Raw genomic sequence first — 55437 nt, 5'->3', positions numbered from 1 at the left:
GGAGAGCCTCTCCACCAGCCGAAGCGCCAGGGTTTCGATGTCCATGATCTCGTCCTTGATGGCGCCGGTGAAGGCCAAATTTAGCGAGGTCTCCTCCTCAAACTTCGGCCAGAGAATCCCGGGGGTGTCCAGGAGCTCCAGGTCATCCTTGGTCTTGATCCACTGTTTGTTTTTCGTGACGCCGGGACGGTCTCCCACCTTGGCGATGCTGTTCTTGGCCATTTTATTAATGAAGGAGCTTTTCCCCACATTGGGGATCCCCACCACCATGGCGCGGATCTGGGAATGGACAATTCCCCGGTCCCGATTGCGCTGCAGCTTTTCTTTCAGCAGCTCCTGGAGGGCCGGTTTCAGCGTGTTCAAGCCTTTTCCCGTCATGGAGTTCACCTCCAGCACCAGGGTCTGTTCATTTTCCAGCACTTTCTTCCAGGCCCGGGTCACCCGATCCTCAGCCAGATCCGCTTTATTCAGCAGGATGATCCGGGGCTTATTCCCCAGAAGCTTTTCAATCTCCGGATTTTTTGAGGAACGCACAATACGGGCGTCCCGGATTTCGATGACGGCATCCACGAGCTTCAGATTCGCCTGAATCTCCCGGCGGGTTTTCACCATATGCCCCGGAAACCAGTTGATTTTCATATCCATTTTTCTTGTCCTCCTCCGGGCCTTGACCCCGACTGCCTTCCCGAACTTTTTCCGGGATAGACCCAATAACGGCGAACGATTTCCTCGCCGTCTTCCACTTCATTCTCCAATATCCCGCCGCCATGGCGGATCACTGCTTCCGAAGCGGGATTGCTCTTGTTGCAGGTGATGAGGGCTTTAGCGATGCCCCTTTGGGCCAGCATCTCCAGGAGAAGGTCCAGCATGGCTTTGCCATAGCCCTGGCCCCGCTTACCGGGAACGACCCCATAACCGATCTGGCCGCCCACCCCCAGGAGGTAGGCATTGAGCCCATGGCGATAGGCGATGGCCCCAACGATTTCCCCTTCATCGAGGAGAAACCAGAGCTCTGCGGTAACCCAGCCCGAAGGGGCCTGGGTTTCCAGCTCCCGGGTTTTTAGCAGCCATTCCTCGAAGTTTAAATCGAAAAATCTAGCCCCATAGGGCACGGTTTTTTCTCCAGACTTTCTCCAGTCCTCCTGATAACGAAGGAGAGCTTCTTTCAGCTCTTCCGTAGCTTTCCTCAGTTCCATCCCGCTCTCCCCTTCCAAAATTACCAAAATCTTCGGTTTCTGATCCGATTATACAGGAATTTTCCGGGGAAGCCTATGATTCCGCTTCAGCCCTGGCGAAAAAATCTTCCCAATAAAAAAGAGACCGAAGTCCCTTTCTTATGTCTTACTTAGCGTCTTTAACTTTTGCAGCCTTACCCACTCTGTCTCTGAGGTAGAACAGCTTCGCTCTGCGGACACGACCATTGCGGACAACTTCAACCTTGTCCACGGATGGAGAATTCACAGGGAATGTTCTTTCCACGCCTACGCCATAAGCCAGTCGTCTTACGGTGAAGGTCTGTCTAACGCCGCCGTTCTGGATCTTGATGACGGTGCCCTCAAATACCTGGATTCTTTCCTTGTCGCCTTCCTTGATCTTAACGTGAACCTTGATGGTATCTCCCACGTTAAAGGTTGGTAGGGCAACTTCTCTCAGCTGTTCAGCTTCGATTGCTCTGATTAATTCGTTCATGTGCATTCCCTCCTATAGATAAATTGACGTTCATACAGAAGTAGACTTCTCAGTGGACCGCCCGTACTAGCACAAAGTATATTGTATCACAGCCGCGGATTATCTGACAAGATAAATCGAAAAGTTTTGGCCCTCATTCGATTCCCGCATTCTCATCATACCTGAATTCGGCAGTTCTGCCTAGAAATATTCCATGAATTTTCCCGGTTACTCGGAGGTTTCTTCCTTCTCCCATTCCGGGTCATACTTGATGAGAAGCTTCCGGTCTTCTTTCGTCAAGATATGCCGGGCAAAGAGATCCGGCCGTTTTTCCCGGGTCACCCGCAGCATCATGTAGCGGCGCCACTTCCGGATATTCTCATGGTGCCCGGACAGCAGAATCTCCGGGACAGGACGCCCCTCGTAGTTCTCCGGCCGGGTATACTGGGGATACTCCAGAAGATTCTCCGAAAAGCTTTCCTCCACGGAACTGTCATCGGTACCCAGGACCCCCTCCCGGAGCCTGAGGATGCTGTCGAGGATGGGAATGGCCGCCATTTCCCCGCCGGTGAGCACAAAGTCTCCCAGGGAAATCTCCTCATCGATGACGTCATATAGCCGTTCATCAATGCCTTCATAGTGCCCGCAAAGAAAGATCAGCTCCTCCTTCTTCGCCAGTTCCCGGGCCATTTCCTGGGTGAAGGTCTTTCCCCGGGGACCGAGAAAAATCACCGGACCGGAGTTCACCTTCTTCACCTCCCGGAGGGCATCCTCGATGGGCTGCACCGCCATGACGAGACCTGCGCCTCCGCCATAGGGGTAATCATCCACCTTTTTATGTTTGTCCTTGGAGAAGTCCCGAATATTCACCGGATTTAAGGTGAACAGCCCCTTCTCCTTGGCCCTCCCCATGATGCTCGTATCAAAGATCTGGAACATTTCCGGGAACAGGGTGAGTACTTCAATCCTCATCGGACCACTCCCTCACGGGACGGATGGTGATGAGGCCCGCTTCCACATCCACACTCTCCACGATGGTCTTCAGCGCCGGAATCAGAAGCTCCTTGGGCTGCTGAATCCAGTAGACGTCGTTGGATCCGGTGTAGATCACATCATAGACTTTTCCCAGGGCCTTCCCCTCGGTGTCCACCACCTGACACTCTTTGAGATCCTCAATGAAATAGGCGTCCTTTTCCAGTTTCACCGCTTCTTCCCGGGGCACTTCCAAACGCTTTCCCCGGAGCTTCTCCGCGTCATCGACGCTTTCTGCGCCTTCCAGCTTCATGATGGCCCGGTCTGCGCCCACGGTGACATAGAGGACCTTCACTTCTTTTCCGTCGATGAAGACCCGCTTCAGCTTCAGGAACCGATTGATGTCATCCGTCTGGGGGAAGACCTTCACTTCGCCTTTGACGCCGTGAGGCTTGGTGATTTCTCCTATGGTCAGATATTTCTTCATAACTCCCTCTTTGCCGATAATGGAGCAATAGCCCACTTATTCCTAAGCAGGCTACTTCTCGCAATCAGCTATACAATTTCTACGTGGACTTTCTTGTTTTCCTTCATCGAAGCCGCTTTGACCACGGTTCGGATCGCCTTGGCAATCTTTCCCTGCTTTCCGATGACCTTCCCCATATCTTCAGCATGTACGCGAAGCTCCAGGGTAATCAGGGAATCGCCGGCCACTTCGGTGACAGAAACTTCTTCGGGATGATCAACCAATTCCTTAGCGATAAACTCAACTAATTCTTTCATCTTGTCCCCTCCCGGAAGTTTTACTTCTTAATTCCAGCCTTGTCGAACAGTCTAGCCACAACGTCTGTGGGCTGAGCGCCCTTGTTGAGCCACTCGGTAGCCTTTTCAGCGTCGATCTTTACTTCCTTGGGTACGCTTACGGGATTGTAGTAACCGATCTCCTCGATAAACTTTCCGCCTCTGGGGCTTCTGGAGTCTGCAACCACCAATCTGTAGAAAGGTGCCTTGTTGGAACCCATTCTTCTCAATCTGATTTTTACTGCCATTTAAATTCACCTCCTGATTATTTTACGTTAAAAGGGCAACTTGCCGAGGAATCCTTTTTTGGATCCTTTCTGCATACTTCCCATTTGCTTCATCATTTTCTTCATATTCTCAAATCCCTTGAGGAGCTTGTTCACATCCTGGATAGTCACGCCTGCGCCTTTGGCGATGCGCTTCTTCCGGGACGGATTCTCCACCAGTTTGGGGTTTCGCCTCTCCTTCAGCGTCATCGAGTAGATGATGCTTTTGGTTTTCAGCATTTCCCGTTCACTGTCGTCCATATCGATTCCCTTGAGCTCCTTGGAGTTCATGCCGGGAATCATCTCCATGATTTTGTTCAGAGGTCCCAGTTTCTGCATCTGTTCAAAGGCTTTGAGGTAGTCTTCAAAATTGAATTCCTTGCTCATCATCTTTGAGCCCAGTTCCCGGGCTTCCTTCTCATCAATGGCGGTTTGGGCTTTTTCAATGAGACTGAGAACATCGCCCATGCCGAGAATTCGGCTGGCCATGCGTTCGGGATGGAAGACTTCCAGGTCGTTCATCTTTTCGCCAATACCGGAGAACTTGATGGGTTTCCCCGTCACTTCCCGGATGGACAGTGCGGCACCGCCTCGGGTGTCACCATCCAGCTTCGTGAGAATCACGCCGGTGATGTCCAATGTGTTGTTGAAGCTTTCCGCCACATTGACCGCATCCTGACCCGTCATGGAATCCACCACCAGAAGCGTTTCCATAGGTCTCACCGAAGACTTGATATTCTTCAGTTCCTCCATGAGGGCTTCATCAATATGGAGTCTTCCTGCGGTGTCAATGATGACGACATCGCATCCTTCTTTTCGGGCATATTCCATCGACGCTTTGGCGATATCCACCGGGCTTACATTGTCCCCCATGGCGAATACCGGAATGTCGATCTGTTTGCCCACGATCTGCAGCTGTTTAATGGCTGCAGGTCGGTAAATGTCTGCTGCGACAAGAAGCGGCTTCCGGTTTCTTTTCCGGAGATACAGCGCCAGCTTGCCAGCCATGGTGGTTTTACCTGCTCCCTGAAGACCGACCAGCATAAATGCCGTGATGGACGAGTCGAAGTTAAGCTTTGCTTCGCTGCCCCCCATGAGCGCCGTCAGTTCTTCATTGACAATTTTTACCACTTGCTGACCGGGGGTGAGACTTTCTAAAACCTCACTGCCCATGGCCTTTTCGCTGACATTCTTCACGAAGGTTTTCACCACCTTGAAGTTGACGTCAGCTTCCAGAAGGGCTAGCCGTACTTCCCGCATGGCTTCTTTAATGTCAGATTCATTCAGCTTCCCTTTTCCGCGAAGCTTTTTGAACGCTTCTTGGAGTCTTTCCGCTAAACTGTCGAAGGCCATGTCATCCCTCCTATAACTCCTCCAGGAGTCTTTCGATTTCACTGCTGTTCCAATTCTTTTCCTTGAGAATTCCCAAGATCTCTACTTTGACCTGCTGTGCCTTTTGAGCACGTTCCAGAAGATTAAGCTTATCTTCATAGTCAAGCAGCGTCTTGTGACATCTCTTGATCAGGTCATGAATCGCCTGTCTGCTGGTTTCCTGGTTTTCTGCAATTTCCGAAAGCGAGTAGTCCATATTATAGTACTGATCCATAATATACTGCTGCTTCTCCGTTAAAAGCTTGCCATAAAAATCCATCAACAAGGATATTTCAAATCTGCTCTCCATAACCTCACCTACCACATGGATAAGTTTACCGAAAAAGGAAAGGGGTGTCAAGTATTTTTACTTCACACCCCAAAACTTTTTTCGAACCTTCTTTTCATCTTATTTTGAGCGGATCTTTCCCGTTGACGGGCATCGGATATCCCCTTCGCCCCCTTCACCTTGGGATGCTCAATTTGGAGGAGATTTCCGCCTAGATGAGGGCCTCGGCAAAGGCCTTGGCATCAAAGTCCTCCAGATCATCGATGCCTTCGCCGACGCCGATGTAGACCACCGGAATCTTCAGCATTTCTTTGATGGAGAGGACGACGCCGCCCTTGGCGGTGCCATCGAGCTTGGTCAGGATGATCCCATCCAGCTGAGCCACCTTCTGGAACTCCTGGGCCTGAATCACCGCATTTTGACCGCTGGTGCCATCCAGAACCAGAAGAGAGTAAATGGTGGCTTCCGGATACTCCCGGTCAATGATCCGGCGGATCTTTTCCAGTTCGTTCATCAGGTTCTTCTTGTTGTGGAGCCGTCCGGCCGTGTCGCAAAGGAGCACATCAGCTTTTCGTCCCCGCAGGGCCTCCAGGGCGTCAAACACCACGGCGGCGGGGTCCGAACCCTCCTGATGGCGAACGATGTCCACGTCTGCCCGCTTGGCCCAGATCTCCAGCTGATCGATGGCCGCTGCCCGGAAGGTATCCGCTGCCGCCAAAATCACTTTCTTTCCTTCGGCCTTGTATTTGTAGGCCAGTTTCCCGATGGAGGTGGTCTTTCCCACCCCATTGACGCCCATGACCAAAATCACTGTGGGTCTTTCCACCCGAAAATCATGCCCGCCTTCGGCCATGAATTCGGCGATGACCTCCTTCAGAGCCCCTTTCACCAGGCTCACCTCGGAGATCTTCTCCAGACGGATCTTCATCCGGAGCTTCTCGATGATCTTCATGGAGGTCTCGTAGCCGATGTCGGAGCTGATGAGCACTTCCTCCAGCTCTTCAAAAAGATCCTCGTCAATGGTCAGCGCCAGCCCCAGGACTTCATTCATCTTTCCGGTGATGTTGTCCCGGGTCTTGGCCAGACTGGTTTTTAGCTTTTCAAAAAAATTAGCCATTTGTCCTCCTTGCTTCGGAAAGGTCCATGGAGATGATCTTGGAGATCCCCTTTTCCTCCATGGTAACGCCATAGAGGGCATCGGCCGCTTCCATGGTTCCCTTTCGGTGAGTGATCAGTATAAACTGCGTATCCCGGGCAAACTCCGTCAGGAACTCTGCAAAGCGGTAGACGTTGGCATCATCCAGCGCCGCTTCAATCTCGTCCAGAATACAGAAGGGAGTGGGTTTCATCCGAAGGATGGCGAAGGTCAGGGCAATGGCCGACAGCACCTTCTCCCCACCGCTCATGAGGTTGATGTTCTGCAGCTTCTTGCCCGGAGGCTGAACGCTGATCTCAATGGGCGCCTCCAGAATATCCCCTTCTCCGAGGAGAAGATTCGCCTGTCCTCCCTGGAAGAGGCGCCGGAAGGTGTCGTTGAAGTTCTCATTGAGCACCTTGAAGTTCTCCGTGAACATGGCCCGCATGCGCAGCGTCATGTCCAGGATGAGCTCCTTCAGCTCCAGCTTGGCTTTCTCCAGGTCATTCTTCTGCCCCGTGAGAAACTCCCGGTGTTCGCTGACCTGGCGGAACTCTTCGATGGCCGCCACATTGACATTGCCCAGGGCTGTGATCAGCCGGCGCAGCTCATTGAGCCGCTTGCGGAACTGGTCCTTATCCTCCATGGGAATCCGCTCCTCCCGGGCTTCCGCCAGGGTGAGGTTCATTTCCTCATTGATTTTCGCCAGAAGTGCAGTGCGCTCCTTCTCCAGCTTTTCCAGGGCCTGGCCCACCTTAAAGAGCTCCTTGTCCAGGGTATAAAACTCTTCTTCCAGGGTCCGGGCGATATTGGAGAGCTCTTTGAGCTTTACCTTGTCCTTGACTTCGGTCATGGCCATGTCTTCCAGAATCTTTTCCTTCCGGGCCACTTCCTGCTTTAAAAGCTGCAGTTTCTCGCCATGGGACTTCACCTGTTCTTCCGCTTCCCGGATTTCGGTCACCAGAACCTCCTGTTCCCGTTCCAGATCCTCCAGGGAGGTGGCGAGCTGAACCAGGCTTTCCTGGATATTCCGCTGGTTTTCTTCCATGGCCCGGTGGGCTTCATTCAGGCGAGCCTCCTTAATGGACTGTCCCATGATGAGCTCCGTCAGGGCATCATTCTCCTGGTATTCCCGGGTTCGCTGATCTTTCAGCCCCTTGAGGTAATCCCGATTTTTCTCCTTCATCTGGAGCTTTTCCCCGATCCTGTCTTCCAGGGTCTTCAGGGTTTCTTCCAGGGTCTCCAGTTCTGCCGCCTGCTGCTCCCGGTCGCGCCTTGCCCCGGCAATGACGTCCTTCTGACGGAGGATATCCTTGCGGAACCCTTCCTGGCGTTCCTTCAGCGTCGCGATGGCCATGGTCAGTTCCTGGAGAAGATAGGAGGCCTCTTTTTCTTCACGGCTTCGCTCCTCCAGGGCTTCCAGAATACTCTGGCGGCTACGGATCTCTTCGCTTCGCTCTTCTTTCAGCGTCACCAGGCTGGCGGTCAGATCCTCCAGATCTTTTTTCCGGGAGAAGATTCCCGAGGACTTGGCATTATGGCTTCCGCCGGTCATGGAACCCCCCGCATTGATGATGTCCCCCTCCAGGGTGACAATCCTTAGGGTATACCCCATTTCCTTGGCGGCGACCAAAGCCTCCTCCAGATTCCGGGCCACAAAAATTCGACCCAGAAGATTAGCGGCGATGCCCTCATGCCGGGGATCAAACTCCACCAGATCGTAGAGATTTCCGAGCAGTGCTCCCCGTTTTAGCTGGGGATCCTTGGCCTTGAACCCCTTGATGATGTTCAGGGGGAAAAAGGTGGCCCGGCCGAAGGACTTTCGGCGCAGCAGCTCAATGAGCCCCTTGGCATCCTTGTCCGTGGGGGTGATGACGTGGTTCACCTGGGACCCCAGGGCCACTTCCAGCGCCACTTCATAGCCTGCTTTCGGCTTGATGACTTCCCCCACCAGTGCGACCTTTCCGGCCATGGGGGAGCCCGAGGTCTTCAGCTCATTCATGAGGGACTTCACCGAACGGGAGTATCCCTCATAGTGGGCTTCCAGATTCTTGAGCACGCTGAGCTGGGACTCCTGTCCCCGGATCTCGTAATCAAGATTCTTCAGCCTGGCGTCTTTCTCGGCCAGCTTTGTCCGCACGGCAAGGGAGGCCTGTCGGCGTTTCTCCTGGGCTTCTTCCTCGGCCTTCTTCGTGTCCTCCGCCTGTCGGATCTGGGCAGCAATGTCTTCCACAGCCTGTTCATTCCAGCCTAAAGAGGCCTGGAACCCCTGAATCATGGAGTCGCCGTTTTCCATTTTTCCCTTCAGGGTATCGCGCATACGGGCCGTTTCCAGCTGGGTTTTCTGCAGTTTTTCCACCTGGAGATCCGTATCCTCTTCTTCGTCCCGAAGGCCCCGCTGGGCTTCTTCACTGAGCTTCAGACTTTCCTGGAGACTCTTCTGACGGCTTCTCCGGATCCCCAGATCTTCCGCCAAGGTCTTTAGCGCCTTTTGGCTCTCCTCCAGCTGTTCTTCCAGAACGTCCAGACTGGCTTTCGTCTCCTCCTGGCGCAGCGCATTAAGTTCCCGGGACCGGGCATTGCGTTCCAGATTCCTTTTCCGGTCCTCAATCCCCTGGGCCAGAAGCTTCAGTTCTCCCGTAAGGGTTTCCGCCTCTTCCCGCTCTGCATAGAAGGTTTCCTTCAGGAGGGTTTCTTCCGCTTTCTTGTCCTCCATGGCCAGTTCCAAAGCTTCCTTGTCCGCCTGGGCTTTCTCCCGGGCCGTCTTCGCTTCTTCATAGCGCCGGGAGGTCTCCTGGAACCGAAGATCCTGGACGGCCTTTTCCTCTTCAAACTCTTCCAGATCGGAGAGAATGAGGGAAATGGAGATTCCCCGCTGCTCCTGACTAAGCACGATGAACTTTTCCGCCTTTTCTTTCTCCTTCTCCAGGGGGCCGATGCGCTCCTCGTAGGTCTCCAGAATATCATTCACTCGGAGAAGATTCTGCTCCGTGTTGTCCAGTTTTTTCTCCGCTTCCTCTTTCCGGGCTTTATACTTGACGATGCCCGCGGCTTCCTCCAGAAGCGCACGGCGGTCTTCCATTTTCCCGCTGAGAATGGCTTCAATCTTTCCCTGCCCAATGAGGGAGTAGCCTTCCTTTCCGATTCCCGTATCCATGAACAGCTCATGGATATCCTTCAGACGGCAGCCCGTATTGTTGATAAGATACTCCGACTCTCCCGAGCGGAACAGCTTACGGGTGACGCTGACTTCGGAAAAAGGCACCGAAAGGCTCCGCTCGCTGTTATCCAGCAGCAGGGTCACTTCGGCAAACCCCAGGGCTTTACGGAAATCTGTGCCGGAAAAGATGACATCTTCCATTTTTCCGCCCCGGAGGGATTTCACCTTCTGTTCCCCCAGTACCCAGCGGACGGCGTCGGAAATGTTGGATTTCCCCGAACCATTGGGGCCCACCACCGCGGTGATTCCATCCTTGAAATTCAGGAGGGTTCTGTCTGCAAAGGATTTGAATCCCCGGATTTCTATGGATTTTAAATACATCTACAAAACACTCCTATCTTCTCGTCGTTCCAGGTGAATGATCTGGGGCAGCGAGGCGTCCACCACCTTCACCTCGATGGTCAATTTTTCCGCCAATGGCGCAAAATATCGTTTCTTTCCCGCATAGAGCTTGGAGAGATCCCGCTTCCCCACGGTGAGGGTCACGGCCCGTTCCCCAAAGGTCTCCACCCGCCGGCACAGCCGGTAGGATTCCACCAGCTCCCGGAAGGCGGGATGAAAGGGTCCCGCCAGCACTTGGGCATTTTCGTTGATTTCTTCCGTGGGCTGAAGCCCCATGCGGATGACGGGAATTCCCGCTTCCTCATAGGCGTCCAGCATCTGGGCACAGATCTTCACGGCTTCCTCCAGATCATAAGGGGCATACTCCCCCTTCTGGTAGAGCTCTTCCATGGCGGTGCCCCGAAGAATGAGGGCGGGATAAATCCGGATCAGCTTCGGATGAAGCGCGATGCTCTCTCGTACAGACTGCAGATCTTTTTCCGCCGTATCGCCGGGAAGCCCCACCATGAGCTGGTGCCCCAAGGTAAAGCCAAAGCGGGTGATGAGCGCTGAGGCCCTTCTCACCGTCTCCGGAGGATAGCCCCGCTGGGATCGCTGAAGGACTTCCTCGTCAAAGGACTGGACCCCCAGTTCTACAATATCCACCCCGTACCGCTTCAGGCGGTCCAGGATCGGGATACTGATATAGTCCGGCCTCGTGGAGAGCCGGATACAGTCCACCAGGCCCGCATGCTTGGCCTTCTGCGCGGCTTCCAGAAGCTCGGTCTGTTTTCTTCCGTCGATCCCGGTGAAGGTCCCGCCGAAAAAGGAAACCTCGACGGTGGCCTGGGCCCGGTCGATGGTTTCCAGATACTGCGCTATGGTGGCCAAGACGTCTTCTCCGGAGATCATACCCCCGGTTTCTCGTCCCTGGCCGGTGATTTTCGCCTGATCGCAAAATATGCAGTCATGGGGACACCCCACATGGGGAATGAAAAGCGGGATGATCACATGCCTAGACATGTTCATTCTCCGGCTTTACATATTTCTCCAGGGCATCCTTGGCCGCCAGCTGTTCCGATTCCTTCTTCGAGTAGCCTTCGCCCTTGCCCATGGTAATATCATCGATGACCACCTTGGAGTAGAATTTTCGCCGATGGGGCGGACCTTCAAACTTCACCAGTTCGTACTTGATTTCAATTTCTCCGTTTTCCTGGAGGATTTCCTGGAGACTGGTCTTGTAGTCCAGGACGATCTCATTGCGTTGGGCCATGGCGATGAGGTTCTCGAAGTTCTTTTCCACAAATGCCTTGGCGGCATCCATTCCCTGGTCCAGGTAGACGGCGGCAATGACGGCCTCAACACCGTCTGCCAGAAGGGCAGCCCGGTCCCGGCCTCCGGTGAGTTCTTCGCCCTTGCTCATGCGGATATACTGGCCCAGGTTCCAGCTCTTGGCCACATGGTGAAGAGAAGCCTCACAGACGATGATCGCTCGGAGCTTTGTCAGTTCACCCTCGGACTTCTCCGTGAAGTGCCGATAGATATACTCCGTGATGCAGAGCTGCAGGACAGCATCGCCCAGAAACTCCAGCTTTTCATTATAGGGCATGTTCTTATGCTGATTGGCATAGGATGAGTGGGTCAGGGCCGTTTCCAGGACGGACTTGTCCCGGAACGTGATGCCGATGACATGTTCAAATTCCATACGTTAACTCCTTTGCGGGTGCTTCAGAAGTTCATTCGTCAAGCTACGCATAGCCTCAAGAATAAACCTGTAATCCCTTCCATTATAGCGAAAAATCAAAGTCCCGTATAGTGGCCAGGCCGCTATACGGGACATTCCATTACTCTTCTCCGAGAACGTTGCTCAGATAGCTGCAGACATCGCCAACGGTCTTGGCCTGTTCTGCTTCATCATCGGAAATCTCGATGTCGAACTCTTCTTCCAGAGCCATGACGATTTCCACGATATCCAGGGAGTCAGCACCCAGATCCTCAAAGCTGGATTCCAGGGTCACTTCGTCGCTATCCACGCTGAGTTTATCCACGATAATGGCTTTTACCTTATCAAAAATCATTTCGCATTCACCTCCATCAACTGTATGATAGTAGAAATCATGCCGTTATGCAACAGGAAAATTGCCGGCTTCCATCTTTTCCTTGAACTTTTCCAGGTACCCGCTTTCGTGGAAACGCTTCCCCTGCCGGATGGCATTCATGAACGCCCGGGCATCAGAAGTGCCGTGGGCTTTCACCACGATGCCGTCCACGCCCAGAAGGCAGGCCCCGCCTTCTTCTTTATAGTCATGGTTCTTCATGAAGGCCTTGAGGCTGGGTTTCACCAGGAGTCCGCCCAGTTTTCCCCGGGTGGTGCTCATCATGGCCTCCTTGATCATGGCCATGAGATTTTTCACGACCCCTTCATACATCTTCAGGATCACATTGCCGGTGAAGCCGTCGCAGACCAGGATTTCCACATCCCCGTCGGACACTTCCCGGGGCTCCACGTTGCCGATGAAGCGGATGCCGCTTTCTTCCTTCAGCAGCTGATAGGCCGCCTTGGTGAGTTCATTGCCCTTTTCTTCTTCCGCGCCGATATTGACGAGACCCACCTGGGGACTTTCCACCCCTTGGATGGCCTGGAAATATACCGTGCCCATCTTGGCAAACTCCACCAGGTTCTGGGGCTTCACTTCCGCATTGGCTCCCAGATCGATGATCATGAAGTGGCCGTTCTTCCCCGGCATGAGGGCGGCCAAAGCTGCCCGGTCCACCCCCTTCACCCGTCCGATGACCAGGAGACCGCCCGCCAGGAGGGCGCCGGTGGAGCCCGCAGAGACCACTGCCTGGGCTTTTCCTTCCTTCACCAGGTCCATGGCGCGGCGCAGAGACGAGTCCTTCTTCCGGCGAATGGCCATGACCGGGGATTCATTGAGGGAGATCACTTCCCGGGCATCCAGAATGTCAATCTTGCTCTTGTCATAGGTATACTTTTCCAGTTCTGCCCGGATAATCTCCTCCGGACCGGTGATGGTTACCTCCACGCCATAGGCCTTCACGGCCTCCACAGCGCCTTTAACGGTTTCCACCGGGGCGAAATCTCCCCCCATGCCATCTAATGCGATTCTCATATCAAACCCTCCTGTCAGGGATCCAGAAGCCCTGGTCCCCTCCTTTGCTTTCTGTCCTTTTTTCTGCCGGCTTCAAAGACCGGCAAAGGAATCTTGGAATCATTATCCCACAAAAGCCCCGGCACCGCCACGAATCCATGAAAAAATGGCAAAAAAAAGGAAAGTCCTAAGACTTTCCTACTCCACCTCTGTGGCTACGACTTCCTTACCGTTGTAGAATCCGCAATGCTTGCAGACTCTGTGTGCAAGCTTCATTTCGTGGCACTGTGGACACTCCGTGATTCCAGGTGCACCGACCTTGAATGTGGATGCTCTTCTTCTGTCTCTTCTGCCTTTAGAAAATTTTCTGGCTGGATTTCCCATTATTACACCTCCTTAAAACATGTCTTTGAGGGCTGAGAATCTGGGGTCCAACTCCTCATGGGCACATTCGCACGTTCCATGATTGAGATTGAAGCCACAGTCCTGACAAAGACCTTTGCATTCCTCTTTGCAGAGGACCTTTAAAGGTAATGCTGAATAGATGTTATTCAGGACAACATCTCGTAAATCGAGAACATCCCCTTCCTCCAGGGTAATGATATTCTCGTCTTCTTGTTCATCTTTTGAAACCTTCTCGTCGATCTCCAGTTCAAAATCTTCCTCGAAAATATCGAGGCATCTTGAACAGGTATACCGCATCCGGGTTTTCACGGACAGCTTAACATCCGCAATCCCCTGGCTTACCGTTACCTGGCCTCGGACCGCAATAGGTTCTACAATTTCAATGGTCTCATTGTTGTAAACAAGATTCGCCTTGTGGTAGGCAAAATCGATATCCTTGCTTATAGATTTTCCGATTGAATCCTGCAGTGAAATTTCCATGTTGGATCTCCTGTCATCGGTGCTTCGCCGATGGTGCGTGTCGGGATTCCTCCCAGCAAACACAATTAATTATATAAAGTCAAATTTCAAAAGTCAAGCCTTTTGCCTGGCTTCTGACAGCAAACTTTCGCCATTCGGCCTATTCAGTATACTCTTCTTCCCTGCGCATGTAAAGAGCACCATCTCGGGATCGGTCCAGAAACCCATACTCGATGAGATATCGACGCAGCAGCACATGATCTTCAAAAATCCGCTGAAGGATCCGATTCACTTCAGCCTCGCTGTATGCTGTTCCCGGCACAAAATTTTCCGCGATTTTGCCAAGGACAATAATTTTTTTCTTTTCCCGGGCAGGAAAAGACTTCAGTGCTCCTTCTGGGGTCATATGGGCCAACAGCGTTTTTTTCGATTCCTCCTCGGTAAAGGCATAACGGTCATCCACCATGGTGGCGCCGCGGTGGAGAGGTGCTGGGGAGGGCTCCTCCCAGTGAAGAGCATCCATGAGTTCCAAGAAACGTCTGGCTTGCCGTTCTTTCTCTTTCAGCCGGAATCGGTGATTGCGCACTGTGCTGGGGGAAATCCTCATCCTTGCAGCAATCTCCTCATCCCGGAGCCCCTCATGTAGAAGGGGAATAAACAGCTCCTGGACCTCCGTAAGGCCGGTGTAGCTTCGGGGATGCTTTAGCATCTCTTTCACGGGATCATGCTCCATGGCGTGGCGCTTGGCGCGGCCTTTCGCCGTGAGCAGCTGATCTCCCCAGGGATAGATCTGATCCTTTTCAAAGCTCGTTCCACAGTACCGGCAGACCCATCGTTCCTCTTCCTCGAGGATTTTCTTCTTCCAGTTTGCATTATTCTCCATGTCCACTCCCTCCTTCTGTGCAGGAAACTTCCTTCCCAACAAAATCTTTTATAAACAAAATAGCACAATATCTCATTATAATCAAACATTATTCTATTTTGTTTGATGATATTTTTCATCACAAAAGAAAAGGACCCGAAGGTCCTTTTTCAAGATTCATTTAGATCAGCGCCAGGGTATCCCGGGCAATCATGAGTTCTTCATTGGTGGGAACAACCATGATCTTGACTTTGGAATCATCGGTGGAGATGATTCTCTCCTTGCCGCGGACATTGTTCTTCTCCTTGTCCAGATTGATTCCGAAGAATTCCAGGTCAGTGGCGATCTCTGCACGAGTCTCTACGCCATTTTCGCCCAGTCCAGCGGTGAAGATCAGGGCATCAATGCCGTTCATGGCTGCCACAAAGTAGCCGATGTACTTCTTCACTCTGTAGTGGAAGACATCCAGCGCCAGCTTTGCTCTTGGATTTCCAGCCTCAGCGGCATCTTCGATGTCACGGAAGTCGGAGGATACGCCGGACAGACCGAGCACACCGGACTTCTTGTTGAGGATGTTGTTCACTTCCTCATAGCTGTAGCCCTTCACATCCATGAGGTAAGGGATGATGGCCGGATCGATGTCACCGCTGCGGGTTCCCATGAGGAGTCCTTCCAGAGGGGTGAAGCCCATGGAGGTGTCCACAGAGATTCCTCCGTTTACAGCAGCCACGGAAGCACCGTTACCCAGATGGCAGGTGACGAGCTTCAGGTCCTTCACATCCTTGCCCAGCATTTCTGCTGCACGGTAGGCCACATACTTATGGCTGGTGCCGTGGAAACCGAACTTACGGATATGGTTTTCCTTGTAGAGCTCATAGGGAAGGCCATAAAGGAATGCTTTTTCAGGCATGGTCTGATGGAACGCGGTGTCGAATACAGCCACCATCTTGGTGCTGGGCATCAGTTCCTTGCAGGCGTTGATGCCAATAATGTTGGGAGGATTGTGCAGCGGTGCCAGCACAGCAAAGTCATTAAGATCCTTCATGACTTCCTCGTCGATCACCACGGAGGATGCATACTTCTCTCCGCCGTGAACTACGCGGTGTCCCACTGCGCCGATCTCATCAGCAGAAGCGATGACGCCCTGAACCTTGTCCAGCAGGGTATCGATCACATGGGCGATGGCATCTTTGTGGTCCTTCATGGGAACGGTGAGGACAAACTTGTCTCTTCCTTCCACCTTCTGCGTCAGCTTGGAGCCTTCAATGCCGATTCTTTCCACCAGGCCCTGGGCCAGGGATTCTTCGTTGCTCATGTCGATGAGCTGATATTTCAGTGAGGAACTTCCGCAATTAATAACTAGAATTTTCATGAATCTAAATCCATCCTTTATTTCTTATTTTACTGATTCTGAGCCTGCACTGCGGTGATGGCGACAACATTGACGATGTCCTCCACACTGCATCCGCGGGAAAGGTCATTGATGGGCTTGGCAAATCCCTGGCAGATGGGTCCGATGGCTTCGGCGCCAGCCAGTCTCTGCACAAGCTTATAGCCGATGTTTCCAGCCTGGAGATCGGGGAAGACCAGAACGTTGGCTTTACCCGCTACAGCGGAAGTGGGCGCCTTCTGCTTTCCAACGGACTCCACGATGGCGGCATCCAGCTGGAGCTCCCCGTCGATGGCCAGGTCAGGGCGAAGTTCCTTGGCGATCTTTGTGGCTTCCACCACTTTGTCCACCAGTTCATGCTTGGCGCTTCCCATGGAAGAGAAGGACAGCATGGCCACCTTGGGATCGATTTTCAAGAGGTTCTTGGCGGATTCTGCCGTGGCAATGGCAATGGCTGCCAGCTCATCCTTGTTGGGGTTGGGGTTAACGGCACAGTCTGCGAAGAGCATCTGTCCTTCGGCACCATACTTGTCATCCTTCAGCAGCATGATGAAGAAAGAGGATACCACGCTGATTCCGGGAGCGGTCTTGATGATCTGCAGACCGGGACGCAGAAGATCGCCTGTGGTGTGTACTGCACCAGAAACCATTCCCTGGGCGTCATCGAGCTTCACCATCATGGTTCCGAAATACATGGGATCCTGAATGACTTTTTCTGCGGTTTCCAGGGTCATCCCCTTGCTTTTGCGCAGCTCATAGAGCGCTTCCGCATAGGTCTTGGTCTTTTCTGAGGTGGCTGGATCTTCAATGGTGATCCCGCTGAGGTTTACCCCCAGTGCCTTTGCCTTTTCCTCGATTTCTGTCCGGCTGCCGACGAGAACTACGGATGCCAGTTTTTCCTCCGTAATGATCTGGGCGGCTTTGAGGTTTCTCTCCTCATTTCCCTCGGGGAGAACTATTGACTTTACGTCACTTTTTGCCAGTTCCTTCATTTTGGATACAAAATCCATCATAAATCTCCTTTCCACAACAACATACAAGTTTTTTTACAACATACCTTCTAATATAATACAACTTACCTGTTGCCCTTTTCAAGTCAAAGGACGTAAAATGAAATAGAAATACAGTATAAATAACCATATTCTGAAGGAGAACGCTCCATGAAAACTGCGGCCATCATTTCCGAATATAATCCTTTCCATAAAGGACACGAGTATCAGATCCGGAAAACCCGGGAAGAAACGGGCGCCACCCATATTCTCGCCCTCATGTCCGGAAACTTTGTCCAGCGGGGCAATCCTGCCCTGGTGGACAAATACCGCCGGGCGGAGATGGCCCTTTTGGGCGGAGCGGATCTGGTCCTGGAACTCCCCGTCCCCTTTGCCCTTTCCTCGGCGGAGTTTTTTGCCGAAGGAGCGGTGAGAATTCTCGATGCTCTTCACGGGGTGGATCTCCTCTCCTTCGGATCGGAAGCAGGAGACCTGGCACCCCTACAGAAGATCGCCCACATCCTCTCGGCAGAACCTCCCGTCTATCAGGCCCACCTCCAGGAAGCCCTGGCCAAGGGACTCTCCTATCCCGTAGCCCGCAGTGAAGCCCTCCTCGCCTATGACGCTTCCCTGGATCCCGCCATGGCCAAAAGCCCCAACAACATCCTGGGCATTGAATACCTGAAAGCCCTCATCCGCCTGGGTTCCCCCATCACCCCCTATACCCTCCGGCGCCAAGGAAAAGACTACCACGACCAGACGCTCCAGGAGGAGCAGTTTGCCTCCGCCACAGCCCTGCGCAAAGGGATCCTGGAGGATGCTTCCTGGCATGGATTCATCCCCTCTGCGGTGGCAGCCACCCTGGAAGACCTGAAAACTGCGGGGTATCCCTTTGTCACGGAAGAGGACTTCAGGCCCCTGCTCCTCTACCGTCTTCTCCTGGAAGGCCATGACCTGGCCCGGCTGCCCGACGCCCAGGAAGGGCTGGACCAGCGGATCCTGTCTAAGCTTTCCCACCTGCGGGAGGAAACCCTGGCGGAGTTTCTCCAGGAGGTTAAAACCAAGCGGTATACCCATACTAGAATCTCCCGGATACTCTTTCAGTTTCTCCTGGGGCTGGACCAGGCGGACCTGGTCCGGCTTCGCCGAACCACCCCGCCGTCGGTGAAGATTCTCGCCTGCAATGAACGGGGACGGGAAATCCTCGCCTCGGTGCGAAAGACCCGGACCCTGGACCTTAGGCATAATTTCAGCCGAACCCTGGATGAGTTCCAGAAGGCCGACCAGCGGGCATCGCAAATCTATGCCCTAGTTAACGCCCACTACGATCCCGCCTGGGACTACCAAGGGTTCCCCAAGCCCTAGGCTGAACCTTCCTCCAGAAGCCTTCCCCCGAAGTTTCCCCGGAAGTTTTGGCAAAAACTCCCATGGGCATCTTGAACCTTGCTGCGATTCGCGTTATAATAGCAATGTTCCGTTTTCGGGATGTAGCGCAGCTTGGTAGCGCGTATCGTTCGGGACGATAAAGTCGCAGGTTCAAATCCTGTCATCCCGACCATAAGGAACATGGAGAGGCCTGATGAAGATCAGGCCTCTTTTTACTTATCCTCACTCTTCTATTGAAAAGGAGACCCTCATGGAACCGATCATTCGCAAAGGCACCCTCAAGGATCTGGATGCCCTGGAAAATCTCTATGATGCCCTGAACGACGCCTTGGAACAGGGAGTGAACCACCCCGGATGGAAAAAAGGAATCTACCCGGCCCGCGACACCGCCCTCCAGGGGATTCTCACCCAGACCCTTTTTGTCGCCTGCCTAGAAGATGAGATTCTCGGCACCCTCATTCTCAGCCATGATCCCGAACCTGCCTATGGAGAAGGACTCTGGGACAACGCACAGGATTATGAAAAGATCTTCGTGATCCACACCTTCGCCGTCCACCCCAAGGCCCAACAGCAGGGGATCGGCCGCGCCCTGCTGCGCTTTGCCGTGGAAGAGGGAAAACGCCGCCAGATGAGGAGCCTTCGCCTGGACGTCTGGGAAAAGAATCTCCCCGCCATGGCCCTTTACGAGTCCGAAGGATTTCTGCCCTGCGGCCTGGTGGATCTGGGTCTGCCCTATCCCCACCTGAAGTGGTTCCGGCTCTATGAACGGATCCTCACCGATTAAAGTTCTCTGAAGATCCGCCATTTCCAAAACATTTACGCTATAATTAGCCTATGCAAAATCATGGACAGAAGGAGGAAGCGGGCTTAGGCCCGCCACAACGAAATGAACTATCAGGAAGCACAGGACCAGCTGCACTGCACCGAAGAAGAACTGCAGGTGCTGAAACGAAAAAAGCAGGACATGCAGGGCATGATGGACAGCGCAAAACGCCAGAAGGAGGCATTCCTCCTGGCCATGGAACAGGAAAAGCGCGATGTGGATATGCTCCAGGAGTTCTCCCTGGCGCGGATCGTCCGCAAGCTCCGGGGAAATTCCGAAGAGGCCTATACCAAGGAATACCAGGAATACGTGGAAGCCAAGATGAAGTATGATGACTATACGGTTTCCCTCAGCCTCCTCATCCAGGAAAACCAGCGGCTCACCGAGCAGCTAAGTGCTCTGGAGGCCGAGAAAGCACGCCTCACCCACCTGATCCTCACGGATTACCCCGAGGGTCAGGCACTGAAGGAAGAGCTCACCCGAAAGCGCAGCCAGCTCCACAGCCTCCGCAAGGAGCTCGTGGAAGCCGTGAACGCCGTGGAACACGTCATGACTTTAGCTGAAAAAGCCGAAGAAAGCTTCGGCAAAGCCCGAGGATGGTCCACCTATGACACCTTCTTCGGCGGCGGACTCCTCACCGATGTCATGAAATACTCCCGCATCGACGAAGCCAATGAGATCGTTTCCGCCATCAGCGCTTCCCAAAGCCTCATGATGAAGGAGCTCCAGGATGTGGATATGGCCTTGGGCCAAAAACTCGAAGTCATCTCCGGCACGGAGAAGTTTTTCGATATTGCCTTCGACAATATCTTCTCCGACTGGAGCATCCGGGGAAAAATTGACGCCAATCTGGACCGCATCGATGAGTTCATCGCGGCCCTCCAGGGAATTCTCCTGAAACTCAACGCCAAGCTTGAGGACGTGGAAGAAGAACTGGCAGCATCCTAACCGAAACGATCAAAAGCCCGTTTTCCAAATCGTGGAGAACGGGCTTTTTCCTATGAAAAAACCTCCTTGTCGGAGGTTTTTCAGCGCAGCCTTTACAGTACTGCCTATTTCATTTCTCGAAGTTCTTTAATGTTTTCCTTAATGGTCAGACTGGTGGAGGTGAAGGTCTTGTTGTACTCCTGGACAAAACCTTCAAAGAGGTTCTTGTAGCTGAGCATCATTTCCTGATTCTTCTTTCGGATCTCCGTTTCCAGATCCGAAAGGAGGGAATCCGCATAATCCCGAGCGGACAGCCGCACAAGCTTGGCCTCAGTCTGGGCTTTGCTGAGAATTTCCTGGGCTTTGGCTTCCGCCTCTTTCACCAGATCATGATTATTGACCTTTTCCTGCATCATCCGATCCACTTCAGCCTTGGTCCGTTCATACTCCGTCCGGGCTTCGGTCAGAATACGGTCCTTTTCTGCCAGGACCCACTGGGCGGTGCGAAGATCTTCCGGGATGGACTGAATGATCTCGTCCAGAATGGTATTCACTTCTTCCCGATCCACTAGAATTTTCTTGGAGAAGGGCATCTTGGAGCCATCCTCCACAATTTCCTGAAGAACCTCCACCAGCCCCGTGATTTCGATTCTCCGGGATGTCACCTCATAGTTATCTTTCATTCCACTTTCCCTCCATCGATTCCGACTTTCTCATAGATTTCACCTAATATCTCTTCAGGGACAAAGCCCCTAATGCTGCCCTTGAAATGCAGAATTTCCCGCACGGAGGAAGAACTGATGTAGGAATATTCCGTGCTGGCCATCATGAGCACCGTCTCCACGCCCTCCTGGGAGAGCTTCCGGTTCATGTGGGCCATCTGAAGCTCATAGTCAAAGTCGATGCCGATCCGGAGTCCTTTGACGATGATCTGGGAATCCACACTCTTCATGAAATCCACGAGAAGCCCTTCAAAACTCATTACTTCAATATTACCATACTTTCCCACGAGTTTCTTAATCATCTTCACTCTTTCTTCAATGGTGAAGAGTCCCTTCTTCTCCACATTTCGAAGAACCGCCACGATGACTTTGTCAAAAAGCTTCGCGGAACGGACGATGATATCCAAATGCCCCAGGGTCAGGGGATCAAAACTGCCAGGATAGACTGCAACTTTCATCTTACTCCTCCACTTTCATCTGGTAGAAGGCCAATACGGTTTTTCCGTATTTTCGCTGATCCACCAGCTCATAGATGCCATGGGGCAGATAGACGGGTTCCTCGCTGTCATACTTCGTGACAATCACCCCTTGGGGAGTAAGGAGATCCCGGCTTTCGATGAGCTTGATGGCTTCGTCCACCATATGATTCAAATAAGGCGGATCTACAAATATTATATCGAACTTTTCCGCGCCCACACCTAAACTTTTTATGAATTCGTAGGAATCCCGGGCATAGGTCCGGGAACCCCCGGAAAACCCTAAGGTTTCGATGTTTTGACGGAGAATCCCGTAGGTCTCCTGGAAACGCTCCAGGAAAACCACTTCCCGGGCTCCCCGGCTGGCGCTTTCCAGCCCAAGACTGCCGGTTCCGGCGAACATATCCAGCACCTTCGCCCCATAGACTTTATGGCCGATGATGTTGAACATATTTTCCTTCACCCGGTCCAGGGTGGGACGGGTGGCGTGGAGATCCCCCTTCACGGTAATTCTTCCCTCGTTCTTCGGTGAAAGTATCTTTCTGCCCTTGGCAGTCCCTGCAATAATTCTCATGATTTCTCCTAATCCAAACTGATGTATTTTAAGCTGCGCTGAATCCGGTCAAGGATCTGGGCCCTCAGCCGCTGATCCTCCGGGGAGTTCCCCCCATAGACCGTTCGCGCATGACGGTGAGCCTTCTGGAAAAGCGCATAGTCCCGGGTAAGATCGGAAAGCACAAGACCCGAGTTTCCGCTCTGCTGAACCCCGAAGAGCTCCCCCGTCCCCCGCTGCTTCAGATCCTCTTCGGCGATGAAGAACCCGTCGTGGCTCTTCACCATGATCTCCAGCCGTTCCCGGGTGGTCTGGCTGCGAATCTGGGCCAGCATGATGCAGTAGGACTGATAGGCCCCTCGCCCCACGCGGCCACGGAGCTGATGGAGCTGGGCCAGCCCAAAGCGCTCGGCATTCTCAATGACCATGACGCTGGCATTGGGTACATTCACCCCCACCTCGATGACCGTGGTGGCGATGAGGACCTGGAGCTCTCCCAGGGAAAACTCCCCCATGACCCGGTCCTTTTCCTTTGAGGTCATTTTACCATGGAGAACCCCCAGGCGTATACCCTTCAGCTCCCCTTTTGAGAGCTCTTCATAGAGACCCATGACCGAATTCAGTTCTCCCTCCTCATCCAGATCGATGAGTGGCGTCACCACATAGGCCTGGCGACCCTTGGCCACCTCATCCCGGACCTTCCGGTAGCATTTTTCCCGTTCCCGGGCATCCAGGAGTTCGGTCTCGATAATCTTTCGGTCCCTCGGCATTTCATCGATGACCGAAAGATCCAGATCCGCATACAGGGTCAGTGCCATGGTGCGGGGAATGGGCGTGGCGCTCATGACGAGCACCTCCGCCTCCTGGCTCTTGTTTCGCAGTCTTGCCCGCTGATTCACCCCAAAGCGATGCTGCTCATCGGTGACGATCATCCCCAGATGGGAAAACTCCACATCTTCCTCAATGAGGGCATGGGTGCCCACCACAATCATGGGCTTTCCCTCCCTTAGAGCCTGGAGGATCCGTTCCCGGTCCTTCTTTTTCGTGGATCCGGTGAGTTCCTCGATCTCGACGCCAAAGGGACTGAGTAGTCTCACCGCTTCCTTGTAGTGCTGCTTGGCCAGAATTTCCGTGGGCGCCATGAACGCCCCCTGACAGCCATTCTCCACCACATTGAAAAGGGTGATGAGGGCGACAATGGTTTTCCCCGAACCCACGTCCCCCTGGAGTAGCCGGTTCATGGGGGCGGACTTCTTCTGATCCTGGAGGATTTCCCGAATGACCCGGTTCTGGGCAGGAGTAAGTTGGAAAGGAATGGCTTCCTTCAGCTGGGCCAGCCGGGGACTCATGCGGAAGACCTGCCCTGCGGTGCTGGCATCGCGCAGGGAACGGGCCAGGAGGATTTTCATGGAATAGGCAAACATTTCCTGGAACCGCATGCGGGTCAAGGCCTGACGGAGCTTCTCCTCATCGGCGGGGAAATGAAGATTGCGAACGGCTTCGTCCAGGGGCACCAACCCCTCCTCCTGGAGGATGGAGGACGGCAGATTCTCATTGAAGATCACCCGCTCCAGCACCTGGGTGAGCAGTCTTCTCAGGAGATGGTTCGTCACGCCCTTACTTAGGGGATATACCGGAATGATCTCCACATCTTCCCGAAGAAGCGCCGGATTCACCGTCTCCAGATTTTTCCCTTTTCGGAGGAACTTCCCCGTGATGCGATAATTCTCCCCCACCTGGAAGGCGTTGCCGATATAGGGCATATTGAAATACATGGCCTTCAGGGGGCCATACTCCGTATCGAAGGTCAGGGTGGTCAGGGTTCGTCCCCCACCGGTGCGGATGGGTCTAGTTTTTTTCAGCAGCGTTGCGGAAAGCTTCAGTTTATCCTGACCATTGAAATAAGACTCTTCGGCATCCCGAAACGTGTCATAGGCCCGGGGAAAATAGAGCAAAAGGTCCAGCAGGGTAAAAATTCCCAGGCTTTCCAGTAAAAGTCCGGTCTTCTCCCCCACACCCTTGAGGACCCGGATGGAATCATTGATCTCCATAAAACTCCTCCTAAAAAAAGAAGGCCGAAGCCTTCTTTGGTTTACTCCACCGCAATGATGAAGTAGTAAAGCGGCTGTTTACCGCTGACACTCATGACATCAAGGTCGGGATACTTTTCTTCCAGTTTCTCCAGGAAGCGCTGATACTCCTCTTCCTGAACATCTTCCCCGTAGAAGAGGGTGATGGAGGAACTGTCCTCATCCACCATGGCGGCGATGAGATCTTCCGTGAGCCCGTAGAGATCGGTGCGGGCTTCTTTGATCTTGCTCTCCAGAAGTCCCAGGTAATCCCCCTGCTTGATTTCCTTCCCGTCGATTTCCGTATCCCGCACCGCATAGGTGACGGAACCGGATTTCACGGTTTCCAGGCTGGCCATGAGGGCATCATAGTTGGTTTCCATATCCGCTTCCAGATTGAAGGCGGTCAGTGCAGCCACACCCTGGGGTATGGTCTTGGTAGGAATGACATAAACATCCTTGCTGGAAATGTCCTTGGCCTGGTTGGCCGCCATGATGATGTTTTTATTGTTGGGCAGAATGATGATGTGCTCGGCATTGGTTTCCTCAATGGCCTTCACAATGTCCTGGGTGGAAGGATTCATGGTCTGTCCTCCGGAGATGACGTGCTTAACGCCCAGGTCCATGAAGACATCCTTGATCCCGTCGCCCATGGAGACGGAGATGAAGGCATACTTCTCCTTCACTTCCGGCATCACCGGCTTTTCCACGGCCACGGGATGTTCCTCCGTGATCTGGAGGTTGCGGTGCTGCTCCCGCATATTTTCGATCTTGATCTTGGTCAGCTCGCCGCGCTTTCCGGCTTCTGCCAGGACCAGTCCCGGATTATCCGTATGAATGTGTACTTTGATGATATCGTCGTAGCCCACATAGACGATGGAATCGCCCATGGTTTCCAGGTAAGCCTTGAACTCGCCCTGATCCGGCTCAGACAAAATGATGAACTCGGTGCAGTAGCCGAAGGTGATTTCCGTATGGGTATCCCGGGCCGCCACATATTCCTCGAAGGAGGCTTCCGCTTTCTTTTCCGCCAGCTTCAGTCCGCTTTCCAGAGCTTCAAACATTCCCTTCAGAATGATGAGAAGACCCATGCCGCCGGAATCCACCACATTGGCCGCCTTCAGCTGGGGAAGAAGATCGGGCGTTCTTTCCAGGGTCTCGCCGGCGATTTCCACCACTTTCCCCATGAACTCGGTGACGTTGTCCGTATGAACTTCTATCCCCTTCTCGCCCACTTCCCGGATGACGGTGAGGATGGTCCCTTCGGTGGGACGCATCACGGCACGGTAAGCCGACTTGGAGCCTTCCAGAAGACAGAGGGCGAACTCATAGGCGTTGACCTCTTCTTTCCCTTCCAGGCCCTTGGCTATGCCGCGGAAGATCTGGGAAAGAATAACCCCGGAGTTCCCGCGGGCACCCATGAGTGCTCCCTTGGCCATGACTTTGGATACCTCTCCGATGGATGTGGTGGTCATGCCCTCAATCTCCTGCACTGCAGCCTTGAAGGTCATGGACATATTTGTTCCCGTATCGCCATCCGGCACGGGAAACACATTGAGAGAATCCACATAGGCCTTTTCATTTTCCAGCCTGATGTTGGCATTGGACACCATGCTTAAAAAGTGCTGTCCATTGATTTTATTGTAGTTCATTGATCTTTCCTCCTGCACTATGGACAACCTTGCTACTGTCCATGCCAATCTATCCTTCATGAGGGTAAACTTGAAGAAAACCCTGGATAAGGGTTTCCCAAAAATCGATACTATTCCTAATTATACTCAGGCTCAGCAGCGCAACGCAAATTTATCCTCGGGGTCTTCATGATTATTTAAGATCTGTCCCGTTATCTTAGAACCGGACACCCTCAATATTCACCACCACACTGTTGACCTTGAGGCCCAGATGGTTTTCCACATTGTAGCGGACCTTCTGAATAATATTGCTGGCGATGACGGAAATCTTGGTGCCATACTCCACCACCACAAAGAGTTCGATGGACAGCTCATTATTCTTGGCATTGATGCGAACGCCCTTATTGAGGTGTTCCACCCGGATGAGTTCCCACAGGCCATCCTTGGTATTCTTTGCCGCCATGCCCACAACCCCATAACATTCCATGGTGGACAGACCCACGAGATTGGCTATGACCTCTTCTGTATAGGATATATACCCCAGTTCGTTGGTTAATCCGATCATGACAATTCCTCCTCTTATCCTTGCAGCTTTAAAAGCGACGGTTATTCCGCGTCCATTCTCCCTCGGCCTGACAGGATATTTCCGCCCTTTCGGGTTTCTTATCTCTATTATAATATTATATTTTTGATTATACTTCAACAGAAAGAAGTTCGAGAAAGAAGTTCGGGACAAAATTATGTTGCATTCTCCCCAAACCTTATGATAGAATATTATTTGTTCTAAACAATCAATATTCATAAAGCTTTTGAGAAGATCAGTCTCTCAGGAGGAGGTGTATTTTAATGGCAAGAAGATGCGATATTTGTAACAAGGGTGTGGTTGCTGGAAACCAGTATTCTCATTCCAACAGACAGTCCAAGAGAACCTGGGCACCGAACCTGAAAAGAGTACGTGCTGTTGTTAACGGAACTCCCCAGAGAGTTAACGTCTGCACAAGATGCTTACGTTCCGGTAAGGTTGAAAGAGCAGTATAGCAGGAAAACATTGTAGCCAGTCCTTCGGGGCTGGCTATTTTACTTTGTGCTGAACCCCCGCAGGAATCCTCCTGCGGGGGTTTTCTTCAGTCCCGGGTCAGGAGCACCAGCAGAGTTCCTGCGGAGAAGGACACTTCCATCTCTTCCCCAGTGATGACATTGGACACGGTGCGGGGATCCCCCAGCCGCAGCGTGTAGTCCTCCAAAGGGTACTGCGTCCCCCGGAGTCCAAAGTTCTCCACAGGGCCGCCATAGGCCTGGAAAGAGACATAGTCGCCAAAGTCCTTGCAAATTTTCCCCGACTTTCCCAGGATAAAAATCTTATTGTGGTCATCCTGCAGATAGGCCCGGATCCCGGCCTTTTCCGCCCGATCCAGGAGGGAGAGATTCCCCAGAAAATGGTCTAGCCTTGTACCCGTGCAGCCCAAAAGATAAATCTCCTGGGGATGCCAGGTTAGGGCTTCCTGGTACGCCGCCTCGGTGTCGGTGAAGTCTTTTTCTGCAGCAAATCGAAGGATCCTGCACTTACCTTCGAAAAATGAGAGGGTCTCGGGGGAAATGGAATCAAAATCCCCCAGAAGAAGATCCGGGGTTACCCCTTCCTGCAGAAAAAACTCTGCCCCTTTATCCGCTCCGATGAGGATATCCCCGGGACGGTAAAGTCCCCAGAAGAGCCCTTTACTGGGCGCTTCTCCCCCCGAAACGATGAGGACGCGCATCACAGAGCCGCCGCACGCAGAGCAGCCAGGTTCTCTGCAATGGCTCCATTCTGATACACGGCAGAACCGGCCACCACCACATCCACACCGGCCTCCACAGCAGACTTGATGGTCTTCACCGTCATCCCGCCGTCAATCTCAATGAGAAGGTCCGGATTCACCTCGCTGGCCATTTGCCGCAGTTCCCGCACCTTATCCAGGGTATAGGGAATAAAGCTCTGTCCGCCAAAGCCCGGGTTCACGGACATGATCAGCACCAGATCCAGGAGAGGCAGCACGTGTTTCAGCACCGAGACCGGGGTGGCCGGATTCAAGGTGATGCCCGCTTTTACGCCCCGGGACTTGATCTTGGCAATGGCCCGGTCAATATGGGTTTCCGCTTCATAGTGGAAGTTGATGAGGTCCGCCCCGGCATCGATGAAATCATCGAAGTAGGCGCTGGGGTTTACGATCATCAGGTGTACATCAAAGAGCCGATCCGTATAGGGGCGGATGGCTTTCATCACCGGCAGACCAAAACTGATATTGGGAACAAAGGATCCGTCCATGACATCGATGTGGATCCAGTCCGCCCCCGCCTCGACGGTGCGCGTAATCTCCTCGCCCAGGCGGGCAAAATCTGCAGAAAGTATGGATGGGGCTATTTTTACCATTTTCGTTTCTTCTCCTCTAACAGTTCATGATAGGTTTTGACATAAAATTCATACCGCATGGGGGAAATGGATTTTCCCACTTCCGACTTGATCCGGCAGTCTGGCTCTTTGTCGTGATTACAGCCCAGGAAACGGCATTCCCCGGCATAGGGGGCAAATTCCGGAAATAGATTTTTCAGTTCCAAAGGATCCAGCGAAAAATCCATGTTGGAGAACCCTGGGGTATCCACCAGCAGAGCGCCATGGACCTCGATGAGCTCACTGTGCCGTGTGGTATGCTTGCCGCGGTTGAGCTTAACGGAGATGGCGCCGGTCTCCATCTGTTCCACGCCGGAGAGCTTGTTGAGCAGGGTGGATTTTCCCGCCCCCGAAGGACCGCAGAGCACGGTGATCTCCCCGGACAGCTGCTCCAAAAGAGGCTCGAGGCCTTTCTTCTCTTTGGCTTCAATGAAGTAAATTCGGTAGCTGGTGCCCACGAACTCCTCCACGAGAGCTTCCCTTTCTTCTTCCGTCGCCAGGTCCGTCTTGTTGAAGACCAGGACCGGCGTTATCCCGCTCGCTTCCAGAGACAGGACAAATTTATGCAAAAGATCGTGATTGATGTCCGGGTTGTGCATGGCAAAAACCACATAGGCCTGGCTCACATTGGCCACAAAGGGCCGGACCAGCTCCGTTTTTCGCTGGTGGATCTTGTCCACGGTATTGCCCTCCGGGGTAGCCACCACCGTGACATAATCCCCTACCATGGGCGTTTCCTTGTTTTTTCGGAAAATCCCCCGGGCTTTGCACTCCAGCACGCCGGCATCGGTTCGAACATAATAGAACCCGCCAATTCCCTTGATAATAATTCCTTCCATTGCATCCGTCCTTTTTTTGATGATTCTTCTTCCATTATAGACGATTTTTCCTTTCCTGCCGAAAAATCTTGCGAGACATCAGAACAGCCGGAACCGATGAAGGTTCCGGCTGAAGGCTCAGTTTTACGGATTGGCAGGTGTCTGAGGTCCGATCTGTTCCGGTTCACCCAGGATCTCCACGGTGGAGCCATAGGGCACCAGGGTTCCGGAGGAAGGTGAAACTTCCACCACGATGTCGCTGCTTTCGGTGCCGGCGATATAGACCCCCTTCAGGTTGGCCGCATTGATGAGGGCCATGACCTCGCTGGCTTTCTTTCCCACCAGATTGAAGGGAATCTGCACAGTCTTGTACTCATACACGGTGATGATGACACTGGAGCCCTGCTTGATTTCCGTTCCTTCGGGAATGTTCTGGGCAGAAACTCGGCCGTTCAAGGCTTCATCCCCCGTGGGAACCTTGTTGATCACCGGATCCAGCACCAGGTTTCTGGATTCCAGAAGCGCCTGAGCTTCCCGCTCAGTTTTTCCGATCAGTCCGGGCACGGCAGACAGGGTCACTTCCGGGCCTTTGGAAATCACGATGCTGATGGGACTTCCCTTGGGCATGGAGGTGTTCACCATGGGATCCTGACGGATGACTTCCCCTGCGGGGATGGTATCGTTGTATTCATCGGAAACGCCGCCCAGGATGAAGCCATTGTTCATCAGGGTAATTTCCGCTGCTTCCTTGGTGGATCCGGTGACATCCGGGACCAGAAGCTTCTCCAGGCCGCCGCTTAAAACGACGCCCACGGAGGCGCCCTTCTTCACTTTGGTGTTGGCTTCCGGAACGGTGCGCAGCACTTCGCCTTCGGGCTTATCGGAAGTTTCCGTGGAGGTGACTTCCAGCTCCAGTCCCAGGGCCTTCAGCTCGGCTTCCGCCTGCTCCTGGGTTTTGCCCACGAGATTGGGAACCGCCACTTCGTCTTCAGCCACAATGGGGGGATTGTTGTTGTTCATGCCCTTGAATACGGCATTGCCGATGAGGGCACCCACCACCACCACCAGGATCATGGCCAGCCCGATGATCAGGCCTCGCTTCTTGCTGCTGGATGGTCTTTCGTCGTCATAAATGTCATTCTTCATCTTCTTACTCTCCGGTACTACGGCCCCCATAATTTGGGTGCTGCCGTTATTTGGGTTCACTTCCCCCACCAGCCGTTCGCCGGCCATGAGGGTTCTCAGGTCCATCATCATATCTTCGATGCGCTGATAGCGGTCGATGGGGTTCTTGGCGGTGGCACGGAGGATGATGCGCTCCAGACCGTCGCTGAGCTGAGGATTTTTCAGTTTGGGCGAAGGCAGGGGTTCCTGCATATGCATCAGGGCAATGGTGATGGGACTTTCCGCATCAAAGGGTACGGTGCCCGTGGCCATTTCGTACATGACAATACCCAGGGAATAGATGTCCGAGCGGCGATCCGTCATATTTCCCCGGGCCTGCTCTGGGGAAAAATAATGCGCCGAGCCGATGATCTTCCCGGAATTGGTGATGGTGGCCGAATCCGAATGCTTGGCAATGCCAAAATCCGTGACCTTCACCAGATTATCCCGGGTGATGATGATATTATGGGGCTTGATGTCCCGGTGGATGATGTTGCTGTTATGGGCAGACTCCAGAGCCCGGGAAATCTGGTAGGAGTAGTTGAGTATTTCCTCATTGGGGAGCATTCCCTTGCTGCGGATAATCTCTTTCAAGGTCTGACCCTTGACATACTCCATGACGATGTAGTGGATATTCCCTTCGCTTCCCACATTATAGATGTTGACGATGTTGGGATGGGAAAGGAACGCCACCGCATTGGCTTCCTGCTTGAATCGCTCCAGAATCTCCGGATTCTGGGCAAACTCCTCTTTCAGAATCTTCACCGCATCATAGCGGTTGAGATTGAGATCCAGAGCCTTGTACACCGTGGACATCCCGCCTTGGGCGATCTTTTCGGTGATTTCGTATCGCTTTCCTAATATTCTTCCTATCATTTAAGTGCTTCTCCTCCAAAAATTACTAACGTGATATTGTCTTTTCCGCCACGTTCCTTGGCCAAATTCGCCAGGGCAATCATGGAGTCTTTCTGATCTTGATGATGGGTAATGGCGTCCAGGATCTCTTCGTCGGCGAGATAGTCCGTGAGGCCGTCGGTGCAGAGGATGTAGATATCCTCCTCCTGGGTATCAAGGACCCAGGTGTCCGCCGTAACTTCCCCGTTGGTTCCCACAGCCCGGGTGATGATATTTTTATTGGGATGGTGCTTGGCGTCTTCCGGAGCGAGTTTCCCCTGATCCACCAGTTCCTGGACCAGACTGTGGTCCCGGGTGATTTTCAGGATCCCGCCGTCCCGGATCTGGTAGAGGGAACTGTCCCCCACATGGGCCACATAGAGCTTACCCCCATACGAGAGCGCTGCCGTGACCGTGGTCCCCATGCCGCTTAAGGTTCGTTCGCCCATGGCCTGGGTATGGATTAGCCGATTCGCCTCATAAAGGGCACCCACCAAGACTTCCAGGGGATGTTCCCCATGAAAGTCCTTGGCCGTGGAAGACAGGACCGTGTCCTTGGCCAGAGCACTGGCCACTTCCCCGGCATTATGCCCGCCCATTCCGTCACAGATGACAAAAAGGTTGAACCGCGGATCCTCAAGAATGCCGTAGGTATCCTCGTTGAGTTTTCTGATATTCCCGATATCCGATATCCGTTCGATCATCACAATCTCCTTGCCTAGATTTTCTCCAGATAACTTCGTCTGAGCTGTCCGCACGCCGCATCGATGTCCGAACCCATTTCTCGCCGTACCGTGGCCTCCACGCCATGATCCAGAAGAATCTTCTGGAATCGGGTGATGGACTCGTCCGATGACGGCAGATAAAGCATTTCTTTGATGGTATTCACCGGGATGAGATTCACATGGGTTTTCAGCGACCGTAAAAGGTCCGCCAGCGCATGGGCATCCGCCTCCGTGTCATTGGAGCCGCGGACCAGAGCGTACTCAAAGGTCACTCGCCGGCCCGTTGCATTCATGTAATATTTTACACTATTTAGGATTTCATGGATACTATATTTATTCGCTATAGGCATAATCTTCTTCCGGCTTTCGTCGGTGACGGCATGGAGGGAAATGGCCAAGGTGATCTGGAGCTTCTTGTCCGCCAGCTCGTAGATCTTGTCCACCAGTCCGCAGGTGGATACGGTGATGTTCCGGTGGGAAAGGTTCAGCCCTTCCTTGGCATTGACCAGGGCGAGAAACTTCATCACTTCCTCAAAGTTGTCCAAAGGTTCGCCGGAGCCCATGCACACCACATGGGAGATTCGTTCCCCCACCAGCTGGCCGGCAGCCAGCACCTGACCCAGGATCTCCCCGGCGGTGAGGTTGCGCACCATGCCGCCCTTGGTGGAGGCACAGAAGCTGCAGCCCATTTTGCACCCGATCTGGCAGGAGACACACACGGAATAGCCGTAGTGGTACTTCATGATGACGGTTTCGATGATGTTGCCGTCCTCCAGACCTAGGAGCATCTTCACCGTGCCGTCTTTCGACATGCGCTTCTCCACGATCCTGGGCAGGGCGATGGTGAAGTTCTCCTGAAGCTTCATTCGGGCGCTGGCATTCAGCGTCTTCATGGCTTCCACCTCGTAGCATCCTTTATAAATATAGTCATATACCTGCTTTGCCCGGAAAGCGGGTTCCCCCTGCCGGACGAACCAGGCTTTCAGCTCTTCCAGGGACAGATCAAATAGATTCTGCATGAATTCCTTCCTTTATTCAGACCCCTTACCCGGTGTCCGTTTTTCATAACCTCAATTTTAACATATAATCCGTTAAATTTCTTTAAACTTTTATGATGTTTGCCGTTCAAGGGTTTTCCCCTTTTTCGCAAAGAAATGACTTCGCGATCATCCCATCCCTTACGGAAAAGATGAAGCGAAGTCCGATTTACACGATTTTACGCCGCAGCCTTGCAATGAAGAACCCATCCATGGTCTGTCCCGGCAGCACCGTGACAAACCCTTCCGCCGTGACAAGCAGGCGGGGATCCGAAGGGAGGGACAAGGGTTCCGCTTCAAAATCCGAATTCTGTTCCAGGAACCAGCGGACATTGTCCTCATTTTCCGCCCGGTTCAGGGTACAGGTGGAGTAGACCAGAAGCCCGCCGGGAAGCACATAGTCTTTCACGACCCTAAGAAGCTCTCGCTGGAGCGCCACCAGGCTCTCCAGCTCATCTACTCCCTTGGTGTACTTGATCTCCGGTTTCTTCCGGATGATGCCCAGTCCGGAGCAGGGGGCATCCAGCAGCACCTGGGCGCTGCCTGCCAGCTCCTTCTGAAACACCGTGGCATCCTGCTTCTTTGCCGTGATGCTCGTCAGGCCCAGCCGCTGGATATTTTGCGTGATAAGCCGGATTTTGCTGTCATAGAGGTCGAAGGCGCGAATATCCTTTTGATCCCCGGTGAGCTCCGCTAAATGGGTGGTTTTCCCCCCGGGAGCCGCGCAAAGATCCAGGTAACGGGAAGCCTTTTCCTCCACCAGGGCCGGTGCCACCAGCATGGAGCTTTCGTCCTGGACCGTGAGGACCCCTTGCTGGAAGAGGACGTTCCGCTGCACATCCCTTCCTCCCAGGACTTCAATCCCATAGGGTGAGATCTTGGTCGGTGTGGCATTATAGCCCTCCTTCAGGAGGATGTCCAACGCTTCCTCCCGGGTCATCTTCAGGGTATTGACCCGATAGGTGATGGCCGGCCGTTCATTGAGTCCCGCCAGGATGGCCTGGGCCTCTTCACCATACTGCTCCTGAAAGAGCTTCACCATCCAGAGGGGGAAAGAATAGGACACCGACAGTTCCTCCTCCAAAGAGGCGTAGGTCAACGGGACATCCTTATGCCGAAGGTAGCCCCGCAGAACCCCGTTGACAAAGCCGCTGGCTTTGGGCGCCAGCTTCTTCGTCAGGTTCACCGCCTCATTGATGACGGCATAGGGCGGAATCCGGTCGAGATACGTCATCTGGTAGATGGAGATCCGGAGGATGTTCAGCACCGACCGCTCGATTTTCTTCAGGGGCAGGGAGACATTGGCCTCCAGAATCTTGTTCAGGGTAAGGAGATGCTTCAGGGTGCCATAGGTCAGTTCCGTCACCAGCCCCGTGTCCTCTTCCTTGAGGGCGGCAGAAGAAAAGGCATGATCCAACGCCAGGTTGGAAAATGCCCCCTGATACAGTACTCGATTTAAGACGTCCACCGTGATTTCTCGGGCATTCTTCGTCATGAATCCACCTAATCCCTTCTCCGGTTTCGAAGAACCAGAAGACGAACTAAGCTCATGATGGCGGAGAAGGCAGCAGCCACATAGGTCAGGGCTGCAGCATCCAGTACCTTCTTGGCCTTGGGGACTTCGTCATAATTTAAAATCTGGTAATCGCCCAGAACCGCCAAAGCCCGGCGGGAAGCATTGAACTCCACGGGCAGGGTAATGAGCTGGAAAAGAACCACCAGGGAAAAGAGAAGGATCCCCACATCCATGATCGTGGGTATGGAGAAGATGAGTCCCACGATGACGATGAGCATGGCAAACCGTGAGCCGAAGCTAGCCATGGGCACCATGAGTCCCCGGAGCTTCAGGGGACCGTAGCTCACCTGGTCCTGAATGGCATGACCCGCCTCATGGGCGGCCACACCGGCGGAGGCGATGGTGGCTTTGCTGTAGACCTCATCGGAGAGGCGCAGCACCTTGGTCCGAGGATCGTAATGATCGGTGAGGTTTCCGGGAACCCGCTCAATCCGGACATTCGGAAGACCGGACCGGTCCAGAACCATCCGCGCTACTTCAGCGCCGCTCATGCCGCTGGCTACCCGCTCCCGGGAGTAGATATTGTAGGTGCTCCGGACCTTGCCCTGGGCATACATGGCCAGCAGCATGGCCGGAATCAGGAAAATAATCGTGTAGTCCATGGTGAAATAAGGAAACATTATAGATCACTCCTTGTAAACTTGGTCTCCGTGACCGTGTGACCGTTGAGGAAATCCCGCACCGCCATGGGTTTCTTTCCCGGGAACTGCAGCCGCTTGATGAGAACGGACCCTTTGCCCGCTGCCACCAGGATGCCATCCTTGGACACTTCCACAATCTTTCCCGGTTCCGGGTAATCATGGTTCAGCACCAGGGTCTCCAGGATCTTTACCCGGTCTTGACCTAAGGTGGATACGGCGCCAGGAACGGGAGAAAGTCCCCGGACTCGGTTATGAATCTCCCTAGCCGAAACATTCCAGTCGATCTCGCAGGTTTCCTTGGTGATGAGAGGCGCATAGGTGGATTCCGCGGAATCCTGCTTTTCTCCGGTGAGGCTGCCGTTAAGGAGCCCTTCCACAGTACGCAGAAGGAGATCCCCTCCGCTTTGGCTGAGCCGGTCATGGAGCTCTTCTACGTTTAGATTATCATCGATGGGATAAGTTTCCCTTAAAAGCATGTCTCCCGTATCGAGACCCTTGTCCATGAGCATGGTGGTATTGCCCGTCTCCTGATACCCTTCGATGAGGGCATAATTCAGGGGCGCAGCCCCCCGAAGCTTCGGGAGCAGGCTGGCATGGAGATTGATGCAGCCGTAGCGGGGAATGGCCAGCACTTCCTCCGACAGAATCTGCCCATAGGCCACCACGATGATGAAGTCCGGTTCCAGGCTCTTCATGCGGGCAATGACCTCCTGATCCCGCCTTAGCCGCTCCGGCTGGAGTACCTCGATGCCGCGTTTCATGGCCTCCTCCTTCACGGGAGAAAACCGAACCTTCTTCCCCCTGCCCACGGGCTTGTCGGGCTGGGTCAGCACCAGGGATACCCCATAGCAGTCATCCAGGGCGCAAAGCGAAGGCACAGCAAAATCTGGTGTGCCCATAAAAATGATCTTCATTTACTTCTCCTTTTTCAGGAAGTTCAGGCTGATGAGGTAATCATCGTCGGTTTCTTCCGGTTCGAAATCCTCATCCTCCGGCTCCAGTTTGTCGGTGAACAAGACCCCTTCTAAATGGTCATACTCATGAAGAATGCAGCGAGCCAGAAGATTCTGGGCTTCGATGACAAACTCTTCGCCATTCTCATTCATGGCCTTGGCCTTCACGTACTGGGGTCTCTTCACGATGCCCGTTTCTCCGGGGATGGACAGGCAACCTTCGATGTCCAGGACTTCCCCCTTCGTCTCCAGGATTTCCGGATTCACAAAGCACAGGCGCACATCGCCCACACCCACGGTGAAAATCCGCTTCAGAATCCCCACCTGGGGAGCCGCCAGGCCCACTCCATCCTCATGATCCATGGTGTTGAACATATCCCGCACCAGGGTCTGGAGGCGGGGGGTCATTTCGGCCACCGGCTTGGCCTTCTTTCGCAGTATGCTGTCCGGTACAACTCTCATTTCTCGTAATCCCATAAAATACTCCTCTTCATTTATTCTCATTGGTGTTTACATCATGCTGTTGGGGTTGATGTCAATGCTGACCTTCAGGTCCTTCTGCGCTTTTCCCAGCGTACTCTGGACCAGCTCCTTCACCGCCTGGGCGGTTTCTTCCCCAATGTCCCCTTTCAGCAGGATCTGCCAGCGATGCTGGTTTTTGATCTTGGAAATCAGACAAGGGCTGGGCCCCAACACAATGATCTTATCATATTTTATCAAATATTTTCTTAAAACCGAATCCAGGATCTGTATATTTTTTATTAAGACTTCCTCCTGAAGGGAAGTCAGAATAATCTGCAGGATCTTCGAAAAGGGCGGATTTTGCAGCATCCTCCGCATTTCCACTTCCTGGCGGTAAAATCCGGCGTAGTCGTGGTCCTTTGCCGCCACAATGGCTTTCTCCTCGGGCGAATAGCTCTGGATGATGACCTTCCCCGGCTTATCCCCCCTGCCGGCCCTTCCGGCCACCTGGGTGATGAGCTGAAAAGTCTTCTCCGAAGCCCGGTAGTCCGGCAGGTTCAGGGAAAGATCCGCCGCTAAAATACCCACCAGGGTCACATCCTTGAAGTCCAGCCCCTTGCTGATCATCTGGGTCCCGATGAGGATATCGCAGCGATTGTTTTTAAAATCCTGGTACATGGTTTCATAGGCATCCTTCTGCCGGGTAGTATCCCGGTCCATCCGCATGACCCGGGCCTGGGGAAAGGCCTGCCGAATGGCTTCCTCCACCTTTTCCGTCCCGGTGCCAAACTGTTTGATGTATTTGGAGCTGCAGGAAGGACAGGTCTTGGGAAGATATTTGCGCTGGCCGCACTGGTGACACATGAGGGAATTGTCCCGGTGATAGGTCAGACTGATGTCGCATTGGGGACACTTAAATACAAAGCCGCAGGAGCGGCAGGAAACAAAGGTGGAAAATCCCCGGCGGTTGAGAAAGAGAATGATCTGCTCTTCCTTGGCCAGGGCCTCCGTCATGGCTGCCATGAGGGGCCGGGAGAAGATCGTCCGGTTTCCCGCCATGAGCTCCGCCCGCATATCCACAATTTCCATCTCTGGAAGCACCCCAGCGGTGGCCCGCTCGGGCAGCTCCAGTTTGGTGATCTCGCCGCGCTCCGCCCGGAGGGTTGACTCAATGGAGGGGGTCGCTGACGCCATGACCAGCCTTCCGTCTTTTCGTTCCAGCATGAACTCCGCCATTTCCTTGGCATTATACTTGGGGCTCATCTCCGACTTATAGGTGCTTTCATGCTCCTCGTCGATGATGACCAGCCGCAGATCCTGAAAGGGAAGGAAAAGGGCCGATCGGGCGCCGATGGCAATTTTCACCCGGCCTTGGCGAACCCGGTGCCACTCGTCGTGGCGTTCCCCGTCACTGAGCCGGGAGTGAAAGATCGTAATGTCCTTCCCGAATCTTCCTTTAAAGCGTTCAATCATTTGGGGGGTGAGACTGATCTCCGGAACCAGCATGATGCTGTCATGGCCCGCCTCGAGATTTCGGCGGATGAGTTCAAGGAACACCTCCGTCTTTCCCGAACCGGTGATCCCATGGAGAAGATAGGTGCCCGGTGTATCCGTCACGGCCTTCACGGCACGCTCCTGGGCGGCATTGAGCACCCGGGGCGCATAATCCGGATAACTCTGCCGGTTGACCCGGTACTGATTCTCGCTGAGAATTTCCAGGAATCCATGTTTGATCAGGGTATTCACGGAGCTCTGGGAAAATCCCATGCGCACGAGATCCGCTTTGATGTATTCCCCCGGATGGGCTTTTACCTCCTGAAGAATGCTCTGATAACGGGGATCGGCATACTTCCCTTCCCCCGGACGGGCGAAATAGAGCTTCTCGCTGGTCTTGTAGGTCATCCCCTGGAGCAGTCCCTTGGGCAAAAGAAGCTTCACCGCATCCAGATAGGTGGCCAAATAGCGGCTCCTCACCGCTTCGATGAGGGGAAGGTGCTCTTTCTCAAAATAACTTTCCGGAAAAATGGTGCTGATCTCCTTCAGCCCCTTCAGATCCTGGGGAGCCTCCTCGGTGACCTGGAGCACAAAGGCATCCACTCGGCGGTTTCCCTGACCGAAGGGCACCTTCACCCGCTGCCCCACGGCTACGGTCTTTCCTTCCGGAACGCCATAGGTAAACAGCCGGTCCATGGCCTGGGCTTCATGATTCACCACCAGTTGTGCATAGGTCATCGCATTTCTCCCCCCTTCTTAACGTGGTTATTATAACACGAGTTGGCCTTCCCTTCCACGGCTTCCCCCAGAAGTCCGTGGGTTCGTGGGTTCCTTCATGTAAAGAATCTGTCACCCAAAGGTTCCTGAGCCATGATTTAATAGACTTACCAAGTAAAGACCTTAAGGGAGGAACATTCCATGGATTTTCATCCAAGAAACCAAAAATTCATCATCCTGGGGATCCTGATTCTGGTCCTGGGATCCATGGCCGGATACAAACTGCTCCGGGGCAATGACGATCGCGCGGTCTATGAAGGAACCATCTTGTCCATTCAGGAGGAAAACGGCGTCCTGGGCATGCTGGTGGATGGCTCATTCACCGGAGGTTCCATGGGAAAGAGCGGCGGATCCCGCACCGTCACCCATTACCGACTCTCCTCCGATGCCAGAATTCGTGAAAATAAGAAAAATATCGCCAAAACCGAACTGCAGGTGGGACAGAAGATTCGTCTGGAAGGTCCCGGGATCTTCCTCACCAGCTACCCCGCCCAGGGCAGCGCAGATAACGTGACGCTCCTTCAGCGGATCTCCGAGGATCCGGTGCTCCGGGGAAAGGTCCTGGAAGTGAAGGAAGGTCAAGGGGATGTGGTCTTCAGTTTCCTGGCTCAGGGTGAACTCACCGGGTACAGCGGCGACACTCCCATTTGGCTCACGGTGAAGGATACGTCTTATTATCCCTTCTCCGCTCCTCCAGGGGAGCCCTACCTGAATCCTGGGGACACCGTGGTGGCCATCATCACCGGTGGCATCATGGAAAGCTATCCCCTCCAGGCTCAAGCCTCCTCCGTCGTTGTGGTCCCGAATGACTAGAAAATAATGAAGCTCCGGAAATCGGCATAGCCGTTTCTGGAGCTTTCTTTTGTCTGCCTTGGAAACCTATATGGAATCTTCTCTCTCTCCTTAATCTCGGATCAAAAGGTCCTCCAGAATCTCTTGCCCTCTTCTCTCTTCCTGAATCAAATACTGACGAAAGCCCTCCAGGGCTCCTGTCTTCCCTCGGATTTTCTCCACCTCTTGGAGCAGTCCTAGATTCACCTCCCCATCGTGGATTTTTCCGATGAGGTCATGGAGCTTTTGAAGATGACGGAGCCAGTCGATAAATTCATCGTCCCAGGATCCGCCCAAAAGTTCAGCGGCATACATGGCCCCTTTACCGGCAATGCGAAGCTGATGGACTGCTCGGCTGTCCTTCGGGTCGACGGAGGCTTCTTTTTGCTGAAGCTTCATCTGAAGACTTCTCATCCGCTGGCGCTCAAAATCCGAAGACTCGGATGCGGCTTTCACTCGTTTTTTTCTCCATAAAATATCCGATGGTGCATCCAGCCGCCAGCAAACCTCCCACCATATGGAAAGAAGATCCTCTTGAGGCTCTCCTTTCTTCTCCTGATCCACGGCAATAAACGAACCAAGGGCTTCGGAAAAAGCCTCAGGAACCTCTTTCCGGGTCGTATCCTTTGTGAGGGACCCCTGATATTTCTCCCAGGCTTTCTCCAACATTTGAAGCTCCCGTGAAAGTCCCAAGGACCGAAGAAGCTTCTTTAGAAGGTCCTCCGTCTCCCTTCTCCATTTCTTCCGAAGAAGCGGGGCATAAAAAGAAAGGAGAGCTAAAAGGCGACGGAAATTGATCCGGAGATCGTGGATCAGTTCTTCCTCCTGGGGCTCTCCTTCCGTGAAGGTAACGAGCATTATCTCCTGGACTTCCCGAATCTTTCGCATCGTTTCGTCAAAGCGGTTCATCGGATTTTCACGTTCCGAGACAGGGTAAGCAAAAAAATTTTTATCATTCAAAACGTTTCCTCCTTCCCGTTCTTTGGTTCCATCATAGAACCGGGAATTGACGATATCAAGGGTATCCCCGGTATTTTGTTAACCAAATGATAATTATGACCATTCTGTAAACGTTTGTGGTTCAAAATTGCTGATTATTAAGCAAAGCCTTAGCTTAGCTATTCGATTCGCATCAAAATGGCAGATTTGTAATTAAAATAAAAAGGACGTTGACATTCCATTATCGAAATGTTAATATTCATTCAAGGTTCAACCGAACCCCATAAAAACAGCAGCGATGACGAAGACAAGTCCACTCCAGAGACATCCACAGAGAACCGGGTAAGCTGAGAACCGGAGATGACGGATTGGACAAAGATCACTTCTGAGCTTCATGACCGAACTTAAAGTAAGTCATGACGTATGCCCCCGTTACCGGGCTGAGGTTTGTCAGAACCCGCAAAGGTCGTGACCGGAAGGTCCCGATGAAGTAGAGTGGTACCGTGCTAAAAGCACCTCTATTATGTATACCCCCATGTATACTTAATAGAGGTTTTTTTATACCCAATCAGCAATTATAACATTATGGAGGGAAACAAATGAAAAAAGGATTGAAACTCTTTACTGCAGGACTCATGTCTGCACTGGTCTTGGCCGGCTGCGGCGCCAAGGCATCCACGGCGGATGCCAAAACCATTAAAATCGGACTGAACTATGAACTGTCCGGTAACGTGTCCACCTATGGCCAGAGCCTGGTTAACGGCATTGAAATGGCCTTCAAGGAAATCAATGACAAGGGCGGCGTCCTGGGCAAGCAGGTGGAACTGGTGAAAGTGGACAACAAGTCCCTCACTGATGAAGCCGCCAATGTCTCCTCAAGACTGGCTACCCGCGACAATGTTGTGGCCATCCTGGGCCCTGCCACTTCCGGCAATGTGAAGGCTGCGCTGCCTCCTGCCACGGAAAACAAGGTTCCCCTGATCTCCGCTTCTTCCACCGCCGACGATGTGACGCTGGATTCCAACGGCAAGGTCCGCGAGTATGTCTTTAAGACCTGCTTCAGCGATTCCTTCCAGGGAATCACCATGGCCAACTTTGCCTTCTCTGAACTGGGCTTCAAGAATGCAGCCATCCTGCGCGACAACACTTCAGACTACAGCAAGGGTCTCACCGTGAACTTCACCGAAACCTATGAAGGCCTCGGCGGAAAGATCGTGGCTGAAGAAGCTTATCAGGCGAAAGACACGGATTTCAAAACCCTCCTGACCACCATTAAGGCCTCCAACCCCGATGTGCTTTTCGTCCCTGGTTACTATGAGGAAGTGGGCCTCATCATCAAGCAGGCTCGCGAACTGGGCCTGAACGTTCCCGTTCTCGGCGCTGACGGATTGGATTCTCCCAAGCTTCTGGAAATCGCCGGAGCCGATGCCCTGGAAAACACCTACTACTCCAACCACTACACCTCCAGCGATACTTCACCGGATGTCGTTGCCTTCAAGGAAGCTTTCAACAAGGCCTATGGTGCCGATCCTGATGCCTTCAACGCCCTGGGTTATGACATGGCCTACATGGTGGCTGATGCCCTGGAAAGAGCCGGATCCGCTGACCGCGAAAAGCTGAAGGATGCCCTGGCTGCCACCAAGGACTTCAAGGGAATCACGGGTACGCTGACCATGGACGAGTTCCACAACCCCATCAAGGCTGTAACCATCCTGAAGATTGAAGGCGGTGTCCCCACTTACTTCATGAAGCAGGAACCCTAAAAATTCGGTTCTGGTACTATGGAAGGCTGTCGCATAACGACAGCCTATAGTCCATTATAAGGAGGAAATTCATTTTGGAACAAATTGTGCAACAAATGATCAACGGGGTCTCCCTGGGCAGCATCTACGCCCTCATTGCCCTGGGATACACCATGGTCTACGGAATCATCAACCTGATCAACTTCGCCCACGGTGATGTGCTCATGGTCGGCGCCTATATCGGATTTGCTTTGACGGGAATCTTTGGATTCTCTTTTCTCCCTGCCCTGGTGATTTCCATGGTTGCCTGCGGTCTCCTTGGCGTCGTCATTGAGAAAGTTGCCTACAAGCCCCTTCGCGGCGGATCCCGAATCTCCGCTCTCATTACGGCCATTGCAGTCTCGCTTTTCCTCCAGTATGGAATGATGTATTTCGTGGGACCGGAAAGCCGCACCTACAAGGATGTTCTTCCCGCCACCCAGCTGAAGGTCTTTAACACCGGAGCGGTCATCGACATCAAGAGCCTCTACATCATCGGCATCACGGTGCTCCTCATGGTGTTGCTCATGTACATCACCAACCGCACCAAGGTGGGCAAGTCCATGCGCGCCCTGTCCCAGGACAAGGATGCCGCAGAGCTCATGGGGATCAACGTCAACAAGACCATCTCCTACACCTTCTTCCTAGGCTCCGCCCTGGCGGGTGCTGCGGGTGTCCTCATCGGTATCTACTACAGCACCATTAACCCCCTCATGGGGGCCACTCCGGGCCTCAAAGCCTTCGTCTCCGCCGTCATCGGCGGCATCGGCATCATTCCTGGTGCGGTGTTTGGCGGATTTTTCCTGGGCCTTGTGGAAACCCTGGTCAGTGCTGCCGGGTACTCTCTCGTTAAAGATGCCGTGGCCTTCCTCATTTTGATTCTCGTCCTTCTGGTGAAGCCCACGGGTCTCATGGGCTACAACAGTGCAGAAAAGGTATAGGTGGTTACGATGAAAGAAATGTTGACAAAAAAGAACGCAATGAAAACCGCCGGCATCCTCGCCATATACCTGGCTGTGCTTCTCCTCATGAATCTGGGCGTCATTGACTCCTATATTTTTCTCAATATGGTGACCATTGGCATTAACATCATCCTGGCGGTGAGCCTGAACCTCATCACCGGATTCACCGGTCAGTTTTCTTTAGGCCATGCCGCCTTCATGGCCATCGGTGCCTATGCCTCCGCCATCCTCACGGCAAAGCTGGGACTGCCCTTCATCGTGGGCATCATCGGCGCCGCCCTGGCCGCCGCTTTGGCAGGCGTCTTCATCGGCACCCCCACCCTTCGGCTTAAAGGGGATTACCTGGCCATCGCCACCTTAGGCTTCGGCGAGATCATCCGCATCGTGGGCCTCAACTGGGAATATGGCGGTGGAGCCATGGGACTCAACGATATTCCCCGCTACACCAACTGGACCTGGCTGTATGCCCTCATCGTCCTCACCCTGGTGGTCATCTCCAACTTCATCCGGTCCTACAACGGCCGGGCGGTTATCTCCATCAAGGAAGACGAGATCGCCTCCGCCTCCATGGGCGTGAACACCAGCTACTACAAGGTTCTGGTCTTCTCCATCGGCGCTCTCTTCGCCGGCATCGCCGGTGCCCTTTACGCCAACTACTTCTACTTCATCAAGCCCGATTCCTTCGGGTTCATGAAGTCCGTGGACATCCTGGTCATTGTGGTCATGGGAGGCCTGGGAAGCATCCGGGGCTCCGTCATCAGTGCCATCGCCCTCTCTTTGGTTTCGCTCTCCCTCCAGAGCATTCCGGAGCTGCGCATGGTCATCTATGCCGTGATCCTTTTCCTCATGATGGTCTACAAACCCCAAACGCTCCTCAGCAAATTCAAATCACCCCTGAGAAAGGAGGCCTAGCGCCATGGAACTGGTTAAAGTCAAAGAACTCTCCAAGGATTTCGGAGGCGTCAAAGCCGTACAGGATATCAACATCGGCATTGAAGAACACGAGATCACCGGAATCATCGGGCCCAACGGCGCCGGGAAAACCACCTTCTTCAATCTGCTCACGGGAATCTACACGCCTTCCTCGGGGGAAATCACTTACCATCTGAACAATAAGGTCTCCAGCCGTCACCTGAAGCCCCAGAAAATGGCGAAATACGGCGTAGCCCGCACCTTCCAGAACATCCGTCTTTTCAAGGAAATGACCGTGTTTGACAATGTGCTCATCGGCTACCACTGCAACATGACCTACGGGATTCTCCCCTCCATCCTTCGGCTGCCCTCCTTCTTCAAGGGCGAAAAGGCAGCCAATGAAAAAGTGACGGAGCTTCTGAAGATCTTCAATCTCTACGACAAGAAAGACGAAAAGGCGAAGAACCTTTCCTACGGCGATCAGCGTAAAGTGGAAATCGCCCGGGCCCTGGCAGCCAATCCCAGGGTTCTCCTTCTGGATGAACCCGCTGCCGGCATGAATCCCAACGAAACCAACGAGCTGACCAAGCTCATCCAGTGGGTGAAGGACTATTTCCAGCTCACCGTGGTCCTCATCGAGCATGACATGTCCCTGGTCATGAAGCTCTGCGACAAGATCTTCGTCTTTGATTATGGCCACCTCATCGCCGAGGGTACCCCCGCTGAAGTGCAGAACAATGAACGGGTCATCAAGGCCTATCTGGGAGGTGACTACGTTGCTCAAGCTTAACCATCTCAGCGTCCACTACGGGGCCATCCAAGCCTTGAAGGACGTGAATCTCCATGTGGAAGAGGGCGAAATCGTCTCCCTCATCGGGGCCAACGGCTCCGGAAAAACCACCACCCTTCGGACCATCTCGGGCCTAGAGCGAAAGTCCGGCGGCGAAATCCTCTACCAGGGAAAGGACATTTCCAAAACCCTGGCCTCGGAGATCGTGAAACTGGGCATCTCCCATGTGCCGGAAGGTCGACGAATCTTCCCCCGCATGACGGTCTTCGAAAACCTGGAAGTGGGCGCCATCACCCGCAAGGATAAAGAGAACGTCGCCAAGGATTTCCAGCGGTCCTTCGAGCTCTTCCCCCGACTTTTGGAACGAAAGAACCAGCTGGCCGGCACCCTCTCCGGCGGAGAGCAGCAGATGCTGGCCATTGCCCGGGGACTCCTGGCCCGCCCCAAGCTTCTCCTGTTGGATGAGCCCTCCATGGGACTGGCTCCCCTCATCGTGGAAGAAATCTTCAACATCGTCCGGGACATCAATGCCGCCGGCACCACGGTGCTCCTGGTGGAGCAGAACGCCCATCTGGCCCTGAAGTACTCCAACCGGGGATATATCCTGAAGAACGGCTATATCGATCTGGAAGGCTACTCCAAGGATCTCGTAAACAATGATGAAGTGAAGAAAGCCTATCTCGGGGGCTGATTTCCCCCAACTTCCTCCATAAAGAAGAGACTTGCCTTGGCAAGTCTCTTTTCTTATCCTTATACACGCAAAAAACCTCTGCCCAAAAGCAGAGGTTTTGATTATTTCTGGAAGTGCTTGGTGACTTCGTCCACGAGCATTTCTGCCGTTTCCTTTTTGCTGCGCTGCCCCAAATCCACCCGAAGGCCATGGGGTCCATAGAGAACCACATGGTTTTCCTCCTGGCCAAAGACCTGGCCGCCGGAAATGTTGTTGGCGGCGATGAAGTCCAGATTCTTCCGGACAAGCTTTTCCTGGGCATTCTTCTCCAGTTCCTGGGATTCCGCCGCAAAGCCCACGAGAATCTGATGGGTTTTCTCTTCGCCCAGACTCTTCAGGATATCCTTGGCTTTGACCAGTTCCAGTGTCAAGGTATCGCCGCTTTTCTTGATCTTCTCCGGCGATACTTCCTTCATCTGGTAATCCGAGACGGCTGCAGCCATGAAGACGGCGTCCGCTTGGGCAAACCGCCCTTGCACGGCGGTATCCATGGCCTCCACGGTCCTGGCTTCCACCAGCTCCACCCCCTGGGGAAGAGGAGCCGTTACCCGAGCATGGATCAGGGTGACCTGAGCGCCCCGGTCCCGGAGCACTTCCGCCAGGGCGATGCCCATTTTCCCGGAGGAATGGTTGGTTAGCACCCGGACAGGATCGATGGGAGCTTCCGTCCCCCCCGCCGTGATCAGCACCTGCCTGCCCGCCCAGTCCCGGCGGGGATGAAGAAGGGCAAGAATTTCTTCCATAATATCGTCCACCAGGGCCAGCTTGCCTTCTCCCACATCGCCGCAGGCGAGGCGTCCTGCCCCCGGGCTGACGAAATGGTACCCCAGCCCCTTGAGCTTCTCAATATTCTCCTGGACCAGCGGATTGGCATACATCTGGGTATTCATGGCCGGGGCGATGAGCACCTTTGCCTTGGTGGCCATGACGGAGGTGGTGATGAAATCATCGGAGATGCCATGGGCAATCTTTCCGATGATATTCGCCGTAGCAGGAACGATGGCAAAGACATCGGCCTTTTTCGCCAAAGAAATATGGGCGATCTCAAAAGCCTTGGGTTCATCAAACATATCTGTGATGACGGGATTCTGGCTAAGACTCTGGAACGTCAGCGGGGTGACAAACTCCTGGGCGGACTTTGACATGGCCACATCCACGTTGATGCCCAGCTTCTTCAGCCGGGACACCACCTCCAGGGCCTTGTAGGCCGCAATGCCGCCGGTGACCCCCAAGACAACGTTTTTCATGTTACTTCACTCCATCTTTCAGGGTCTCGTACTCGATGAGTCCCTGGTTCACTTCGTTCACCGCAATGGACAGGGGGTTAACGCTGGTAATGGGGACCAGGGGTTCCTGGCCGTCAATGATCTGACGGGCTCTTTTGGACGTTAAGGTCACCAGACGGTAGCGGTTGTCTACCCTCTTCAGCAGATCGGTTACAGATGGATCAATCAATGAGCTCATTTAAATCTTCCTCCTTTAAGGACAGTATTTCGTTGGACACACGGGTAACACGGCATTTTTCCGCCCGGACAATGCAGGCCAGGTCGTGGGCTGCCTGTTCCACCGTATGGTTGGTGATGGCGTAATTGTATTTGGAGACATAGTTGATTTCATTATAGGCGGACTGGAAACGGGTGAGGAGGGACTCCGGCGTCTCACTTCCTCGGCCGATGATCCGCTTCTTCAGCTCGTTCATGGAGGGGGGAAGGATAAAGATAAAGATCCCTTCGGAGGTGTTCTCCTGGACATTCAGGGCTCCCTGGATGTCGATCTCCAGAATCACATCCCTGCCCTGGGCAATCTTTTCTTCCACCTGGGCCCGGGGCGTGCCGTAATAGTTCCCGTACACCTGGGCGTACTCCAGAAACTCGTCATTGGCGATTTTACGCTCAAACTCCTCCACGGTCACGAAGTAGTAGCTTTCCCCTTCCACTTCGCCTTTACGCGGCGCCCGTGTTGTCATGGACACAGAGGTCCAAATATTCTCATGTCTGCATTTATAGGCTTCACAGACCGTCCCTTTTCCCGCTCCCGACGGACCGGATAGCACCAGCAGCAAACCTCTATTCATCAAATCCTACCTCATCTATCATTTCTTCTTTGGTTTCCAGCCGGTGCGCCACCGTTTCCGGCTGAACGGCTGAGAGAATCACATGATCGGAATCCGTGACGATGACTGCCCGGGTGCGCCGACCATAGGTGGCATCGATGAGCATTCCCCGTTCCCGGGCCTCCTGGATAATTCTCTTGATCGGCGCCGATTCGGGGCTGACGATGGCGACGATCTTGTTCGCCGACACGATATTGCCAAAGCCGATGTTGAGCAGCTTAATATTCATGACCATCTCTCCTATTCGATATTCTGCATTTGTTCTCGGATCTTCTCGATCTCGTTTTTAATTTCCAGAACCGTGTTGGTGACCTCCAGATCCACGGATTTGGATGCCATGGTGTTGGCTTCCCGGTTCATCTCCTGAGCCAGGAAATCCAGCTTTCTTCCCACGGGTTCCTCTTCCTGGAGGAAAAGTCCCAGCTGGGCCAAATGGCTTTCCAGCCGTGTGATTTCCTCATCGATGCTTGCCCGGTCCGTGTAGAGGGCAATTTCCAGAGCCAGCCGATTCTCATCCACGGGTACCGTCTCCAGAAGCTCCGTCACCCGCTTTTCCAGGCGTTCCTTGTAGAGCGGAATGACCACGGCATCCCGGTCTTTCACCCGTTCCAGCCGCTGGCGAATGCCTTCGGCCTTCTCTTCAATGTCCCGCTTCAGGGAGGCTCCCTCCTGCTCCTTCATGAGGCTCATGGCTTGGGAAGCTTCCGTCACCGCCACTTCCAGGAGCGCCCAGATCTCTTCCAGATTTTCTTCCTTTTCTTCGGTGAAAATCACATTGGGAAATCCGGCCAAAAGGGAAACCGGCACATCCGGGGTCAGGTGAAATTCCCGGGCCATGGACCCCAGAATCTCCACATACTCCTTGGCCAGATTGGCATTATACTTCACCGCCGTATCTTCCCGGGCGTAATTGCGGTAGGTGATGAAAAGATCCACCTTTCCCCGGAAAATATAGGCACCCACGACTTTTCGCACCTTTTCTTCGAGGGCGAGAAGACTTTTGGGCATCCGGATATTCACGTCCAGATACCGCTGATTCACGGCCTTCATTTCCACGAGAAAGCTTCGTTTTGTATCATCGGCCAGGGCTCGGCCAAAACCTGTCATGCTTCTAATCATCTGCACTTCACTCCTTTGGAATCATCGTTCATCCGGGTCGTCCAGGTAACGTTCCTGTTCAAAAAATGCCTTGATTGCTTCCAGGTCCTTCCCCCGGGATAAAGCCACCATGAGCTTGATCCGGGCTTTCTGACCGGGGAGGCTGTCCCCGAAAATAACCCCCATGTTCCGAAGATGCTTGCCGCCGCCCTCATAACCGTAGCTGCCGAAGACCCGGCCTTCGAAGCAGCGAGAAACGATGACCACCGGAAGATTCCGGCTCAGGGCATAGCGGATGCCTTCCACCATCATGGGCGGAACATTTCCCCGCCCCAGGGCCTCAATGACGATGCCCTCGCAGCCGTCATCCACTAAGAAACGGAGTACCCGGGAGTCCATGCCCGCCACGGTCTTCACCAGTTCCACCTTGGTCGAGAGCTGATCTGTGGGCCATACCTCCCGACGGTCCGTATTCCGGTAGTAGATCACCTTGTTGTTGTCCACAATCCCCAAGGGACCAAAGACCGGCGTTCGGAAGGCGTTGAGGGACAGGGAGTTGGCCTTGGTGACTTCCGATGCGCTGTTCAGTTCGCTGTTTAAGCACACCAGAACGCCCCGTCCCACGGAGGACTCCGCCGATGCCGTGACGATGGCCTGGGCCAGATTCGACGGTCCGTCATACCCCAGCTCCGAGCCGCTTCGCATGGCCCCGGTGAACACGATGGGGCAAGGGGTATCCATGGTGAGATCAAAGAGGTAGGCCGTCTCCTCCAGAGTATCCGTTCCGTGGGTGATGACTACCCCATGGGGTTTCTCCCGCTCCAGAATGTCCAAGGTGTAAGCCCGAAGCTCCATGATCTTCTCCAGGGTCATGTGGGGACTGGGAAAGGAGCTGAAGTTATAGGACAGAATCTCGGCATGCTTTTCAATGCCCGTGACCATGTGCATGATTTCTTCCCCGGTGAGGGAAGGAACGGCTGCCTTGATCTTCGGGTCCACCTTCATGGAAATGGTTCCCCCATTAAAAATAACCGCGATTTTCTTCATCCCTTATCCCTCTTTCCGCTGATTGGCAAAGTACTGATAATAATATGTCTGAATCCGTCCATTATAGAGTTTTCGGTTCTTGTGGGCTTTGGCGCCAAAGGCTTTCTCAAAGTCCTCCATGGCCGTGAGGACAAAGACCTCAAAATCCTCATGCTCCGCTTTATCCTTGCCCAGCTTCTCCATGAGCCTGCGGATATTGTCCGCATCACCGATCCGTTCGCCGTAGGGCGGATTGGTGATGATGGTGACCTTCTCGTCGGTGTATTTCAGGAACTTGAAATCTTCCTTCAGGAAGTAGATGTTCTCAAAGACGCCGGCTTTTTTGGCATTCATCTTGGCGGTGCTGAGCACATAGGAATCGATGTCAAAGCCGGTGATCTTCAGCTTCATCTTCTTGGCCTGGGCTTTCGCCCCTTCCCGGACCTGGTCAAAGACCTCCTTGTCAAAGGTAGGCCAGGTTTCGCAGACAAACTTCCGGTCGGCATTGGGCGCCATGTTCCGGGCGATCATAGCCGCTTCAATGAGGATGGTTCCGGATCCGCAGAAGGGATCCACCAGGGGACGGCTTCCGTCATACCCGGAAAGAAGGACCAGGGCTGCTGCCAGGGTCTCCTTCAAGGGAGCTGCCCCGGAATGTTCCCGGTAGCCCCGGCGGTGAAGTCCCTCGCCAGAGGTATCGATGGTGATGGTGGCCACATCCTTGAGGAGCCCGATTTCAATCTTGTACACCGCACCGCTTTCCGCAAAGGTTTCCCGATGGTAGGTCCGTTTCATGGACTCCACCACGGCCTTCTTCACGATGCTCTGGCAGTCCGGCACGCTGAAGAGCTTGCTTCGGACGGACTTTCCCACCACGTGCATCTTCCCGCTGACGGGGATCAGTTCCGCAAAGTTGATGACTTTGGTGCCCTGGAAAAGTTCTTCAAAGGTGGTGGCGGGAAACTCGGCCATTTTCAGCAGTACCCGCTCCGCCGTACGCAGATGGACATTGCAGATGGCAATATCCATCTCGTCCCCGCGAAACTCCACTTTTCCGTTTTCCACCATGAGATCCTCATAACCGAGGTTTTTCAGCTCCTTGGACAGGATGCTCTCCAGGCCGAAGGCGCAGGTGGCTATAATGTTATATTCCATAGTGTTATCCTTTCAATGTCAGCGACAGCGGACAATGGTCCGAGCCGAAGAGCTCGTTGTAGATGCGGACGTCTTCCACCTCATCCTCCATGCCTTCCGACAGGACAAAATAGTCGATTCTCCAGCCCATGTTCCGGTCTCGGGCGCGGAAACGCTGATCCCAGTATGTATAGATCACTTCTTCCGGATTTCGCTGACGGTAAATGTCCACGAAGCCGGAAGCGAGAAGTTTGGTGAACCATGCCCGTTCGATGGGCAGGAATCCCGAAGTTTTCTGATTGGATTCCGGATTGGCCAGATCGATCTCCTCGTGGGCCACATTGAAATCCCCGGTGATGATGACTTTTTTCCCTGCAGCCTTCTCCTGGACAAACCGAGCCAGAAGATCCTCATAGAAGCGCATTTTATAGGCCAGACGCTCTTCTCCGCTGCCGCCGTTGGGGAAATAGATGCCAAAAATCACATACTCCCCCACCCGCACTTCCAGAACCCGGCCTTCCACATCATAAACGTCAAGACCGGAACCCTTCACGATGGCATCCACGGGGATCCTCGTGTACACCGCCACAGAGGAGTAGCCCTTGCGGATGCCGGAATGCATGGTGAGCGTGTAGCCCAGCTCCTTCAGAAGAATTTCCTCCGTCAGCTGGTCCTCCTGCATCTTCGTCTCCTGGATAAAGAGAATGTCCGCATCCAGGGCCTTGACGCTTTCTTCAAAGCCTTTCTTCATGATGGCCCGGAGGCCGTTGACATTCCACGATACTATCTTCATCGTTCACCTTCCCGGAGGTAGATATCCACGGCATTGCGGCCATCCACTTCCATGAGCTGAACTTTAATCAGCTCTTCCCGGGAAGTGGGTACATTTTTTCCCACATAGTCCGCCCGGATGGGCAGTTCCCGATGTCCCCGGTCGATGAGGACCGCCAACTGAATGCTCTGGGGACGCCCATTGGCCGTGACGGCATCCAGGGCAGCCCGCACGGTTCTTCCCGTATACAGCACATCATCCACCAGGATGACTTTTTTGTTCCGGATGGGTACGTCGATGCGGGAATCCTTGATCTGGGGGACCTCATAGTCCTCCTGGAGATCATCCCGGTACAGGGTGATGTCCACGCTGGTCACGGGAATGGCTTCCCCTTCGAACTTCTCAATATTTTCCATGATCCGCTGCGCCAGGGGAACACCGCGGCGTTTGATCCCCACCAGAACTAAATCCTTGACGCCTTTGTTCTTTTCCACGATCTCGTGGGAAATGCGAATGAGGGCCCGTTCAATGGCTTTCTCATCCATAAGACTGGCTTTAAATTCCATAATCTGCAAGGAAAGGACATTTCCTTGACTCTCCACCACCTTCTGCCGTTATTTTCGTGATTTTCTATGATTATACGCAACTGCCCGAATAATTCATAGCTAAAATTCATTTATTGTTAAATTTGTTCATACTTTGTTCTTATTTTCGTTCCATGCGATGAAGCCGGATGAGGGCTTGGCGGAACTGTCCCTGGACAGGGGTATGAAACTCCAGACGCTTTCCCTGGGGGGTCTCAAACCCTAAGGTCGCCGCGTGAAGAAGCTGTCCGTCCCCATTTTCCTTTTTCAGCCCATAGACAAAATCCCCCACCAGCGGATGATGGATGGAGGCCAAATGGACGCGGATCTGATGGGTTCTCCCCGTCTCCAGGATCGCTTTGATGAGGGTATAGCCTTCATAGCGCTTCAGCACCTCATAGTGGGTCACCGCCCGTTTTCCGTCCTCGGTGATGGCCATTTTCAGCCGATCCTTCTTGGAGCGTCCCAAGGGTGCATCGATGGTTCCTTGGTCGCTCTTCACCCGGCCATGGACCAGAGCATAATATTCCCGCTTCATGGAGTGATCCTTCAGCTGGGCAGATAAGCAGGCATGGGCCCGGTCACTTTTCGCCACCACAAGAATCCCCGTAGTATCCTTGTCGATGCGGTGCACAATCCCCGGTCGCAGGACCCCGTTAATCCCCGACAGGTCCTTCACATGATACAGGAGGGCATTGACCAGGGTCCCGTGATAGTTTCCCTGGGCGGGATGAACCACCATGCCCTTGGCCTTGTTCACCACAATGAGATCCTCATCCTCGTAGAGGATGTCTAGGGGGAGGTCCTGGGGAATCACTTCGATCTCCGTCAGCGGCGGAAGCTCCAGCATGACCATTTCCCCCGCCTTCAGGCGATAGGAGGCTTTGCGAACCTTGCCATCCACCAAGATCAGCTCCTGGGGGATGAGTTTCTGGAGATAGGAGCGGGAAAGATCCGGCAGCTTCTGGCTGAGATACACATCCAGCCGCTGATTTTCCTCTTCCGGTGTGATGAGAAACTGCAAGTCTTCCATTATTCCACTTCCTTGAGAATATAGAGAATGAGAAGTCCGGTGCCGAAGGTGATGCAGATATCCGCCACGTTGAACGTGGGGAAATAGTACTGATTCTTATAGTGCAGCGACAGGAAATCCACCACATACCCTAAACGGACCCGATCCAGGAGATTTCCCAGGGCACCGGTGAGAATGAGGGCATTGCTCCAGGTGAACAGGAGACTCTTTTTTGGGGTCTTCAGGTAATTGAGGAAAAGAATGCTCAGGACCACAAAGGTGACCAAAACCAGGAGGACCACCTTGCCCTGGAAAATGCCAAAGGCCGCGCCCCGGTTCTCCAGATAAGCCAGGTCGAAAAATCCCGGGATGACCGTAATATCGCCCTGGGGTTTTAGCCCATTCATCGCCCATTGCTTGGTGAGAATATCCAGGGCCATTCCGATGAGAAAAATAATATAAATCATGTGAGCCTCCATAATTGTTTTGTTAAATTCATGATTTCTTCCAGGGTCTTCATGTCGATGGTCTGCCGGGCATCGGAACAGGCTTTGTCCGGTTCCGTATGGGCTTCGATGATCAGTCCGGCGGCCCCTGCCAGGATGCCGGCGGCGCCCATGGGTTTCACCAGGCTCCGGACCCCGGTGCCATGGCTGGGATCCACCAGGACCGGCAGGCGGCAGCGTTCCTTGAGAAAGGCCACGGAGTTCAAGTCCAGGGTATTGCGGGTGGTGGTTTCAAAGGTGCGGATCCCCCGTTCGCAGAGGATCACCTGCTCATTGCCGGTGTTCAAGATGTATTCCGCAGCACTGACCCACTCCTTCACCGTGGCGCTGAAACCGCGCTTCAGGATGATGGGTTTCCCGGTGCGGCCCGCTTCCTCCAGGAGGGTGTAGTTGTACATGTTCCGGGAACCGATCTGGATGATGTCCACCACATCCAGGGCTTTCTCCAGATGGCGGGGATCCAGGATCTCCGTGGCGATGGGCAGATCAAACTCCGCCCGGATTTCCCGGAGAATCTCCAGGCCGTCCTCCTTGAGGCCCTGGAAATCATAGGGGGAGGTTCGGGGCTTATAGGCCCCGCCCCGAAGGACATCCACCCCGAGATCTTTCAGGGAAGAGGCGATTCTCCGCATGGTGGCGGCATCTTCCACGGAGCAGGGACCGGCGATGATCACCGGATCCTTGGTCAGCGTTTTCTCCCGGATTTTAATTTCAATCTTGCCTAAGGACAAGTCCATTGCTTTCAGTTTCATTTATTTCTTCTCCATGAGGTCCTGCCAGGCTTGAAGGATCGCTTCCTCCGGCACCGGAACCTTGATTCTCGGTTGATTTTGACGTTCCAGCAGCGTGAACCGCAGCTGGTCATCATTCTTCTTGTCTTTGCGAAGGCCGGGAAGCAGCGCCTGCCCGGAAATTCCTTCAATTTTTGTGGGCATCCCGAATTTGTCCATGAGCCCCGTGAGGTTTTTCCGAAGGGAGGGGTCCAGCTGAAGGAGCATTTCGGAAAGCCGAAGCTCCACCAGAAGGCCCAGCGCCACAGCCTCGCCGTGGGCCAGGTCCCCCTGGGTGGCATTTTCCAGGGCGTGGCCGATGTTATGACCAAAATTCAAGATGTTCCGCACTCCCACATCATGGAAATCCTCCGCCACCAGGCGGGACTTGATGACCAATCCCCGCTGGATCAGGGCTGGATAGGGTAGTTCCTGGATATTTTCCGGAGCCATGGCCAAAAGGCGAAGAATCTCTTCATCGCCGATGAGGCCGTACTTCAAAAGCTCGCCCAGGCCGGAGCGCAGTTCTTTCCGGCTCAGGGTCTTCAAAAATGCCGGACAGATGTAGATGTGGTCGGGTTTACGGAAGGTTCCGATGTAGTTTTTCACCCCCCGGTAATTTACCCCGTTTTTCCCGCCCACGGCGCTGTCCGCCATGGATAA

General features: G+C 53.6%; 61 protein-coding genes and 1 tRNA gene (2 of these 62 running past the window's edge). 11 read left to right on the top strand and 51 right to left on the bottom strand.

Translation table 11 applies throughout. The features are described 5' to 3' along the window. The 20 genes from ylqF to pta form a co-directional block, all read right to left on the bottom strand. Positions 1-639 carry the 5' portion of a ribosome biogenesis GTPase YlqF gene (gene ylqF / locus KCG48_RS03905; protein ID WP_211800085.1) on the bottom strand. 219 nt of this gene lie to the left of the window's left edge, so the window shows 639 of its 858 coding nt (coding positions 1-639); the start codon lies at positions 637-639; its stop codon lies off the left edge, out of view. Next, on the bottom strand, positions 636-1196 hold the full coding sequence (locus KCG48_RS03900) for a GNAT family N-acetyltransferase (protein ID WP_211799999.1): 561 nt from the start codon (positions 1194-1196) through the stop codon (positions 636-638). The genes ylqF and KCG48_RS03900 overlap by 4 nt, the downstream gene beginning before the upstream one ends. Positions 1197-1341: 145 nt before the next feature. Further along, on the bottom strand, positions 1342-1689 hold the full coding sequence (gene rplS, locus KCG48_RS03895; RefSeq protein WP_211799998.1) for a 50S ribosomal protein L19: 348 nt from the start codon (positions 1687-1689) through the stop codon (positions 1342-1344). Between the two features lie 207 nt (positions 1690-1896). Further along, the gene (gene trmD, locus KCG48_RS03890; RefSeq protein WP_211799997.1) at positions 1897-2640 is read right to left on the bottom strand and encodes a tRNA (guanosine(37)-N1)-methyltransferase TrmD; all 744 of its coding nucleotides are present in this window, start codon (positions 2638-2640) and stop codon (positions 1897-1899) included. After that, the gene (gene rimM / locus KCG48_RS03885) at positions 2630-3127 is read right to left on the bottom strand and encodes a ribosome maturation factor RimM (protein ID WP_211799996.1); all 498 of its coding nucleotides are present in this window, start codon (positions 3125-3127) and stop codon (positions 2630-2632) included. Before rimM ends, trmD begins: the two co-directional genes overlap by 11 nt. 68 nt (positions 3128-3195) lie before the next feature. Further along, the gene (locus KCG48_RS03880) at positions 3196-3423 is read right to left on the bottom strand and encodes a KH domain-containing protein (RefSeq protein WP_211799995.1); all 228 of its coding nucleotides are present in this window, start codon (positions 3421-3423) and stop codon (positions 3196-3198) included. A 20-nt stretch (positions 3424-3443) separates the two neighbouring features. Beyond that, positions 3444-3689: a 30S ribosomal protein S16 gene (gene rpsP, locus KCG48_RS03875; protein WP_211799994.1), complete on the bottom strand. Its 246-nt coding sequence runs from the start codon at positions 3687-3689 to the stop codon at positions 3444-3446. A gap of 27 nt (positions 3690-3716) precedes the next feature. Then, positions 3717-5060 (bottom strand): signal recognition particle protein, encoded by a 1344-nt coding sequence (gene ffh, locus KCG48_RS03870; protein ID WP_211799993.1) that lies wholly within the window; start codon positions 5058-5060, stop codon positions 3717-3719. A gap of 10 nt (positions 5061-5070) precedes the next feature. Further along, a complete protein-coding gene (locus KCG48_RS03865) occupies positions 5071-5388 on the bottom strand; it encodes a putative DNA-binding protein (RefSeq protein ID WP_211799992.1) in 318 nt (105 codons plus the stop codon). 190 nt (positions 5389-5578) lie between these two features. After that, positions 5579-6484 (bottom strand): signal recognition particle-docking protein FtsY, encoded by a 906-nt coding sequence (ftsY, locus tag KCG48_RS03860; protein WP_211799991.1) that lies wholly within the window; start codon positions 6482-6484, stop codon positions 5579-5581. After that, positions 6477-10043, bottom strand: coding sequence for a chromosome segregation protein SMC (gene smc, locus KCG48_RS03855; protein WP_211799990.1), 3567 nt, complete (start codon positions 10041-10043; stop codon positions 6477-6479). The genes ftsY and smc overlap by 8 nt, the downstream gene beginning before the upstream one ends. Next, on the bottom strand, positions 10044-11066 hold the full coding sequence (locus KCG48_RS03850; protein WP_211799989.1) for an elongator complex protein 3: 1023 nt from the start codon (positions 11064-11066) through the stop codon (positions 10044-10046). It abuts the gene before it with no gap. After that, on the bottom strand, positions 11059-11748 hold the full coding sequence (gene rnc, locus KCG48_RS03845) for a ribonuclease III (RefSeq protein ID WP_211799988.1): 690 nt from the start codon (positions 11746-11748) through the stop codon (positions 11059-11061). The genes KCG48_RS03850 and rnc overlap by 8 nt, the downstream gene beginning before the upstream one ends. A 139-nt stretch (positions 11749-11887) precedes the next feature. After that, positions 11888-12121, bottom strand: coding sequence for an acyl carrier protein (gene acpP, locus KCG48_RS03840; RefSeq protein WP_211799987.1), 234 nt, complete (start codon positions 12119-12121; stop codon positions 11888-11890). Between the two features lie 45 nt (positions 12122-12166). Beyond that, entirely contained in the window at positions 12167-13174 is a 1008-nt protein-coding gene (plsX, locus tag KCG48_RS03835; RefSeq protein WP_211799986.1) for a phosphate acyltransferase PlsX, read from the bottom strand. Positions 13175-13351: 177 nt separating this feature from the next. After that, on the bottom strand, positions 13352-13537 hold the full coding sequence (gene rpmF, locus KCG48_RS03830) for a 50S ribosomal protein L32 (protein ID WP_211799985.1): 186 nt from the start codon (positions 13535-13537) through the stop codon (positions 13352-13354). Between the two features lie 12 nt (positions 13538-13549). Beyond that, complete coding sequence (locus tag KCG48_RS03825; protein WP_211799984.1) at positions 13550-14038, bottom strand: YceD family protein; 489 nt, start codon at positions 14036-14038, stop codon at positions 13550-13552. A gap of 139 nt (positions 14039-14177) precedes the next feature. Beyond that, a complete protein-coding gene (locus KCG48_RS03820; RefSeq protein ID WP_211799983.1) occupies positions 14178-14900 on the bottom strand; it encodes a DUF2087 domain-containing protein in 723 nt (240 codons plus the stop codon). Positions 14901-15060: 160 nt separating this feature from the next. Further along, positions 15061-16251 carry an acetate/propionate family kinase gene (locus KCG48_RS03815; RefSeq protein WP_211799982.1) on the bottom strand — a complete coding sequence of 397 codons (1191 nt, stop codon included), beginning with the start codon at positions 16249-16251 and terminating at the stop codon, positions 15061-15063. 29 nt (positions 16252-16280) lie between these two features. Then, on the bottom strand, positions 16281-17279 hold the full coding sequence (pta, locus tag KCG48_RS03810) for a phosphate acetyltransferase (RefSeq protein WP_211799981.1): 999 nt from the start codon (positions 17277-17279) through the stop codon (positions 16281-16283). Positions 17280-17429: 150 nt separating this feature from the next. On the opposite strand from pta, the gene KCG48_RS03805 reads away from it, so the two are divergent. The 4 genes from KCG48_RS03805 to KCG48_RS03790 all read left to right on the top strand — a co-directional run bounded on the left by KCG48_RS03805 (position 17430) and on the right by KCG48_RS03790 (position 20415). Next, positions 17430-18623: a nucleotidyltransferase gene (locus KCG48_RS03805; RefSeq protein ID WP_211799980.1), complete on the top strand. Its 1194-nt coding sequence runs from the start codon at positions 17430-17432 to the stop codon at positions 18621-18623. A 116-nt stretch (positions 18624-18739) separates the two neighbouring features. After that, a tRNA-Pro gene (locus tag KCG48_RS03800) sits at positions 18740-18816 on the top strand. A 78-nt stretch (positions 18817-18894) separates the two neighbouring features. Continuing rightward, positions 18895-19428, top strand: a complete 534-nt coding sequence (locus KCG48_RS03795; protein ID WP_211799979.1) for a GNAT family N-acetyltransferase — start codon at positions 18895-18897, stop codon at positions 19426-19428. A gap of 102 nt (positions 19429-19530) precedes the next feature. Beyond that, the gene (locus KCG48_RS03790) at positions 19531-20415 is read left to right on the top strand and encodes a hypothetical protein (protein ID WP_211799978.1); all 885 of its coding nucleotides are present in this window, start codon (positions 19531-19533) and stop codon (positions 20413-20415) included. Positions 20416-20519: 104 nt separating this feature from the next. Here KCG48_RS03790 and KCG48_RS03785 read toward each other — a convergent pair whose 3' ends face one another. From KCG48_RS03785 to KCG48_RS03760, 6 genes are all read right to left on the bottom strand, one after another. After that, positions 20520-21077, bottom strand: coding sequence for an ATPase (locus tag KCG48_RS03785; protein ID WP_211799977.1), 558 nt, complete (start codon positions 21075-21077; stop codon positions 20520-20522). Further along, positions 21074-21574: a pantetheine-phosphate adenylyltransferase gene (gene coaD, locus KCG48_RS03780; protein WP_211799976.1), complete on the bottom strand. Its 501-nt coding sequence runs from the start codon at positions 21572-21574 to the stop codon at positions 21074-21076. The genes KCG48_RS03785 and coaD overlap by 4 nt, the downstream gene beginning before the upstream one ends. A gap of 1 nt (position 21575) precedes the next feature. Beyond that, entirely contained in the window at positions 21576-22166 is a 591-nt protein-coding gene (gene rsmD / locus KCG48_RS03775) for a 16S rRNA (guanine(966)-N(2))-methyltransferase RsmD (RefSeq protein WP_211799975.1), read from the bottom strand. Positions 22167-22174: 8 nt separating this feature from the next. Beyond that, positions 22175-24196 (bottom strand): ATP-dependent DNA helicase RecG, encoded by a 2022-nt coding sequence (gene recG, locus KCG48_RS03770; protein ID WP_211799974.1) that lies wholly within the window; start codon positions 24194-24196, stop codon positions 22175-22177. A 41-nt stretch (positions 24197-24237) separates the two neighbouring features. Further along, positions 24238-25866, bottom strand: coding sequence for a DAK2 domain-containing protein (locus KCG48_RS03765; RefSeq protein ID WP_211799973.1), 1629 nt, complete (start codon positions 25864-25866; stop codon positions 24238-24240). Positions 25867-26062: 196 nt separating this feature from the next. Then, a complete protein-coding gene (locus KCG48_RS03760; protein WP_211799972.1) occupies positions 26063-26410 on the bottom strand; it encodes an Asp23/Gls24 family envelope stress response protein in 348 nt (115 codons plus the stop codon). Positions 26411-26691: 281 nt separating this feature from the next. On the opposite strand from KCG48_RS03760, the gene rpmB reads away from it, so the two are divergent. Further along, positions 26692-26883, top strand: a complete 192-nt coding sequence (gene rpmB, locus KCG48_RS03755) for a 50S ribosomal protein L28 (RefSeq protein ID WP_211799971.1) — start codon at positions 26692-26694, stop codon at positions 26881-26883. Between the two features lie 86 nt (positions 26884-26969). On the opposite strand, the gene KCG48_RS03750 is transcribed toward rpmB, so the two are convergent. The 11 genes from KCG48_RS03750 to priA form a co-directional block, all read right to left on the bottom strand. Further along, positions 26970-27602, bottom strand: a complete 633-nt coding sequence (locus KCG48_RS03750; protein ID WP_211799970.1) for a thiamine diphosphokinase — start codon at positions 27600-27602, stop codon at positions 26970-26972. Next, positions 27602-28255 (bottom strand): ribulose-phosphate 3-epimerase, encoded by a 654-nt coding sequence (gene rpe, locus KCG48_RS03745; protein WP_211799969.1) that lies wholly within the window; start codon positions 28253-28255, stop codon positions 27602-27604. The genes KCG48_RS03750 and rpe overlap by 1 nt, the downstream gene beginning before the upstream one ends. Next, positions 28249-29112, bottom strand: coding sequence for a ribosome small subunit-dependent GTPase A (gene rsgA / locus KCG48_RS03740; protein ID WP_211799968.1), 864 nt, complete (start codon positions 29110-29112; stop codon positions 28249-28251). The genes rpe and rsgA overlap by 7 nt, the downstream gene beginning before the upstream one ends. A 123-nt stretch (positions 29113-29235) precedes the next feature. Then, positions 29236-31131, bottom strand: a complete 1896-nt coding sequence (pknB, locus tag KCG48_RS03735; protein ID WP_211799967.1) for a Stk1 family PASTA domain-containing Ser/Thr kinase — start codon at positions 31129-31131, stop codon at positions 29236-29238. Next, positions 31128-31853 carry a Stp1/IreP family PP2C-type Ser/Thr phosphatase gene (locus KCG48_RS03730; protein WP_211799966.1) on the bottom strand — a complete coding sequence of 242 codons (726 nt, stop codon included), beginning with the start codon at positions 31851-31853 and terminating at the stop codon, positions 31128-31130. The genes pknB and KCG48_RS03730 overlap by 4 nt, the downstream gene beginning before the upstream one ends. A 14-nt stretch (positions 31854-31867) precedes the next feature. Then, positions 31868-32893 (bottom strand): 23S rRNA (adenine(2503)-C(2))-methyltransferase RlmN, encoded by a 1026-nt coding sequence (gene rlmN, locus KCG48_RS03725; RefSeq protein ID WP_211799965.1) that lies wholly within the window; start codon positions 32891-32893, stop codon positions 31868-31870. A gap of 187 nt (positions 32894-33080) precedes the next feature. Next, the gene (gene rsmB, locus KCG48_RS03720; protein ID WP_211799964.1) at positions 33081-34406 is read right to left on the bottom strand and encodes a 16S rRNA (cytosine(967)-C(5))-methyltransferase RsmB; all 1326 of its coding nucleotides are present in this window, start codon (positions 34404-34406) and stop codon (positions 33081-33083) included. Positions 34407-34414: 8 nt separating this feature from the next. Continuing rightward, positions 34415-35107: a zinc metallopeptidase gene (locus KCG48_RS03715; RefSeq protein ID WP_211799963.1), complete on the bottom strand. Its 693-nt coding sequence runs from the start codon at positions 35105-35107 to the stop codon at positions 34415-34417. Beyond that, positions 35107-36042: a methionyl-tRNA formyltransferase gene (gene fmt / locus KCG48_RS03710; protein ID WP_211799962.1), complete on the bottom strand. Its 936-nt coding sequence runs from the start codon at positions 36040-36042 to the stop codon at positions 35107-35109. The genes KCG48_RS03715 and fmt overlap by 1 nt, the downstream gene beginning before the upstream one ends. Beyond that, positions 36043-36558 (bottom strand): peptide deformylase, encoded by a 516-nt coding sequence (def, locus tag KCG48_RS03705; RefSeq protein WP_211799961.1) that lies wholly within the window; start codon positions 36556-36558, stop codon positions 36043-36045. 33 nt (positions 36559-36591) lie between these two features. Further along, positions 36592-38775, bottom strand: a complete 2184-nt coding sequence (priA, locus tag KCG48_RS03700; protein ID WP_211799960.1) for a primosomal protein N' — start codon at positions 38773-38775, stop codon at positions 36592-36594. Positions 38776-38955: 180 nt separating this feature from the next. Between priA and KCG48_RS03695 the strand changes: the two genes are divergently transcribed. Continuing rightward, positions 38956-39627: a hypothetical protein gene (locus KCG48_RS03695; protein ID WP_211799959.1), complete on the top strand. Its 672-nt coding sequence runs from the start codon at positions 38956-38958 to the stop codon at positions 39625-39627. 90 nt (positions 39628-39717) lie between these two features. Here KCG48_RS03695 and KCG48_RS03690 read toward each other — a convergent pair whose 3' ends face one another. Continuing rightward, positions 39718-40605 (bottom strand): CHAD domain-containing protein, encoded by an 888-nt coding sequence (locus tag KCG48_RS03690; RefSeq protein WP_211799958.1) that lies wholly within the window; start codon positions 40603-40605, stop codon positions 39718-39720. A 578-nt stretch (positions 40606-41183) separates the two neighbouring features. Here KCG48_RS03690 and KCG48_RS03685 point away from each other — a divergent pair. The 5 genes from KCG48_RS03685 to KCG48_RS03665 all read left to right on the top strand — a co-directional run bounded on the left by KCG48_RS03685 (position 41184) and on the right by KCG48_RS03665 (position 45720). Then, positions 41184-42347 (top strand): ABC transporter substrate-binding protein, encoded by a 1164-nt coding sequence (locus tag KCG48_RS03685; RefSeq protein ID WP_211799957.1) that lies wholly within the window; start codon positions 41184-41186, stop codon positions 42345-42347. 74 nt (positions 42348-42421) lie between these two features. Beyond that, positions 42422-43306 carry a branched-chain amino acid ABC transporter permease gene (locus tag KCG48_RS03680; protein ID WP_211799956.1) on the top strand — a complete coding sequence of 295 codons (885 nt, stop codon included), beginning with the start codon at positions 42422-42424 and terminating at the stop codon, positions 43304-43306. 9 nt (positions 43307-43315) lie between these two features. Next, entirely contained in the window at positions 43316-44239 is a 924-nt protein-coding gene (locus tag KCG48_RS03675; protein WP_211799955.1) for a branched-chain amino acid ABC transporter permease, read from the top strand. 4 nt (positions 44240-44243) lie between these two features. After that, positions 44244-45029: an ABC transporter ATP-binding protein gene (locus KCG48_RS03670; RefSeq protein WP_211799954.1), complete on the top strand. Its 786-nt coding sequence runs from the start codon at positions 44244-44246 to the stop codon at positions 45027-45029. Beyond that, positions 45016-45720, top strand: a complete 705-nt coding sequence (locus KCG48_RS03665; protein ID WP_230976988.1) for an ABC transporter ATP-binding protein — start codon at positions 45016-45018, stop codon at positions 45718-45720. The genes KCG48_RS03670 and KCG48_RS03665 overlap by 14 nt, the downstream gene beginning before the upstream one ends. Before the next feature lie 101 nt (positions 45721-45821). Here the strand turns inward: KCG48_RS03665 and coaBC are convergent, their stop codons facing one another. From coaBC to KCG48_RS03600, 13 genes are all read right to left on the bottom strand, one after another. Continuing rightward, the gene (coaBC, locus tag KCG48_RS03660) at positions 45822-47006 is read right to left on the bottom strand and encodes a bifunctional phosphopantothenoylcysteine decarboxylase/phosphopantothenate--cysteine ligase CoaBC (RefSeq protein WP_211799952.1); all 1185 of its coding nucleotides are present in this window, start codon (positions 47004-47006) and stop codon (positions 45822-45824) included. A 1-nt stretch (position 47007) separates the two neighbouring features. After that, a complete protein-coding gene (gene rpoZ / locus KCG48_RS03655; protein ID WP_211799951.1) occupies positions 47008-47223 on the bottom strand; it encodes a DNA-directed RNA polymerase subunit omega in 216 nt (71 codons plus the stop codon). Next, positions 47207-47836 (bottom strand): guanylate kinase, encoded by a 630-nt coding sequence (gmk, locus tag KCG48_RS03650; RefSeq protein WP_211799950.1) that lies wholly within the window; start codon positions 47834-47836, stop codon positions 47207-47209. Before gmk ends, rpoZ begins: the two co-directional genes overlap by 17 nt. Further along, complete coding sequence (gene remA, locus KCG48_RS03645; RefSeq protein WP_211799949.1) at positions 47826-48101, bottom strand: extracellular matrix/biofilm regulator RemA; 276 nt, start codon at positions 48099-48101, stop codon at positions 47826-47828. The genes gmk and remA overlap by 11 nt, the downstream gene beginning before the upstream one ends. A gap of 11 nt (positions 48102-48112) precedes the next feature. Then, entirely contained in the window at positions 48113-48991 is an 879-nt protein-coding gene (locus KCG48_RS03640) for a YicC/YloC family endoribonuclease (protein WP_211799948.1), read from the bottom strand. Between the two features lie 21 nt (positions 48992-49012). After that, the gene (locus KCG48_RS03635) at positions 49013-50017 is read right to left on the bottom strand and encodes an asparaginase (protein ID WP_211799947.1); all 1005 of its coding nucleotides are present in this window, start codon (positions 50015-50017) and stop codon (positions 49013-49015) included. Between the two features lie 3 nt (positions 50018-50020). After that, positions 50021-51151, bottom strand: a complete 1131-nt coding sequence (locus KCG48_RS03630) for a THUMP domain-containing class I SAM-dependent RNA methyltransferase (RefSeq protein WP_211799946.1) — start codon at positions 51149-51151, stop codon at positions 50021-50023. A gap of 4 nt (positions 51152-51155) precedes the next feature. After that, positions 51156-51923 (bottom strand): exodeoxyribonuclease III, encoded by a 768-nt coding sequence (locus KCG48_RS03625; protein ID WP_211799945.1) that lies wholly within the window; start codon positions 51921-51923, stop codon positions 51156-51158. After that, on the bottom strand, positions 51920-52468 hold the full coding sequence (pyrR, locus tag KCG48_RS03620; RefSeq protein ID WP_211799944.1) for a bifunctional pyr operon transcriptional regulator/uracil phosphoribosyltransferase PyrR: 549 nt from the start codon (positions 52466-52468) through the stop codon (positions 51920-51922). The genes KCG48_RS03625 and pyrR overlap by 4 nt, the downstream gene beginning before the upstream one ends. 139 nt (positions 52469-52607) lie before the next feature. Further along, positions 52608-53519 carry an RluA family pseudouridine synthase gene (locus KCG48_RS03615; RefSeq protein ID WP_211799943.1) on the bottom strand — a complete coding sequence of 304 codons (912 nt, stop codon included), beginning with the start codon at positions 53517-53519 and terminating at the stop codon, positions 52608-52610. After that, positions 53519-53965 carry a signal peptidase II gene (gene lspA, locus KCG48_RS03610; RefSeq protein WP_211799942.1) on the bottom strand — a complete coding sequence of 149 codons (447 nt, stop codon included), beginning with the start codon at positions 53963-53965 and terminating at the stop codon, positions 53519-53521. Before lspA ends, KCG48_RS03615 begins: the two co-directional genes overlap by 1 nt. Beyond that, positions 53962-54756 (bottom strand): 3-deoxy-7-phosphoheptulonate synthase, encoded by a 795-nt coding sequence (aroF, locus tag KCG48_RS03605; protein WP_211799941.1) that lies wholly within the window; start codon positions 54754-54756, stop codon positions 53962-53964. The genes lspA and aroF overlap by 4 nt, the downstream gene beginning before the upstream one ends. Continuing rightward, positions 54757-55437, bottom strand: the 3' portion of a protein-coding gene (locus KCG48_RS03600; protein WP_211799940.1) for a 3-dehydroquinate synthase. 345 nt of this gene lie beyond the right edge of the window; the window shows 681 of its 1026 coding nt (coding positions 346-1026); its start codon lies beyond the right edge, outside the window — the gene reads right to left on this strand; its stop codon occupies positions 54757-54759.

This window comes from Proteiniclasticum sediminis, assembly GCF_018128025.1.
Classification (GTDB): Bacteria; Bacillota; Clostridia; order Clostridiales; family Clostridiaceae; genus Proteiniclasticum; species Proteiniclasticum sediminis.
The sequence above is the reverse complement of the archived record's forward strand: the minus strand, read 5'-3'. Positions and strand labels throughout refer to the sequence as shown.

Bases quoted from the DNA above. Each gene is read 5' to 3' on its own strand.
- KCG48_RS03900 (WP_211799999.1), bottom strand. From the start codon at position 1,196: ATGGAACTGAGGAAAGCTACGGAAGAGCTGAAAGAAGCTCTCCTTCGT.
- rplS (WP_211799998.1), bottom strand. From the start codon at position 1,689: ATGAACGAATTAATCAGAGCAATCGAAGCTGAACAGCTGAGAGAAGTT.
- trmD (WP_211799997.1), bottom strand. From the start codon at position 2,640: ATGAGGATTGAAGTACTCACCCTGTTCCCGGAAATGTTCCAGATCTTT.
- rimM (WP_211799996.1), bottom strand. From the start codon at position 3,127: ATGAAGAAATATCTGACCATAGGAGAAATCACCAAGCCTCACGGCGTC.
- KCG48_RS03880 (WP_211799995.1), bottom strand. From the start codon at position 3,423: ATGAAAGAATTAGTTGAGTTTATCGCTAAGGAATTGGTTGATCATCCC.
- rpsP (WP_211799994.1), bottom strand. From the start codon at position 3,689: ATGGCAGTAAAAATCAGATTGAGAAGAATGGGTTCCAACAAGGCACCT.
- ffh (WP_211799993.1), bottom strand. From the start codon at position 5,060: ATGGCCTTCGACAGTTTAGCGGAAAGACTCCAAGAAGCGTTCAAAAAG.
- KCG48_RS03865 (WP_211799992.1), bottom strand. From the start codon at position 5,388: ATGGAGAGCAGATTTGAAATATCCTTGTTGATGGATTTTTATGGCAAG.
- ftsY (WP_211799991.1), bottom strand. From the start codon at position 6,484: ATGGCTAATTTTTTTGAAAAGCTAAAAACCAGTCTGGCCAAGACCCGG.
- smc (WP_211799990.1), bottom strand. From the start codon at position 10,043: ATGTATTTAAAATCCATAGAAATCCGGGGATTCAAATCCTTTGCAGAC.
- KCG48_RS03850 (WP_211799989.1), bottom strand. From the start codon at position 11,066: ATGTCTAGGCATGTGATCATCCCGCTTTTCATTCCCCATGTGGGGTGT.
- rnc (WP_211799988.1), bottom strand. From the start codon at position 11,748: ATGGAATTTGAACATGTCATCGGCATCACGTTCCGGGACAAGTCCGTC.
- acpP (WP_211799987.1), bottom strand. From the start codon at position 12,121: ATGATTTTTGATAAGGTAAAAGCCATTATCGTGGATAAACTCAGCGTG.
- plsX (WP_211799986.1), bottom strand. From the start codon at position 13,174: ATGAGAATCGCATTAGATGGCATGGGGGGAGATTTCGCCCCGGTGGAA.
- rpmF (WP_211799985.1), bottom strand. From the start codon at position 13,537: ATGGGAAATCCAGCCAGAAAATTTTCTAAAGGCAGAAGAGACAGAAGA.
- KCG48_RS03825 (WP_211799984.1), bottom strand. From the start codon at position 14,038: ATGGAAATTTCACTGCAGGATTCAATCGGAAAATCTATAAGCAAGGAT.
- KCG48_RS03820 (WP_211799983.1), bottom strand. From the start codon at position 14,900: ATGGAGAATAATGCAAACTGGAAGAAGAAAATCCTCGAGGAAGAGGAA.
- KCG48_RS03815 (WP_211799982.1), bottom strand. From the start codon at position 16,251: ATGAAAATTCTAGTTATTAATTGCGGAAGTTCCTCACTGAAATATCAG.
- pta (WP_211799981.1), bottom strand. From the start codon at position 17,279: ATGGATTTTGTATCCAAAATGAAGGAACTGGCAAAAAGTGACGTAAAG.
- KCG48_RS03805 (WP_211799980.1), top strand. From the start codon at position 17,430: ATGAAAACTGCGGCCATCATTTCCGAATATAATCCTTTCCATAAAGGA.
- KCG48_RS03795 (WP_211799979.1), top strand. From the start codon at position 18,895: ATGGAACCGATCATTCGCAAAGGCACCCTCAAGGATCTGGATGCCCTG.
- KCG48_RS03790 (WP_211799978.1), top strand. From the start codon at position 19,531: ATGAACTATCAGGAAGCACAGGACCAGCTGCACTGCACCGAAGAAGAA.
- KCG48_RS03785 (WP_211799977.1), bottom strand. From the start codon at position 21,077: ATGAAAGATAACTATGAGGTGACATCCCGGAGAATCGAAATCACGGGG.
- coaD (WP_211799976.1), bottom strand. From the start codon at position 21,574: ATGAAAGTTGCAGTCTATCCTGGCAGTTTTGATCCCCTGACCCTGGGG.
- rsmD (WP_211799975.1), bottom strand. From the start codon at position 22,166: ATGAGAATTATTGCAGGGACTGCCAAGGGCAGAAAGATACTTTCACCG.
- recG (WP_211799974.1), bottom strand. From the start codon at position 24,196: ATGGAGATCAATGATTCCATCCGGGTCCTCAAGGGTGTGGGGGAGAAG.
- KCG48_RS03765 (WP_211799973.1), bottom strand. From the start codon at position 25,866: ATGAACTACAATAAAATCAATGGACAGCACTTTTTAAGCATGGTGTCC.
- KCG48_RS03760 (WP_211799972.1), bottom strand. From the start codon at position 26,410: ATGATCGGATTAACCAACGAACTGGGGTATATATCCTATACAGAAGAG.
- rpmB (WP_211799971.1), top strand. From the start codon at position 26,692: ATGGCAAGAAGATGCGATATTTGTAACAAGGGTGTGGTTGCTGGAAAC.
- KCG48_RS03750 (WP_211799970.1), bottom strand. From the start codon at position 27,602: ATGCGCGTCCTCATCGTTTCGGGGGGAGAAGCGCCCAGTAAAGGGCTC.
- rpe (WP_211799969.1), bottom strand. From the start codon at position 28,255: ATGGTAAAAATAGCCCCATCCATACTTTCTGCAGATTTTGCCCGCCTG.
- rsgA (WP_211799968.1), bottom strand. From the start codon at position 29,112: ATGGAAGGAATTATTATCAAGGGAATTGGCGGGTTCTATTATGTTCGA.
- pknB (WP_211799967.1), bottom strand. From the start codon at position 31,131: ATGATAGGAAGAATATTAGGAAAGCGATACGAAATCACCGAAAAGATC.
- KCG48_RS03730 (WP_211799966.1), bottom strand. From the start codon at position 31,853: ATGATCGAACGGATATCGGATATCGGGAATATCAGAAAACTCAACGAG.
- rlmN (WP_211799965.1), bottom strand. From the start codon at position 32,893: ATGCAGAATCTATTTGATCTGTCCCTGGAAGAGCTGAAAGCCTGGTTC.
- rsmB (WP_211799964.1), bottom strand. From the start codon at position 34,406: ATGACGAAGAATGCCCGAGAAATCACGGTGGACGTCTTAAATCGAGTA.
- KCG48_RS03715 (WP_211799963.1), bottom strand. From the start codon at position 35,107: ATGTTTCCTTATTTCACCATGGACTACACGATTATTTTCCTGATTCCG.
- fmt (WP_211799962.1), bottom strand. From the start codon at position 36,042: ATGAAGATCATTTTTATGGGCACACCAGATTTTGCTGTGCCTTCGCTT.
- def (WP_211799961.1), bottom strand. From the start codon at position 36,558: ATGGGATTACGAGAAATGAGAGTTGTACCGGACAGCATACTGCGAAAG.
- priA (WP_211799960.1), bottom strand. From the start codon at position 38,775: ATGACCTATGCACAACTGGTGGTGAATCATGAAGCCCAGGCCATGGAC.
- KCG48_RS03695 (WP_211799959.1), top strand. From the start codon at position 38,956: ATGGATTTTCATCCAAGAAACCAAAAATTCATCATCCTGGGGATCCTG.
- KCG48_RS03685 (WP_211799957.1), top strand. From the start codon at position 41,184: ATGAAAAAAGGATTGAAACTCTTTACTGCAGGACTCATGTCTGCACTG.
- KCG48_RS03675 (WP_211799955.1), top strand. From the start codon at position 43,316: ATGAAAGAAATGTTGACAAAAAAGAACGCAATGAAAACCGCCGGCATC.
- KCG48_RS03670 (WP_211799954.1), top strand. From the start codon at position 44,244: ATGGAACTGGTTAAAGTCAAAGAACTCTCCAAGGATTTCGGAGGCGTC.
- coaBC (WP_211799952.1), bottom strand. From the start codon at position 47,006: ATGAAAAACGTTGTCTTGGGGGTCACCGGCGGCATTGCGGCCTACAAG.
- rpoZ (WP_211799951.1), bottom strand. From the start codon at position 47,223: ATGAGCTCATTGATTGATCCATCTGTAACCGATCTGCTGAAGAGGGTA.
- remA (WP_211799949.1), bottom strand. From the start codon at position 48,101: ATGAATATTAAGCTGCTCAACATCGGCTTTGGCAATATCGTGTCGGCG.
- KCG48_RS03640 (WP_211799948.1), bottom strand. From the start codon at position 48,991: ATGATTAGAAGCATGACAGGTTTTGGCCGAGCCCTGGCCGATGATACA.
- KCG48_RS03635 (WP_211799947.1), bottom strand. From the start codon at position 50,017: ATGAAGAAAATCGCGGTTATTTTTAATGGGGGAACCATTTCCATGAAG.
- KCG48_RS03630 (WP_211799946.1), bottom strand. From the start codon at position 51,151: ATGGAATATAACATTATAGCCACCTGCGCCTTCGGCCTGGAGAGCATC.
- KCG48_RS03625 (WP_211799945.1), bottom strand. From the start codon at position 51,923: ATGAAGATAGTATCGTGGAATGTCAACGGCCTCCGGGCCATCATGAAG.
- pyrR (WP_211799944.1), bottom strand. From the start codon at position 52,468: ATGGAATTTAAAGCCAGTCTTATGGATGAGAAAGCCATTGAACGGGCC.
- KCG48_RS03615 (WP_211799943.1), bottom strand. From the start codon at position 53,519: ATGGAAGACTTGCAGTTTCTCATCACACCGGAAGAGGAAAATCAGCGG.
- lspA (WP_211799942.1), bottom strand. From the start codon at position 53,965: ATGATTTATATTATTTTTCTCATCGGAATGGCCCTGGATATTCTCACC.
- aroF (WP_211799941.1), bottom strand. From the start codon at position 54,756: ATGAAACTGAAAGCAATGGACTTGTCCTTAGGCAAGATTGAAATTAAA.